This window comes from Roseinatronobacter monicus (genome assembly GCF_006716865.1).
GTDB classification, from domain to species: domain Bacteria; phylum Pseudomonadota; class Alphaproteobacteria; order Rhodobacterales; family Rhodobacteraceae; genus Roseinatronobacter; species Roseinatronobacter monicus.
Genome location: NZ_VFPT01000004.1, coordinates 57,672 through 115,342, shown reverse-complemented (window position 1 = coordinate 115,342; position 57,671 = coordinate 57,672). Strand labels below are relative to the sequence as shown.

The 57,671-nt window shown below is 56.7% G+C and carries 43 protein-coding genes and 9 pseudogenes (2 of these 52 cut by a window edge); 27 read left to right on the top strand and 25 right to left on the bottom strand.

Translation table 11 applies throughout. The annotated features are described in order from the left end of the window. From BD293_RS20435 to BD293_RS20395, 9 genes and pseudogenes are all read left to right on the top strand, one after another. Positions 1-2,642 carry the 3' portion of a beta strand repeat-containing protein gene (locus tag BD293_RS20435; RefSeq protein WP_246086423.1) on the top strand. Its footprint begins 1,471 nt before the window's first position, so 2,642 of the gene's 4,113 nt are visible here — the last part of the coding sequence; its start codon lies off the left edge, out of view; it ends in the stop codon at positions 2,640-2,642. 62 nt (positions 2,643-2,704) lie between these two features. Then, positions 2,705-3,295, top strand: coding sequence for a peptidoglycan-binding domain-containing protein (locus BD293_RS20430; RefSeq protein WP_142085481.1), 591 nt, complete (start codon positions 2,705-2,707; stop codon positions 3,293-3,295). A 15-nt stretch (positions 3,296-3,310) separates the two neighbouring features. Then, positions 3,311-3,793, top strand: coding sequence for a hypothetical protein (locus BD293_RS20425; RefSeq protein ID WP_142085479.1), 483 nt, complete (start codon positions 3,311-3,313; stop codon positions 3,791-3,793). Between the two features lie 625 nt (positions 3,794-4,418). Further along, positions 4,419-5,612, top strand: a complete 1,194-nt coding sequence (locus BD293_RS20420) for a glycosyltransferase family 4 protein (protein ID WP_142085477.1) — start codon at positions 4,419-4,421, stop codon at positions 5,610-5,612. A 292-nt stretch (positions 5,613-5,904) separates the two neighbouring features. Next, on the top strand, positions 5,905-6,444 hold the full coding sequence (tnpB, locus tag BD293_RS20415; RefSeq protein WP_170207257.1) for an IS66 family insertion sequence element accessory protein TnpB: 540 nt from the start codon (positions 5,905-5,907) through the stop codon (positions 6,442-6,444). A 59-nt stretch (positions 6,445-6,503) separates the two neighbouring features. Beyond that, a complete protein-coding gene (gene tnpC / locus BD293_RS20410; protein ID WP_142085473.1) occupies positions 6,504-8,171 on the top strand; it encodes an IS66 family transposase in 1,668 nt (555 codons plus the stop codon). After that, a complete protein-coding gene (locus BD293_RS20405) occupies positions 8,168-8,770 on the top strand; it encodes a plasmid pRiA4b ORF-3 family protein (protein WP_142085472.1) in 603 nt (200 codons plus the stop codon). Before tnpC (BD293_RS20410) ends, BD293_RS20405 begins: the two co-directional genes overlap by 4 nt. Before the next feature lie 204 nt (positions 8,771-8,974). After that, the gene (locus tag BD293_RS20400; RefSeq protein WP_142085470.1) at positions 8,975-10,072 is read left to right on the top strand and encodes an IS630 family transposase; all 1,098 of its coding nucleotides are present in this window, start codon (positions 8,975-8,977) and stop codon (positions 10,070-10,072) included. Between the two features lie 61 nt (positions 10,073-10,133). Continuing rightward, a pseudogene (locus tag BD293_RS20395) lies at positions 10,134-10,659 on the top strand (IS5 family transposase); the annotation flags it as partial. Positions 10,660-10,721: 62 nt separating this feature from the next. Here BD293_RS20395 and BD293_RS20390 read toward each other — a convergent pair. From BD293_RS20390 to istA (BD293_RS20380), 3 genes are all read right to left on the bottom strand, one after another. Next, positions 10,722-11,857, bottom strand: a protein-coding gene (locus BD293_RS20390) for an IS3 family transposase (RefSeq protein ID WP_246086422.1) whose coding sequence is annotated in 2 segments (ribosomal slippage) — positions 10,722-11,590 and positions 11,590-11,857 — 1,137 coding nt in all. Because the reading frame shifts where the segments join, the coding sequence is not laid out codon by codon here. 110 nt (positions 11,858-11,967) lie between these two features. Next, positions 11,968-12,726 carry an IS21-like element helper ATPase IstB gene (gene istB / locus BD293_RS20385; RefSeq protein ID WP_142079313.1) on the bottom strand — a complete coding sequence of 253 codons (759 nt, stop codon included), beginning with the start codon at positions 12,724-12,726 and terminating at the stop codon, positions 11,968-11,970. A 10-nt stretch (positions 12,727-12,736) separates the two neighbouring features. Further along, positions 12,737-14,266, bottom strand: coding sequence for an IS21 family transposase (gene istA / locus BD293_RS20380; protein WP_142079314.1), 1,530 nt, complete (start codon positions 14,264-14,266; stop codon positions 12,737-12,739). A 234-nt stretch (positions 14,267-14,500) separates the two neighbouring features. On the opposite strand from istA (BD293_RS20380), the pseudogene BD293_RS20375 reads away from it, so the two are divergent. Next, positions 14,501-14,737, top strand: a pseudogene (locus BD293_RS20375) (transposase); the annotation flags it as partial. A gap of 272 nt (positions 14,738-15,009) precedes the next feature. Continuing rightward, complete coding sequence (locus tag BD293_RS20370; RefSeq protein ID WP_142085466.1) at positions 15,010-15,657, top strand: response regulator; 648 nt, start codon at positions 15,010-15,012, stop codon at positions 15,655-15,657. 162 nt (positions 15,658-15,819) lie between these two features. Here BD293_RS20370 and BD293_RS20365 read toward each other — a convergent pair whose 3' ends face one another. The 8 genes and pseudogenes from BD293_RS20365 to tnpA all read right to left on the bottom strand — a co-directional run bounded on the left by BD293_RS20365 (position 15,820) and on the right by tnpA (position 21,278). After that, the gene (locus tag BD293_RS20365; protein WP_142085463.1) at positions 15,820-16,041 is read right to left on the bottom strand and encodes a hypothetical protein; all 222 of its coding nucleotides are present in this window, start codon (positions 16,039-16,041) and stop codon (positions 15,820-15,822) included. Further along, the gene (locus tag BD293_RS20360; RefSeq protein WP_142080139.1) at positions 16,029-16,325 is read right to left on the bottom strand and encodes a hypothetical protein; all 297 of its coding nucleotides are present in this window, start codon (positions 16,323-16,325) and stop codon (positions 16,029-16,031) included. The genes BD293_RS20365 and BD293_RS20360 overlap by 13 nt, the downstream gene beginning before the upstream one ends. Positions 16,326-16,334: 9 nt before the next feature. After that, positions 16,335-16,604 (bottom strand): annotated as a pseudogene (locus BD293_RS20355) (transposase domain-containing protein); the annotation flags it as partial. A gap of 171 nt (positions 16,605-16,775) precedes the next feature. Further along, positions 16,776-17,539: pseudogene (gene istB, locus BD293_RS20350) on the bottom strand (IS21-like element helper ATPase IstB). Next, positions 17,536-19,026 carry an IS21 family transposase gene (istA, locus tag BD293_RS20345; RefSeq protein ID WP_170207166.1) on the bottom strand — a complete coding sequence of 497 codons (1,491 nt, stop codon included), beginning with the start codon at positions 19,024-19,026 and terminating at the stop codon, positions 17,536-17,538. Before istA (BD293_RS20345) ends, istB (BD293_RS20350) begins: the two are co-directional and overlap by 4 nt. A gap of 117 nt (positions 19,027-19,143) precedes the next feature. Further along, positions 19,144-20,493, bottom strand: a pseudogene (gene tnpC / locus BD293_RS20340) (IS66 family transposase); the annotation flags it as partial. A gap of 63 nt (positions 20,494-20,556) precedes the next feature. Then, positions 20,557-20,904 (bottom strand): IS66 family insertion sequence element accessory protein TnpB, encoded by a 348-nt coding sequence (tnpB, locus tag BD293_RS20335; RefSeq protein WP_142080138.1) that lies wholly within the window; start codon positions 20,902-20,904, stop codon positions 20,557-20,559. Further along, positions 20,901-21,278: an IS66-like element accessory protein TnpA gene (tnpA, locus tag BD293_RS20330; protein ID WP_142080137.1), complete on the bottom strand. Its 378-nt coding sequence runs from the start codon at positions 21,276-21,278 to the stop codon at positions 20,901-20,903. The genes tnpB (BD293_RS20335) and tnpA overlap by 4 nt, the downstream gene beginning before the upstream one ends. 145 nt (positions 21,279-21,423) lie before the next feature. Here tnpA and BD293_RS20325 point away from each other — a divergent pair. Together BD293_RS20325 and BD293_RS20320 are read left to right on the top strand one after the other, a co-directional pair. Next, positions 21,424-22,576: pseudogene (locus tag BD293_RS20325) on the top strand (IS3 family transposase). Between the two features lie 126 nt (positions 22,577-22,702). After that, positions 22,703-23,350 carry a response regulator gene (locus tag BD293_RS20320; RefSeq protein ID WP_142085461.1) on the top strand — a complete coding sequence of 216 codons (648 nt, stop codon included), beginning with the start codon at positions 22,703-22,705 and terminating at the stop codon, positions 23,348-23,350. 187 nt (positions 23,351-23,537) lie between these two features. On the opposite strand, the gene BD293_RS20315 is transcribed toward BD293_RS20320, so the two are convergent. Then, positions 23,538-24,308, bottom strand: a complete 771-nt coding sequence (locus tag BD293_RS20315; RefSeq protein WP_142085459.1) for a response regulator — start codon at positions 24,306-24,308, stop codon at positions 23,538-23,540. A 571-nt stretch (positions 24,309-24,879) separates the two neighbouring features. Here BD293_RS20315 and BD293_RS20310 point away from each other — a divergent pair. Then, positions 24,880-26,027 (top strand): IS630 family transposase gene (locus tag BD293_RS20310; protein ID WP_142081793.1). Its coding sequence is split into 2 segments (ribosomal slippage): positions 24,880-25,327 and positions 25,327-26,027, totalling 1,149 coding nucleotides; the frame shifts between segments, so codons are not numbered across the junction. Between the two features lie 10 nt (positions 26,028-26,037). Here the strand turns inward: BD293_RS20310 and BD293_RS20305 are convergent. Beyond that, positions 26,038-27,561 (bottom strand): annotated as a pseudogene (locus BD293_RS20305) (IS1634 family transposase); the annotation flags it as partial. 178 nt (positions 27,562-27,739) lie between these two features. Then, a pseudogene (locus tag BD293_RS20300) lies at positions 27,740-28,813 on the bottom strand (IS630 family transposase); the annotation flags it as partial. A gap of 530 nt (positions 28,814-29,343) precedes the next feature. Here BD293_RS20300 and BD293_RS20295 point away from each other — a divergent pair. The 3 genes from BD293_RS20295 to istB (BD293_RS20285) all read left to right on the top strand — a co-directional run bounded on the left by BD293_RS20295 (position 29,344) and on the right by istB (BD293_RS20285) (position 35,830). After that, the gene (locus tag BD293_RS20295; protein WP_170207256.1) at positions 29,344-33,405 is read left to right on the top strand and encodes a CheR family methyltransferase; all 4,062 of its coding nucleotides are present in this window, start codon (positions 29,344-29,346) and stop codon (positions 33,403-33,405) included. Between the two features lie 126 nt (positions 33,406-33,531). Beyond that, entirely contained in the window at positions 33,532-35,061 is a 1,530-nt protein-coding gene (gene istA / locus BD293_RS20290) for an IS21 family transposase (RefSeq protein ID WP_142079387.1), read from the top strand. Positions 35,062-35,071: 10 nt separating this feature from the next. Beyond that, complete coding sequence (gene istB / locus BD293_RS20285; RefSeq protein ID WP_142079313.1) at positions 35,072-35,830, top strand: IS21-like element helper ATPase IstB; 759 nt, start codon at positions 35,072-35,074, stop codon at positions 35,828-35,830. Between the two features lie 530 nt (positions 35,831-36,360). On the opposite strand, the gene BD293_RS20280 is transcribed toward istB (BD293_RS20285), so the two are convergent. Next, positions 36,361-39,546, bottom strand: a complete 3,186-nt coding sequence (locus BD293_RS20280; RefSeq protein ID WP_142085455.1) for a CheR family methyltransferase — start codon at positions 39,544-39,546, stop codon at positions 36,361-36,363. A 266-nt stretch (positions 39,547-39,812) separates the two neighbouring features. Between BD293_RS20280 and BD293_RS23230 the strand changes: the two genes are divergently transcribed. The 4 genes from BD293_RS23230 to BD293_RS20260 all read left to right on the top strand — a co-directional run bounded on the left by BD293_RS23230 (position 39,813) and on the right by BD293_RS20260 (position 42,745). Next, positions 39,813-40,031 (top strand): hypothetical protein, encoded by a 219-nt coding sequence (locus tag BD293_RS23230; protein ID WP_246086421.1) that lies wholly within the window; start codon positions 39,813-39,815, stop codon positions 40,029-40,031. Positions 40,032-40,277: 246 nt separating this feature from the next. Next, positions 40,278-41,420 (top strand): ATP-binding protein, encoded by a 1,143-nt coding sequence (locus BD293_RS20270; RefSeq protein WP_142085453.1) that lies wholly within the window; start codon positions 40,278-40,280, stop codon positions 41,418-41,420. A gap of 129 nt (positions 41,421-41,549) precedes the next feature. Further along, on the top strand, positions 41,550-42,350 hold the full coding sequence (locus tag BD293_RS20265) for a helix-turn-helix transcriptional regulator (RefSeq protein WP_170207255.1): 801 nt from the start codon (positions 41,550-41,552) through the stop codon (positions 42,348-42,350). A gap of 89 nt (positions 42,351-42,439) precedes the next feature. Beyond that, positions 42,440-42,745 carry a nickel-binding protein gene (locus BD293_RS20260; RefSeq protein WP_142085449.1) on the top strand — a complete coding sequence of 102 codons (306 nt, stop codon included), beginning with the start codon at positions 42,440-42,442 and terminating at the stop codon, positions 42,743-42,745. A 657-nt stretch (positions 42,746-43,402) separates the two neighbouring features. On the opposite strand, the gene BD293_RS20255 is transcribed toward BD293_RS20260, so the two are convergent. The 9 genes and pseudogenes from BD293_RS20255 to BD293_RS20215 form a co-directional block, all read right to left on the bottom strand. Continuing rightward, a complete protein-coding gene (locus BD293_RS20255; protein ID WP_142085446.1) occupies positions 43,403-43,639 on the bottom strand; it encodes a DUF6429 family protein in 237 nt (78 codons plus the stop codon). 44 nt (positions 43,640-43,683) lie between these two features. Then, complete coding sequence (locus BD293_RS20250) at positions 43,684-43,941, bottom strand: WGR domain-containing protein (protein WP_142085444.1); 258 nt, start codon at positions 43,939-43,941, stop codon at positions 43,684-43,686. Between the two features lie 235 nt (positions 43,942-44,176). Then, complete coding sequence (locus tag BD293_RS20245; RefSeq protein ID WP_142085442.1) at positions 44,177-44,485, bottom strand: hypothetical protein; 309 nt, start codon at positions 44,483-44,485, stop codon at positions 44,177-44,179. A 348-nt stretch (positions 44,486-44,833) separates the two neighbouring features. Beyond that, positions 44,834-46,439, bottom strand: a pseudogene (locus BD293_RS20240) (ParB/RepB/Spo0J family partition protein); the annotation flags it as partial. A 151-nt stretch (positions 46,440-46,590) separates the two neighbouring features. Further along, positions 46,591-47,805: a plasmid replication protein RepC gene (gene repC, locus BD293_RS20235; RefSeq protein WP_246086420.1), complete on the bottom strand. Its 1,215-nt coding sequence runs from the start codon at positions 47,803-47,805 to the stop codon at positions 46,591-46,593. A 105-nt stretch (positions 47,806-47,910) separates the two neighbouring features. Beyond that, entirely contained in the window at positions 47,911-48,876 is a 966-nt protein-coding gene (repB, locus tag BD293_RS20230) for a plasmid partitioning protein RepB (protein WP_142085440.1), read from the bottom strand. Beyond that, the gene (gene repA, locus BD293_RS20225; protein WP_142085438.1) at positions 48,876-50,078 is read right to left on the bottom strand and encodes a plasmid partitioning protein RepA; all 1,203 of its coding nucleotides are present in this window, start codon (positions 50,076-50,078) and stop codon (positions 48,876-48,878) included. The genes repB and repA overlap by 1 nt, the downstream gene beginning before the upstream one ends. A gap of 308 nt (positions 50,079-50,386) precedes the next feature. Then, positions 50,387-51,268, bottom strand: coding sequence for a recombinase family protein (locus BD293_RS20220; protein ID WP_142085435.1), 882 nt, complete (start codon positions 51,266-51,268; stop codon positions 50,387-50,389). A 79-nt stretch (positions 51,269-51,347) separates the two neighbouring features. Next, entirely contained in the window at positions 51,348-53,501 is a 2,154-nt protein-coding gene (locus BD293_RS20215; RefSeq protein WP_142085433.1) for a UPF0149 family protein, read from the bottom strand. 229 nt (positions 53,502-53,730) lie between these two features. On the opposite strand from BD293_RS20215, the gene BD293_RS20210 reads away from it, so the two are divergent. Beyond that, complete coding sequence (locus tag BD293_RS20210; RefSeq protein WP_142085431.1) at positions 53,731-53,994, top strand: BrnT family toxin; 264 nt, start codon at positions 53,731-53,733, stop codon at positions 53,992-53,994. After that, positions 53,981-54,196: a type II toxin-antitoxin system BrnA family antitoxin gene (gene brnA, locus BD293_RS20205; protein WP_142085429.1), complete on the top strand. Its 216-nt coding sequence runs from the start codon at positions 53,981-53,983 to the stop codon at positions 54,194-54,196. The genes BD293_RS20210 and brnA overlap by 14 nt, the downstream gene beginning before the upstream one ends. Positions 54,197-54,233: 37 nt before the next feature. Here the strand turns inward: brnA and BD293_RS20200 are convergent, their stop codons facing one another. Then, a complete protein-coding gene (locus BD293_RS20200) occupies positions 54,234-55,304 on the bottom strand; it encodes a tyrosine-type recombinase/integrase (protein ID WP_142085427.1) in 1,071 nt (356 codons plus the stop codon). A gap of 22 nt (positions 55,305-55,326) precedes the next feature. Here BD293_RS20200 and BD293_RS20195 point away from each other — a divergent pair, with 22 nt between their 5' ends. The 4 genes from BD293_RS20195 to scpB form a co-directional block, all read left to right on the top strand. Further along, positions 55,327-55,548 carry a type II toxin-antitoxin system CcdA family antitoxin gene (locus tag BD293_RS20195; RefSeq protein ID WP_142085425.1) on the top strand — a complete coding sequence of 74 codons (222 nt, stop codon included), beginning with the start codon at positions 55,327-55,329 and terminating at the stop codon, positions 55,546-55,548. Between the two features lie 12 nt (positions 55,549-55,560). Beyond that, positions 55,561-55,854: a CcdB family protein gene (locus BD293_RS20190; protein WP_142085423.1), complete on the top strand. Its 294-nt coding sequence runs from the start codon at positions 55,561-55,563 to the stop codon at positions 55,852-55,854. Between the two features lie 349 nt (positions 55,855-56,203). Further along, a complete protein-coding gene (locus BD293_RS20185; RefSeq protein WP_142085421.1) occupies positions 56,204-57,088 on the top strand; it encodes a DUF1403 family protein in 885 nt (294 codons plus the stop codon). A 1-nt stretch (position 57,089) separates the two neighbouring features. Next, positions 57,090-57,671: the 5' portion of an SMC-Scp complex subunit ScpB gene (scpB, locus tag BD293_RS20180; RefSeq protein WP_142085419.1), read on the top strand. The gene runs 54 nt beyond the window's last position; the window shows 582 of its 636 coding nt (coding positions 1-582); the start codon lies at positions 57,090-57,092; its stop codon lies off the right edge, out of view.

Genomic DNA, 57,671 nt, shown 5'->3' with positions numbered 1-57,671 from the left:
ATGACGTGAATGTCTCGGGCAATCTGGCTGTCTCCGGCGATACCGCGCTGAACGGTGATCTGGATGTGGCGGGTGTTGCGACTTTCGAGGATGACGTGAATGTCTCGGGCAATCTGGCTGTCTCCGGCGATACCGCGCTGAACGGTGATCTGGATGTGGCGGGTGTTGCGACTTTCGAGGATGACGTGAATGTCTCGGGCAATCTGGCTGTCTCCGGCGATACCGCGCTGAACGGTGATCTGGATGTGGCGGGTGTTGCGACTTTCGAGGATGACGTGAATGTCTCGGGCAATCTGGCTGTCTCCGGCGATACCGCGCTGAATGGTGATCTGGATGTGGCGGGTGTTGCGACTTTCGAGGATGACGTGAATGTCTCGGGCAATCTGGCTGTCTCCGGCGATACCGCGCTGAATGGCGATCTGGATGTGGCGGGTGTTGCGACTTTCGAGGATGACGTGAATGTCTCGGGCAATCTGGCTGTCTCCGGCGATACCGCGCTGAACGGTGATCTGGATGTGGCGGGTGTTGCGACTTTCGAGGATGACGTGAATGTCTCGGGCAACCTGGCTGTCTCCGGCGATACCGCGCTGAACGGTGATCTGGATGTGGCGGGTGTTGCGACTTTCGAGGATGACGTGAATGTCTCGGGCAATCTGGCTGTCTCCGGCGATACCGCGCTGAACGGTGATCTGGATGTGGCGGGTGTTGCGACTTTCGAGGATGACGTGAATGTCTCGGGCAATCTGGCTGTCTCCGGCGATACCGCGCTGAACGGTGATCTGGATGTGGCGGGTGTTGCGACTTTCGAGGATGACGTGAATGTCTCGGGCAATCTGGCTGTCTCCGGCGATACCGCGCTGAACGGTGATCTGGATGTGGCGGGTGTTGCGACTTTCGAGGATGACGTGAATGTCTCGGGCAATCTGGCTGTCTCCGGCGATACCGCGCTGAATGGCGATCTGGATGTGGCGGGTGTTGCGACTTTCGAGGATGACGTGAATGTCTCGGGCAACCTGGCTGTCTCCGGCGATACCGCGCTGAATGGTGATCTGGATGTGGCGGGTGTTGCGACTTTCGAGGATGACGTGAATGTCTCGGGCAATCTGGCTGTCTCCGGCGATACCGCGCTGAACGGTGATCTGGATGTGGCGGGTGTTGCGACTTTCGAGGATGACGTGAATGTCTCGGGCAACCTGGCTGTCTCCGGCGATACCGCGCTGAATGGTGATCTGGATGTGGCGGGTGTTGCGACTTTCGAGGATGACGTGAATGTCTCGGGCAATCTGGCTGTCTCCGGCGATACCGCGCTGAACGGTGATCTGGATGTGGCGGGTGTTGCGACTTTCGAGGATGACGTGAATGTCTCGGGCAATCTGGCTGTCTCCGGCGATACCGCGCTGAACGGTGATCTGGATGTGGCGGGTGTTGCGACTTTCGAGGATGACGTGAATGTCTCGGGCAATCTGGCTGTCTCCGGCGATACCGCGCTGAACGGTGATCTGGATGTGGCGGGTGTTGCGACTTTCGAGGATGACGTGAATGTCTCGGGCAATCTGGCTGTCTCCGGCGATACCGCGCTGAACGGTGATCTGGATGTGGCGGGTGTTGCGACTTTCGAGGATGACGTGAATGTCTCGGGCAATCTGGCTGTCTCCGGCGATACCGCGCTGAACGGTGATCTGGATGTGGCGGGTGTTGCGACTTTCGAGGATGACGTGAATGTCTCGGGCAATCTGGCTGTCTCCGGCGATACCGCGCTGAACGGTGATCTGGATGTGGCGGGTGTTGCGACTTTCGAGGATGACGTGAATGTCTCGGGCAATCTGGCTGTCTCCGGCGCGACGCAGCTGAACGACACGCTGACAGTTGAAGGCGCGACGGAGCTGAACGACACGCTGAATGTGAGCGGTGTTGCAACGTTCCAGGACAATGTTGATGTCTCTGGCGCGCTGGAAGTTGATGGCGCGACGCAGCTGAACGACACGCTGAATGTTGCGGGCGACACGACGCTGCAGAGCAATCTTGGAGTATCTGGGAACAGTGTTTTCCAAGGGACAGTTGACATTACCAACAGGCTGACAGTTGAAGTTGGCGAAACCTTGCTGAACGTCAACGGAACTGGAATGAACCTTGTTGTTGATGACGGTGCCGGAAACGCTTCTATGCTTGAAGTCACATCGACACGTGTGGAGCTTCAGCAAAACGGCTCTGGGATGGTATCACAGGGGGGAACCACAACAGTTACAGGTACAACCGAGACCGTCGTGACTGGTGGGACGACCAATATGTCGCTGACCAATGGTGGTGTGAACTTCTCGGGTGCTGGCGGCGCGCCAGTCAGACTGTCCGGCGTCGCGGATGGTGTTGATGACTTCGACGCTGTGAACGTTCGTCAATTGGGGGCCTTGGAAGGGAAGCTGAGCAGTGCCATTGCAGGTACGATGGCAATGACACAGCTTCCACAGCTCCAGCGCAACGACAACTACTCATTCGGGATGGCTGTTGGTGCCTATAATGGCCAGGCCGCATTTGCATTGGGTGGTAGCGCGCGGATTGGCGATGACTTCTTGCTGAATGGTGCCCTTCAATACTCCGGAACAGGTGGACTTGGGGCTGCGGTTGGTATGGGTTGGTCTTGGTAATCAAACCCGCTTATGTTAAAGAATGTCGGCTGCGGTGCAGCCGACATTTTCTTGGGTGATACATGATCCGAATACTATCGCTAACCGCAGCTACTTTTGTGCTTTTCACGGTTCAAGCCATTGGACAGACACCCGGTCAACCTGTGAATATAAGAAATGCGGGTGCCTTTACCTGTCAGGAGTTTCAACCCGTCGTCAGGCATGAACAACGGCAATTGGAGAAGACTGCTTTCCTGCAATGGACCGCAGCCTACGCAACTGCGGCCGCGCGTTCCAATTCGCTCATAGACGTTTTTCCGATTGGTGACACTTGGGAATTGTTGGCAATGGTCAACTTCATCTGTGACGAAAACAATACTGTAAAATTCGAAACAGCTTTGCTGGAGGCAATTGGTCGCCTTCGCCCCTTCTGGGTCAGAAACTCTCCTGCTGTAACAACATTGGAAGATCCCAACGGTCGATCGGTGCAGTTCTATAGCGAAGCCAGTACAGCATTGCAGACAGCGCTCAATCGGTTTGGCGCGGGGCTACAGGTTGATGGCGCATTCGGGAACCAGACAGCCAACGCAATCCGTGCAATAAATCAAAGACGCGGAGCGCAACCGTGGCTGACACCTGACGGAGAGCTTCTTTATCTTTTAACACGCCCCTAAAAATAGGCTCACAAAGTGCTCATTGAACTATTCAACAGCAACCCTACTCTCTTTGTTCTATCAATCCTTATCGCGGTCATGTCCGCTGTCGCTTTTTTTGGCTTATTGCGGTCGGACCGTCTCGTTATAGTCAGCCTCTTGGCTTTGATTCTTCTGCAAGCAGTTTTCCTGAGCGTGTTCTGGTCGAGAAAAGCGGATGATCAGATAGCGTTATCGAGCTATGTAAAAACAATACTTGATGTTTCGGGACTACCGACCGAGATCGAAGACGGGCTTATTTTGAACGATATCCGCTGGAATGGCCTGCATCTGGCGAATTTATATAGCGTCCGTGACGTGAGCCTGATTCCAGACAGGTCGTTCGTGGTGTCCTCGTCTTGTAGCGGCGCGCGGCGTGTCAGTTTCCTGGCTCTCGGGGGGGTTCTCGAACATCAATACTTGATCGATGACAGGGTTGTTGAAACTTTTCAAGTATCGGCGAAAAGCTGCTTCCAATGACGGAGGTGGATAACGCGCCTCTTGTTCCGGTCGTCTGTGTTCTAGGAGCATGGTCATCTGGGACGACCGCCGTGACAGGATACCTTACTCGAGTAGGGGGATACAGTTGCCCACCGCATGTGCAGACAAATGATCCAAGAACTCCAAATAGTCACGAGCCTGTGGATTTCGCTATTGAGCTCCGAAAAGTCATTGGTGGATTGACGTTAAAGCAACATGGAGATCGCGAAGCATTCTGTAATTGGTTGAGGTCATGGTTGAATGAACGATCAATAGAAGCCAGGGCGTCTGGAGCATCGCATATTGTTCTCAAGCACCCGCTGTCAGCATACCTGATCAAAGAGATAAATGCCGTTTGCAACCCCGATTTTCTGGTTGTGACACGACCCTTCATTAAAATCGAGGAGACGCGCAAGCGACGGAAGTGGTACCCTAGCTATGGGGCAGCGGGCGCGCAGAAACTTTACTCGACAATTTTTTCAAGCTTGATTGAGATAGAAGCTTCTTACAGTACAGTATCATTCAGAGATTTCACAACATCCTTACCGCGCCGCAGAACGATTCTTAAAGCGCTCGGGATTTCAGGAACGCACGCGCAGTGCCACGCCGCTGAAAGCTGGCTGAAATGAAAATAGTTTTTTTGTCGTTCAAGTCTCTCATAGATCGAGATAGCGGTGCGGCGCTGGAGTTAAAGACAGTAATGGAGTTTTTAGCGGCGAACGGTGATACTTGTTCAAGCTACTGCATAAACTGTTACGATGTAGGTGAGAACTATACTCATGACGAAGAAATTAGAAAAGGCTCAAGCCAGAAAGTTTTGCCTGGGCAAGTTTTCAAGTATATCAGTAAAGGTATCTCGCATCACCTGTATGTTGGAGTAAGTAAAGATACCAGAAATCTGACCTCTGATGACCTTCGGAACTATATCAAGTTGACCAAGGCTTACTTGGATCAGGAGAAGCCAGATCTTGTTATCTTTTTTGGTTCTAAAGAGATGATGCCGATCCTGGAAACAGCGTATGCGATTGGGGCGAAGATTGCTTTCTACCTCGGGAGTGCGGCCCTTGTTGAGTCTCACAAACCTCTGATCGAAATATCTGACCATCTGGTGGTCCCATCAAAATTTATTGGTGATCATTATCAGAGAATGTTTGGTAAGCTTTGTGTTAAAATAAACACTTCTCTGCCATTCACGCCGGTAAGTTTTGGTGACATAGACTATACGACACGGCAAAATTATGGGTTTGTTACCTTGGTAAACCCTACGCCCGACAAGGGCGGCCACATTTTTATGGCCATGTCGCAAAGGTTCAAAAACGAGAATCGACTGTTCCTATGTATTGAGAGTCGCGGTAAGAGAAGCTTCTGGAGAAAGAGTGGCATTAAAGTGGATCACTTTGAGAACCTGCTCTGGGCTCCTTGGCAAAGCGATATTCGAAAGTTGCTTAGGCGTTCCGCGCTTTTGGTTATGCCATCGTTGGTGAACGAAGCTGCGGGTAAAGTAATTTCTGAGGCTATGGCCTTGGGCGTTCCGTGTCTCGGATATGATGTCGGCGGGATCAAGGAGCAGATCGGACTTGGCGGGCGGACTCTTCGCTTTGATTCTGTCTTGGCGTCAGACAAGGTTACCGGCAGCTACACCTCGCGGGTTCCCAAGGGCCCTATAGACGACTGGGAAAAAGAGATACGCGATATATTGTCCGATAAGGAAGAATATGAAAACCTAAGCAAGGCAGCGCTGACTGAAGCGAACAGATTTCTGATCGAGAGAACAGCTATGACTTGGCGAGAACTCGGGACACCAAGCTCCAATCTCTGATGTTGGGCGCGCAATTTTGATCGTAGACCGAGTTGTCCGGCAACGTGCGCATTCCATCACGCGTCGGCATTCGACGAAACGTCAAGAACTGGTTTCATTTTGCCATGCCAAAACATTCCGTATTTCCGGGCAATACTTAAGGAATCGCGCGTGTGCGGCGGGTGGTAAGCACCGGATCTGGTGCGCGCCAAAGCTTTTTACATGAAAATCGGTTTGAGTTGCGAACTGACGGTAAGCATTCGCCGAGGGCCGTCTGGCTTGGTCAATGTTTGATCGATTATCGAGTGTCCTTATGGACGCACACGATAACACCCCCCGCATTCAAGTTTTGTCGGTTTCTGACACTGGCCGTCGCCGCCGTTGGACGGATGATGAGAAGATCCGGATCGTTGAGGAAAGCCATTGCGACGGCGTGACATTGGCCGAGGTAGCGCGGCGCCATGATATCTCGCGGTCGATGCTCTACGATTGGCGCTATCGGCACAAGTATGGGATGCTTGGATGCGCCGCGCACTTCATGCGCCTTGTTCCCCAGGAGGATGGGCCATCTTCTGAAGGTCTGCCCCCTGTGCCTCCGTCGCAACCGCCCGTGACACATGGTGGAGAAATCTTCTGCTTCCGGGGCCGCAAAGGTGATCTGGTGAAACTTTTGTGGCATGATGGCGTCGGTATGTCGCTGTATGTGAAACGCCTCGAGGCAGGTAAGTTCATCTGGCCTGTGAGCCAGGACGGAACCGCGGTGGCGATATCATCAGCCCAGCTTGGTTATCTTCTGGAGGGCATAGACTGGAGAAATCCACGCTGGACGCAGAGGCCCAAAACGGCTGGATAATCTGCGATGAAACGCCTGTTTTTATTGGCCTTTCTTGGCGTCTATGGTAAAGATTTGCCATGTCAGATACCGCCCTGCAAATCGCTGAATTGCGCGCCGCACTTGCTGCGCAAACAGCCTCGGCCGAGGCTGCACAAGCCCGTGCGCAAGCTGCGGAAGCTGAATTGGCCCGGGCCCGCGCCCTTGCCTCCTGCACGGAAGCGATGATCCAGGAATTGAAGCTGGAGATCGCCAAACTGCGGCGCGACAAATACGGTATCTCCTCCGAGCGCCGCGCGCGACTGATCGATCAGCTGGAATTGCAGCTTGAGGAATTGGAAGCCGCGGCCACCGAAGATGCGCTGGCGGCTGAACAGGCCGAAGCGCAGGACAAGACCAGCACCGTGCGCGCCTTCACGCGGCGCAAGCCCGTGCGCAAACCCTTTCCCGACCACCTGCCGCGCGAACGTGTGGTGGTTGAGGCGCCGACCAGTTGCACCTGCTGTGGCTCGGACCGGATCGTGAAGATGGGCGAGGATGTCACCGAGACGCTGGAAGTGATCCCCCGCCAGTGGAAGGTGATCCAGACGGTTCGGGAGAAGTTCACCTGCCGGGCCTGCGAGAAGATCAGCCAACCGCCAGTCCCGTTCCATGCCATTCCGCGCGGTTGGGCCGGGCCACAGTTGATCGCCATGATCGCCTTCGACAAATATGGACAGCACCAACCCCTCAATCGGCAATCCGAGCGCATTGCGCGAGAAGGCATTGATCTCAGCCTGTCCACTCTGGCTGATCTGATCGGTCATGCCTGTGTGGCACTGGCTCCCATCCATGCGCTGATCGAAAGCCATGTGCTGGATGGGAGCCGTCTGCATGGTGATGACACGACCGTGCCACTTTGGGCGCGCGGGGGCACAAAGACCGCGCGGCTGTGGACCTATGTGCGCGATGACCGGCCGTGGCATGGGGGCGCGCCGCCTGCTGCTTTCTTCAAGTTCTCGCCTGATCGTCAGATGATCCATCCCAATAAGCACCTGGCCGGGTGGCATGGTGTGCTGCAATCGGACGTCTATGGCGGTTACAATGATCTCTATCTGGCAGATCGAAGCCCGGGTCCGGTGCGCGCAGCACTGTGCTGGAGCCATGCCAGACGCAAGTTCTTCGAGCTGGCAGATATCAAGGCCACAGCCCGCAAGGGCAAGAAGGTAGCAGAGGAGATATCTCCCATCGCGCTGGACGCTGTGATGCGGATCGATGCGATCTTTGCCGTCGAGCGTGAAATCACCGGCCTGTCCGCCGCAGAGCGCCACGAAGTCCGCCAGCATCGGGTCGCGCCGCTGGTCGACGATCTGCGTGACTGGATGCAGGCCGAGCGGGCCCGGATGTCAAAGCACAACCCTGTCGCCAAGGCGATCAACTACATGCTTAATGGGACGGGTCGCTGGGACGCCTTTACTGCATTCCTTGATGATGGGCGCCTGTGCATGACGAACAATGCCGCCGAGCGCGCTCTCAGAGGCATCGCATTGGGCAGAAAGTCGTGGCTTTTTGCAGGGTCGGAACGTGGTGGCGACAGGGCGGCCTTCATGTATACCCTTATCGTCACGGCAAAGATGAATGACATCGACCCGCAGGCATGGCTTGCCGATGTCCTCGCCCGCCTGCCGGATATGCCGGTATCGCGCGTGCATGAATTGCTGCCTTGGCATTGGAAGGCCGCAACTGAATTGAAGAGGATTGCTGCATGAGCCTGGTTGCGCGCCTCAAGGTGACATTATCTGACGTCGAGCCTCAGGTGTTGCGGCGCTTCGATGTGCCACTGAAGATCAAGCTGAACCGTCTGCACGATGTGATCCAGGCCGCCATGGGCTGGACCGACAGCCACCTTTACGAGTTCCGAGCCGGCGGCGTTGGCTGGGGTGTGCCAGATCCTGACGGCTATTACGACGGCCCGCTGCCTGCCAGTAAAACCAGCCTGATCGATGTGCTGGAAGACGTCGGCACCAAGACCATCCATTACATCTATGATTTTGGCGACAACTGGCACCATGTGATCAAGGTCGAGAAAATCGATGATGCCATCCCGGGTGCCGACTACCCGCGTCTTGTCAGGGCTATCGGGGCCCGCCCCCCTGAAGATGTAGGTGGGTTCCTCGGCTACGCCGACTTCGTTGACGCCATGGCAGACCCCAAGCACGAAGAACATAACCGGATGCTGGAATGGCATGGGGGGAAGTTCGATCCTGATGAGGCCGAAATCGGCCGCATCCTCGACAACTTCGAGCGTCTCGCCAAAAAGTGGGCCCCGAAGCCGCGTAAACCAAAAGCTGCGCTCAAACGCCTCTGATCAACACCGCACGGCCACGGCCTTCGGCGGATGCATACAACTGACGCATCACTCTAGGCGCTGCGACCCGCCGCCGCATCAGGTCAAGATGAAAGCCATAAAATCCATCCTCCCCACCGGGCCAGAGCGCAGGCGGAAAGCGTTCTAGTCACCCGGAACCAAATTTGCCATCATTGATGTGAGGCGAACTTTGGGGGGTATGGCATGCGGGGTCGGGTATCTATTGCGATTGCACTCAGCGATGAGGAGCGCGGTTTTCTGGAAGCGCAGTTGCGCAGGCACAAGGCGGCACGGTCACTGTCCGACAGGTGCCGGATCGTGTTAAGGTGCGCTGACGGTCTGACCAGCAAAGAGATCGCCGCCGAACTCGGCCATTCCGAGCATACGGTCGGCAAGTGGCGGCGGCGGTTTGCCAAGCACCGCATCGAAGGCCTTTCTGACGAATATCGCGCGGGCCGCCCGCGAACGATCTCGGACGAACAGGTTGCCGATGTGATCAAGCGAACGCTGGAAACGACGCCTAAGGATGCAACCCATTGGTCGATCCGGTCAATGGCCGAAGAAATCGGACTGTCACACACCACTATCCGCCGCATCTGGAACGCCTTTGGGCTGCAGCCGCACCGCGCAGAAACCTTCAAGCTGTCCACCGACCCGCTGTTCGTGGACAAGGTGCAGGACGTGGTCGGCCTCTACATGTCGCAGCCGAACCGGGCTATCGTGTTGTGTGTAGATGAAAAATCTCAGATCCAGGCGCTGGACCGCGAACAGCCGGTGTTGCCCATGGCCCCCGGTGTGGCCGAGCGGAGAACTCACACCTACACCCGAAACGGCACGACATCGTTGTTTGCCGCCCTCGACATCGCCACCGGCGCGGTGATCGGGAAGTGCTACAAACGCCACCGCGCGACGGAGTTCCTCGACTTCCTCAAGGAACTCGACCGCAGAATGCCCGAGGGGCGGGATGTGCATATTGTCATGGATAACTACGCCACCCACAAGACACCGAGAGTCAAGGCATGGCTGGCGCGCCGTCCGCACTGGCACGTGCATTTCACACCAACATCGGCAAGCTGGCTGAACCAGGTCGAACGCTGGTTTGCCGAGTTAACCCGCAAACAAATCCAGCGCGGCGTTCACCGCTCCGTCGCAGAACTCGAAGCCGACATCGCGGCATTCATCGACGCCCACAATGAGAACCCCAAGCCCTACAAATGGGTCAAGTCCGCCGACGAAATCCTCGCCTCCGTCAAAAGGTTCTGCCAGAAAACACTGGCAGGAACTTCAGATTCAGGTGACTAGGTTCAGGACCCATTGATTTCAGCCACGCGTCATGATTCACGCTCCGCAAGGAGACCGATCAATGAGCAATCTTTTCTGGCTGAGCGACACGCAGATGGAGCGTCTGAAACCCTTCTTCCCCAAGAGTCATGGCAAGCCCCGTGTTGATGATCGGCGCGTATTGAGCGGGATTATTTTCATCAATCGCAATGAGTTGCGGTGGTGCGATGCCCCCAAGGAGTATGGTCCGCACAAGACCTTATACAATCGCTGGAAACGTGGAGCGATATGGGTGTATTTGCCCGGATCATGAGCGGTCTGGCAGCCAAGGGCACCGAAAGAAAGACGATCATGATCGACGCGACATATCTCAAGGCGCACCGCACGGCATCAAGCCTGCGGGCAAAAAAGGGGGGTGTGGCCGCCTGATCGGACGCACGAAAGGCGGGATGAACACGAAGTTGCATGCTGTCACCGACGCGATTGGCCGCCCGATCAATTTCTTCATGTCGGCTGGGCAGGTCAGCGACTACACGGGCGCAGCGGCCTTGGTGAGCGAACTGCCGAAGGCAGATTGGCTGCTCGCAGATCGCGGCTATGACGCTGATAGAGGTGGTCCTGGTTTTTCGACCAGTTTTATGCCGCGCAGCGCTCTGGCATGGGTTTCCTATCACGCGGCAAGTTTCATGTTTGGTTTGCGATTATCATAAACTTCGTCCGGGGTCATCAGGCCGTGGGATGAATGCGGGCGTTCTTCATTGTAATAAGCGATCCAGGTGCCGATCCCCTGGCGCGCCTCCCGGCCAGTTTCGAAGGTGTTCAAGAAGACGCATTCGTATTTCAAGGACCGCCACAGTCGTTCGATCATGCGGTTGTCGATCCAGCGGCCGCGCCCATCCATCGAAATCTTCACCTTTGCGTCTTTCAAAACGTCGGTGAAATCGGTGCTGGTGAACTGGCTGCCCTGGTCCGAATTGAAAATTTCGGGCGGGCCATAGGTGGCCAGTGCCTCCTTCAAGGCCTCGACGCAGAACCCGGCATCCATAGTATTGGACAGCCGCCAGCTCAGCACCTTGCGGCTGTGCCAGTCCATGATGGCGACCAGATACAAAAACCCGCGCTGCATGCGGATATAGGTAATGTCCGTACACCACACCTGGTTGGGACGCGTGATGGGCAGATCTTTTAGAAGATATGGATAAACCTTGTGTTCGGGGTTTTTCTTACTGGTCTTGGGTTCCTGATAGATCGGCACCAAACGCATGAGCCGCATCAGCCGTCTTGCGCGATGGCGGCCGCATTTGTGACCCTCTCTTTGCATATGACGCGCCATCTGCCGCGAGCCGTACCATGGCGTTTTCAGGAATTGCTCGTCGATGATCTTCATGAATTTCAGGTTTTCCGCGCTTTCACCGCAGGGCTGATAGTACAGCGTCGATCGGGCGAGCGACAGCAGTGTGAATTGCCGCCGGACACTCAGTTTGGGATGATCTTTCTTCACGGCTTTTTGCCTCCAGTCCCGAGAATGAGCCTGGAGGCATCCGCCAAAAAATCCCGTTCCACTACCAATTGGCCAATCTTGGCGTGCAGCTTCTCTACATCCTTGCCGGAAATCACTGGTTCACCAACCGGCTTGGCGTCAAACGACTGCGCCATCTTGGCAATTGCCGTGCGTTTCCAGCCGTTGATCATCGTCGGATGTACTTCATATTTCTTCGACAGCTCTGCCGTCGTCAACTCTTCACGGATCGCTTCCAAGGCAACCTTCGCCTTGAATTCTGCCGTGTAACGCTTCTGTTTCGCCATATCTGCGTATTCCGGCGGATCCGGCCACCCATTCCGACAACATCCGGCCACCTGTTCCGGGGTATCCGGCCACCTGTGACGCGTTGCCGTGAGGCAGCGTGTTTTGGTTATCAGTCCTGAGGGGTTTCGTCACCCATTTTGGTGATGGTCTTGCGCATGGATTGGCCCTCGAGTTCGAGACGGTAGGCGTTGTGAACGATGCGATCGAGGATGGCATCGGCGAATGTGGGTTCGCCGATGACGTCATGCCAGGCTTTGATGGGTAATTGGCTTGTGATCATCGTTGAGCCGCGCCCGTAACGCTCTTCGACGATCTCCATGAGATCGCGGCGTTGCGGTGATGTCAGCCTGTCCGGTCCCCAGTCGTCCAAGATCAGCAATTGCGCCTTCGTGATGCTGCGGAACAAGCGGGGGAAGCGTCCGTCACCATGGGACAGCTCCAATTCCTCGAAGAGGCGCGGCATCCGTTTGTAGACCACAGTCACGCCGTCACGACAGGCTGCCTGGGCCAGTGCGCAGCCAAGCCAGGTCTTGCCGACGCCACAGGGGCCCGTGATGATCAGATTACGCTTGTCGGTGATCCATCTGCCTGTGAGCAGGCTTTGGAACAGCGCTTTGTCGAGGCCACGGCGTGCGCGGTAATCAACATCTTCTGGGCTGGCGCCAACATGGCGCAGCCTGGCAGTCCGCATGCGAGCCTCAAACCTCTTTGTTTCTCGGCTTGCGACCTCACGGTCAACGAGCAAGCCAAGCCATTCAGCATGGCCGAGATCGGCAGTTGCATCTTGCATCTGCAGTTCGGCAAAGGCTTCGGCCATGCCGTCCAGCCTGAGGGCTTTAAGGTGATGAAGGGTTGGATGGTCGAGCATTGTGTTCCTTTCAATGGAAGTAATCGGCGCCACGGATATTGGGGTGGGTGATGGCAGGCTCGTCCGTGGCGCGGGTGCGGGGCCTGCTCTCAAGCCCATTCTTGAGAATGGACAGGAGTGACGAATAGGATCTGGCGTTGATTTCGAGCGCACGGCGACAGGCCGCATCAAGTCGGTCGCGGCCAAACTTGTCGGCCAGCCGGATCACCCCAAGGCAGGTGCGATAGCCCTGTTCCGGGTGCTTGCGCTCGCGCATCACGACCTCAACGAAGATGGCCACGTTTGGCCCAACGCGAGCCGCACGTGCTTTGATACGCTCTGGCGTCCAGTCATCGCGGAATTGGTGGTGCGCTGGCATGTGATCGCGCAGCGTAGAGTGCTTCCCGTTGCTGGACGTCCTGACATGAGAGGCGACACGCTGCCCGAGATGGAAGACTTCGATGGTGCGGCCTGTGATCCGCGCCCACAGCTCTTTCTTCAGCAGCTGATAGGGCACGGAGTAATAATGCTTGTCGATCGCGACGTGGTAATCGAACCCGGCGCGGCACTTCTTCCATTCAGCATAAACATACGATGCTACCGGCAGCGACTTCAGGGCGGGTTTGTCCAGCTGTTCAAAAAGCTGTCTGCGGCTGGCACCCAGATGGCGAGAGACCTTGTCGTTGAGCCTGTCAAGCAACGGCTTGATGGCCGCGTTCAACTCAGCAAGGCTGAAGAACTGGCGGTTGCGCAGCCGTGCCAGTATCCAGCGTTCAGCCAGCAATACCCCACCCTCTGCCTTCGCCTTATCTTTGGGCTTATATGGCCTCGCCGGGACAACGGCCGTGTCGTAATGCGCGGCCATATCTGCGTAAGTCCGGTTGATTACGGGGTCGTAAAAGCACGCCTTGGTGACCCCTGCCTTCAAATTGTCCGAGACGATCTGGGCGGTCACACCACCGAAGAAATCCAAAGCGCGGACATGGCTTGCGATCCAATCCGGTAGGGATTGCGTCCAGGTCGCCTCGACAAATGTATAGTTCGATGCCCCCAGAACAGCGACAAACACCTGTGCCGTGCGCACCTCCCCGGTCTCGGGGTCAATCACATCGATCGTATGGCCGGCATAATCGACGAACAGGCGCTCACCTGCAGGATGGCGCTGTCGCATCACCGGCGACAGCTTGCCTTCCCAGCGTGTGTAAAGTTCGCAAAACCGGGAGTATCCATACCCATCAGGATGATCAGCGCGATATTCTTCCCACAACAGCATCAACGTCACGCCCTTGCGGCGCAACTCGCGGTGAATGCAGGGCCAGTTAGGCTCGGTCGCGCGGTTCGCAATATCACGCGCCGTGCGTGGGTAAATCAGGCGCTCAAGGTCGGTGTCAGACATCTCTGGTGGTAGCGGCCAGCTCAGATCAACCTCGGCAGCGCGATCCAGATAGGCCTTAACCGTTGTCCGCCCAATCGTCAGGCTGACACCAATTTTACGGGTCGAAAGACCCTCGGCTGATAGCCGCAAAACATCTCGTATCTTCCGCATTGGCAATCTCTTCATCGGGCTTCCTTCCAGACTAAAAAGCCAGACGGTAGCCAGTTACAGATTGCCTCGCAGCATCACATCACAGGGTGGCCGGATGCTCCGGAATCAGTGGCCGGATAAAATCGGAATGGGTGGCCGGATACTTTCGGAATCACTGGCCGGATGACCCCGGAATACGCAGCCATATCGATTGTTCGTCCTTCTTCAGTTGCCAGAGCTTAGCAACTGGTCCGAATTTCCGCGACCACCTCTGATTGGTTCAGAGATGCGTTGAAAGACAAAGGGATAAAGCCCTGCATCCCTGGCCGAAAAGCGCGCAAGACCCCCGTGAAATACGACAAGCGCCGCTACAAAAGGCGCAACAGGATCGAGATCATGTTTGGGAGGCTGAAGGACTGGCGAAGGGTTGCAACCCGCTATGATAGGTGCCCGAAGGTCTTCTTGTCCGCAGTCGCGCTCGCCGCAACAGTGCTGTTCTGGCTATGAATTTCAATGAGTCCTGAACCTACACAGCTTTTAAGAACAAACCAGCCATTTTCAAAGTCTTGGATGCATAGGGCGGGCGTACATGTTCACACTCCACGCGGCGCAGTACCATTTTTCTCTACCACCCCACAAGCAATCGTCCATCTACGATACACCCACAAACCAAAACAACTTTAGATGGCTCTAATACTATTAAGAAAACACTAGTTGGAAATCCATCAACATCCCTTCATATCAACGATGAGGCATATATGTAGAAGATAGCGATAAAAATGACCACTTATGAGAAAAATACATCCGACTCATCAGAAGTGTTGAAAATTCTCCTCGTAGATGATCATTTCTTAGTCTGCGACACATTGTCGGGAGCACTTTGCTTAGAAAACGGGCTTCATGCAGAATCGGTATCTTCAGTAGATGCCGCATATAACAGGATTGGTGAAGCTGGCAGATTCGACATTATTTTGCTCGACTATGAAGTTCCAGGCATGGATGGCCTGAATGGAATGCGTCGTCTGATCAGCGCGAATGAGGGCTCTGTAGCGCTGTTTTCAGGCGTTGCGAATTGGACAGTCGTAGAGCAAGCAATCGGCGCCGGTGCCTGCGGGTACATTCCCAAGACCTTGCCTCTCAGAACACTGAAACATGCCCTGCGCATTATTGCAGAAGGTGAATTGTATCTTCCAGGCGAATTCATGTACCGGACACCGAACGCTGAAGCTGCGGATATTGGCTTGAAGCCGCGCGAAATGCGTGTGCTGGGGTTTCTATGTGAAGGAATGCCGAACAAAGAAATCGGGAAAAATATCGGAGTAGAGGAAACGATCGTAAAGATGGATGTGAAGTCGATTTGTCGTAAGCTGGGTGTGAGAAATCGTACTCAAGCGGTAATATCCGCTATGAAGCGCGGGGTATTTTAACCCGCATGAAAGGAGAGGATCTCTCACGACTGACCACTTCTCTTCGTGTCTATTGCGGGTGAGCACTGCGGAATCCAGATTGTCTCGAACAATCTTATCGGTCGCGCTTCAAGGCATTTGACCTGCCCCCCGAAAGTTCCCTCAATCGTAACCGCCCGATTTCTACCGCGGCCATTTATCCTTGACGCGTGCGATTATTTCGGGGTCATCGACGAAGTCTTCGAGGAATGCATGCCATGTATCCTGTGATATGCGCGCATCGCTGAGCATGTCTTTGAGCTCTTCGATACCATCGTCGGTTAAGGTCGTGATGGATTCGTCCGCTCCAGTGTGGACGCTGACGATCGCACCATAACGTAACCGCCCGATTTCTACCGCGGCCATTTATCCTTGACGCGTGCGATTATTTCGGGGTCATCGACGAAGTCTTCGAGGAATGCATGCCATGTATCCTGTGATATGCGCGCATCGCTGAGCATGTCTTTGAGCTCTTCGATACCATCGTCGGTTAAGGTCGTGATGGATTCGTCCGCTCCAGTGTGGACGCTGACGATCGCACCATAACTGAGGTTGTCATCATTCCAAATGACAGCCTCCAACATCTCGAGGTCCTCGCCGAGCATTTCCGCGACATATTCGAGGGTGCAGAGATTAGTCACGGTGGTCATCCTGCGGCTTCAGGTTTTTGGCTTCCAGTTCCAGGGCAGCAGTTCCCCAAGGCGGGGGTTCATATGATCATGGATGCGATCCAGAACATCTGCCAGATAGGCTTGTGGATCAAGACCGCTCATCTTTGCTGACTCGATAATGGTCATGGCACGCGCAAGAGTTTCGCCCCCAGCATCTGAGCCTGCGAATAACCAGTTCCGTCTCCCGACTCCGATCGGCCTGAGCGCCCGCTCAGCAGCATTGTTATCGATGGCCACGCGCCCGTCATCGAGAAACATGTCAACGGCAGAGTAAAAGTGAGCCAAAGGGCAGCGCAAAATGTTGCCACTTTGGGGGCGGGGTAATCAGTTTCCAGACGAGCGCCAGCATCCGGGCGGCCGCGCTTGTCATATAGCTGGCGGTTGCCCGGATGCTTTGGCCCGTCAGGGCCAATCTGTGCTGATCGTGATTTAGGTTTTGGGTGTTGCCTGACGCGCCTTGCTTTGTCCAAGGCGGTAGCTTTCGCCATTCATCTCAAGGATGTTGACATGGTGGGTCAGGCGATCGAGCAGTGCGCCTGTCAGGCGTTCTGACCCAAAGGTTTCGGTCCATTCGTCGAATGGCAGGTTGCTTGTGATCAGCGTGGAGCCGCGCTCGTAGCGTTGGGAGATCAACTCGAACAGCAATTCAGCCCCGTTTTACTGAGCGGCACAAAGCCCAATTCGTCGATGATGAGCAGCTTGTAACCCACCATCTGCTTTTGAAGCCGCAAGAGCCTGCGTTCGTCTCTGGCCTCCATCAGTTCGTGAACCAGCGCTGCAGCCGTAACAAAGCCGACCGACAGGCCTTTTTGACAGGCAGATAGGCCAAGGCCCAAAGCAACATGGGTCTTGCCCGTGCCTGAGGGGCCGAGCGCTATGACATTCTCGCGCCGGTCAATCCATTCGCAGCGCGCCAACTCCAGCACTTGCATCTTGTTCAAGGCCGGGATCGCCTTGAAGTCGAAGCTATCCAGGCTTTTGACAGCTGGGAACTTCGCGGCCTTGATGCGCCGTTCGATCATCCGCCGTTCACGGTCGATCATTTCCAATTCAACCAAACGTGCGAGGAACTCAACATGGTCATGCCCCTCTTTGGCGCATTGGCGGGCCAATTTGCCATATTCTCGCAGCACCGTTGGCAGCCGCAGGGATTTGAGGCGATGGTCCAGCAGGATTTGAGGAGTGTCGCTCATGCTGCCTGCCCTCGCTTCATCAGGGACATATAACTGGCCGCCGACGTGGTGCCGACATTGGCCTTTGGCAGATACGGATAGACATCCAGATCCAGCTTGGGCGGCCGCTTCTCGACTTGGCACAAGACAAGATGCTTGACGGCATCAAACCCAATCGCGCCCATGCGAAGCGCGTTTTTGACAGCGACATTCAGGTCGGCCATGTCAAACGTCTCCAACAACCGCAAGACCTGCACATACTCGCGCCGACCTGCCTTGATCATGCGGGCCTCCATCAAGCGGCGCAAGGTTGCAAATTCCTCTGGCAACTCCCATTCCACCAATGGGGCAGCCTGATCCAGCGCCCCGGTCTTTTGCTCCAGCAGCGGCAGATAATGAACAGGATCAAAGACCATATCCTCGCGGTCCCAGCACCTGGGGTGGCGGGCAATCACATCACCACCACAGCCGATGACAACCTGATCGACATAACCCCGGATCCAGACGTCACGGTGGCCATAGGCAACCGGCACCGAGTAATCATTGGTTTTGTAGCGCACCAGGGATTGTGAGTTTACCTGGCCACTGGCCTGATCACAGGCATCAAATGGAGACGCCGGCAGATCCATCATCGCTTCAAGATCGCGCGCCAGTCGTTGCCCGATGCTGTCGTCATGTCCGCGCAAGACATCTGACTGGCGCTTACGGCATTGCTCTTCCAGCCAGAGATTGAAGGCTTCCCATGTTGCAAAATGTGGGATGGGCACCATGAAGTTGCGCCGCGCATATCCAACCAGACCCTCAACAGCGCCTTTATCGTTGCCCTTACCCGGTCGACCATAACGATCGTGGATGAAGTAATGCGACAGGAACCCACTGAACAGCTTGGTCCGCTTGCGCGAGCCGTCCGGCAGAATCTTCGCGACCAGGCATCGATCGTTGTCATAAAGAACCGACTGTGGAACCCGGCCGAAGAATGCAAAAGCATGAACATGACCATCAACCCAGGCCTCGGAGACCGCCGCAGGATAAGCCCGAACAAAGCAGGCATCGCTGTAAGGCAGATCCAGCGCGAAGAAATGCGCCTTCTGCTCAACCCCGCCAATCACGACCATCGCCTCGCCGAAATCCGCTTGAGCATGGCCGGGGGCATGCGCCAGCGGGACAAACATCTCTCGGCTGCGCCGCCCTTGTTCTCGGACGTAATTCTTGACCGTCGTGTAACCGCCTAGAAACTGGTGCTCGTCGCATAGCCGTTCAAAAATGCGCTTGGCGGTGTGGCGCTGTTTACGGGGACGCTTCAGATCGTCTTGCATCCATTGATCGATGAAGCCGGTGAACCCGTCCAGCTTGGGCCGCTTGATCTGCGCCGTTCGCTGATACCCGGGCGGGACCGAAAACATCATCATCTTCTTCACGCTCGCACGCGAAATCCCGAAATGGCCAGCGGCCTCCCGTTCGCTCATACCACCCCGACGCGCGAGGCGGACCTTCAGATATAAATCCACGACTAAAATCTCCCGCCCTCCCTGCAAACAGAAAGGGCCAAAGTGGCAACATTTTACGCTGCCCGCAGCGAGATTATCACGCCACTTCCGTGGCTCACTTTTGCACTGCCGTTCTCAAAACAGCGTAAGTGCCTTCCAGCGGCTCAGCCCATACCGGAACGCTTTGGCCAGATCGCTTTTGCCGGGGATGCGTGTTAATTGCTGCTCTGCCCAGACCCGGAAGGCCTCGACCTTGGGTTTGGTTTTTTCCTGGCGCACTGCTTTGCGTATGTCTGCGGGCTGACCGTTGATCTGGCGCTCGATATCATAAAGCGCGCCGATCCGGTCGAGCGCTTCGCGCGCGATTTCAGATTTCGTCACAATCCAAACATCATGGAAGTCGCGCCTCAGGTGGGCCCAACATGCAGCCTCTCGGAACTGGCTCTTGCCGTTGAGATCAGGAGCATAGAGCTTGGTATACCCTTTGTAGCCATCGGCCTGCAAAATGCCGCTGGATTTGGCGAGGTGGGTCAGGACATGCTCTTCTTTCCAGTCAGGGGCGAACTGGTAGACAGCCCCCGGCGGGGCTCCTCCCGCCCAAGGGCGCTGGTCGCGAACATAGGCCCACAGGCGGCCTTTTTTCACACCTTTTCCAAGCCCTCTGTCTCGTCGACTTCGATCAAGGACCCGGATAGGTGTATCATCTGCATGTAGCAGATCGCTGGCCATGATTGCGTCCTCGATCATCTTGATCAGTGGCGCCAGTGCTTTCATTGCCCCGCCGCACCAGTCGGCCATCGTTGTATCGGAAATATCTGCTCCCATCCGGGCGAAGATTTCATTGAGGCGATACAAAGTCAGCTGATCATCGTATTTCGAGACCAGGATGAATGCCAACAGGTTTGGGCCCGCCATGCTGCGCGGGATTGGTCTGCTGGGGGCGGGTGGCTGAACGATCTTCTCGCAGCACCGGCAAGATTTCTTGATGCGCGCGATTTCGATGATTTTCATCTGCGCTGCGATCATATCAAGCAACTCGCTGACATCCTCACCTACCACCCGCAGATTGCCACCGCAGTCGGGGCATGTGTCACCAGGATCAAGCTCACGGCGTTCGCGGGGGGTATCAGGCGACACTTTAGGACGACGGCGTTGCTTCTTTTCTGGCGCATCTGCTGTGGTATTACGCGCGTCTGCGTCCGTGTCAGCGTCCTCACTCTCATCTGGCGACGTGTCTTGTGCCTCGGCAACAGCGACATTCAGGTCTTCCAGCGCGAGTTCCAATTGTTCGATCTCACGCTCGATCTTTTCCGAGCTGGAACCGGACTTCTGTTTCTTCAGTTTGGCAATCCGGATGCGCAGGGCTTGAACGAGCAAGTCATGCGCGCGCAAAGTGGCCAGGATTTTCTGGTTCTCTGCCTGCAAAGAGGTGATCATCACCTTCAGAGCGGCCGGATCGTTGGGGAGAGAAATCGCTGCTTGGGACATGGAAATTTATACCATATCCCAAGCCTTATATCCACTAAAAACAAGCAATTACAGCAAGATAAATCATCCGACACGGGCTGGCGGCGCGCCCCAATCCGGCCTTCGCCACTCCATTCCTTCCCACAGCATGGCCAGCTGCGCAGAGGTCAAACGCGCGCTTCCGTCAGAGGCCGAAGGCCATGGGAAACGCCCCTTCGAGAGAACTTTATAATACAGACAAAATCCCTGTCCGTCCCAAAACAGCAGCTTTATCCTATCTCCCCGACGCCCACGGAATGCAAAGACTGCGCCGCTCGCAGGGCGCTGGCGTAGCACATCCTGTGCAATCGCCGACAGGCCGGCAATCCCCTTACGCATATCAGTGTAGCCGCAAGCCAGATAGACCCTAACCCCAGTGCCCGGACCAATCATGCCGCTTCCACCGCCTTTATCAGCCGGGTCAAGGCAGACGCATCGACATCTGTATCAATGCGCAAACTCCGGCCATTGCGCAGAACAACCTCAACCCGCCCGTCTTGCTCATCACTAACCGCACAAGGTCTCGATGCCTCAGGGTCCATTTCCAAAAACTCGACCGGCAAAAACACCGTTTCAGGGTCGTATGGCAAAAGGCCCTTCCTCTTCAGATCGTATCGCCAGCTATAGATCTGCTGCCGCGTCACATCATGACGCTGGGCAATCTGGGTCACTGTCGCCCCACCGACTCCAACTGACCGTACGATTGCCACCTTCTCCTCATCACTCCAACGTCGCCGCCGTTCAGCCCCAAGTATTTCTCCGCGCATCAATGCCTCCAATAAGGGACGTCGTTAACGACGTCGTTAAAGACATCTCATAACATCGCGAAGCGCCCAGAAGCAGGCGGTTCAAATCGGGTGGTTACCCTCAATCTGATGTAGAGTCTGCCGAACCTTTGAAGGAGCAGACGACATGAGGAAAAGCCGTTTCACCGAGGCGCAAATCATCGGGATGATCAAAGAGCAAGAAGCTGGCATGGCCACGGCAGAGGTCTGCCGCAAGCATGGGCTCAGTCCGGCCTCATTTTACAAGCTGAAAGCCAAGTATGGCGGCATGGAATTGTCAGATGCCCGTCGGCTCAAACAGCTTGAGGATGAGAACGCGAAGCTCAAGCGCCTGTTGGCGGATACGATGCTGGACAATGTCGTGCTGAAGGATTTGCTGGGAAAACCCTGACGACACCGATGCAGCGGCGGGACGCAGCGCTCAAGGCGATGAGGGATCACCAAATCTCGCAACGCCGGGCCTGCGCCCTGGTCGGTGTCGATCCGAAGACTGTGCGACGGGAGCGCCCGCCTGACAGTCCGGACATCCGCAAAGCAATGAATGAGATTGCTTCGAGCCGACGCCGGTTTGGATATCGACGTATCGGCATTCTGCTTCAGCGCAAGGGTATGATCATGAATGCAAAGAAGCTCTACCGCATCTACCGCGAAGAGGGGCTGTCCGTGCGCCGACGACGCGGTCGAAAGCGCGCACGCGGCAGCCGAACACCCATGCCAACAGCGCTGCGCCCAAACCAGCGTTGGTCGATGGATTTCGTGTCCGACACGTTTGGTGCATCACGCAAATTCCGCATTCTGGCAGTGAATGATGATTGCTGCCGGAAAAACCTGTGCCTGATTGCCGACACCAGCCTGTCAGGCGCGCGCGTGGCCCGTGAACTGGATGCGCTGGTGCGCGTGTATGGAAAGCCAGAGAGCATTGTCAGCGACAACGAACAGAGTTCACCAGTGCCGCCATTCTGAAATGGGCGCAGAAGAACGACGTGCAGTGGCATTATCTCGACCCCGGCAAGCCGCAACAAAATGGCTACATCGAGTCATTCAATGGCAGCCTGCGCGACGAATGCCTGAATGAGGAGATCTTCGACAGCCTGGACGATGCACGGCGAAAACTGGGCCTGTGGCGCTATGATTACAACCACGTCAGGCCACACTCATCGCTGGGCAACAAAACACCCGCTGAAGCGCGCCGAGCGCTTGAGCTATCTGAGGGCTCCGCGCACGGCGCGCTTGCCCAAGCCCAAAATGACAACTATCAACCCCAAGGACTCTCGTTATGATTGAGGGACGACCGGGGGGCAGGTCATGGATTGTATCAAATTACGACGGCTATGGGTCGCCAAACATTATCATCAGCATATATCGCGTTTAGAAGGCGCACTGACACAGAAAGTTGACGACTAGAGATGGCGACATACGAGAAAAATGTAAGCACCCAAGTAAGAGATTCGATTGTTCTCATCGTAGATGACCACTCCCTGATCTGTGATGTATTGTTGGCAGCACTCTGCTTAGAAAAAGGCTTTCATGCCGAATCGGTATCTTCGGTAGATGCCGCATTCAACAGGATTGGTGAAGCTGGCAGATTCGACATTATTTTGCTCGACTATGAAGTGCCAGGCATGGATGGCCTGAATGGAATGCGTCGTCTGATCAGCGCGAATGAGGGCTCTGTAGCGCTGTTTTCAGGCGTTGCGAATTGGACAGTCGTAGAGCAAGCAATCCGCGCCGGTGCCTGCGGGTACATTCCCAAGACCTTGCCTCTCAGGACACTGAAACATGCCCTGCGCATTATTGCAGAAGGTGAATTGTATCTTCCAGGCGAATTCATGTACCGGACACCGAACGCTGAAGCTGCGGATATTGGCTTGAAGCCGCGCGAAATGCGTGTGCTGGGGTTTCTATGTGAAGGAATGCCGAACAAAGAAATCGGGAAGAATATCGGAGTAGAGGAAACGATCGTAAAGATGGATGTGAAGTCGATTTGTCGTAAGCTGAGTGTGAGAAATCGTACGCAAGCGGTAATATCTGCTATGAAGCGCGGGGTATTTTAACAGTATACATCCGGTTGGGCTTGCAATTACCCATAAGTTCCTGCTGGTGGTGCTTGCTCAATACGAGCGCCTGCAGCAGGGTCAGCGGAGCGGACGAGGCCGCGCCATATGACCGGCGTTCCTGCGTCAGGTATCGTTGTGCGGCGATTTAGATGCCGCACAACGAGACCTGACAGATGACAATAGCTCATGGGTCAAGAACCTTGTTGTCGTGCGTTGCTTGATGAAAAGAGAGGAAATTATGGCCTGTGGCATGAAGTCCATCAAGCAGGCGGTCGCTAACAACGGGTTTGCGCAATGTAGCGTCTCCAATGACCCGCCGATGACCCGAAAACTCATCACGCTCCACCGTACTCGACAAAAGCAGGACGGGTACTGAAGGACTAAGTGATCTGAACTCTATTAGGATGTCCAAACCTACATTCAAATCAGAAACCAAATCCATGTCGAAAACCAAAAGATCCCAATGTTCTGGTTGAGCTTCTATGCGCCTTAGAACTCTAGTAGTGTGCTTCGAATGAAAAACTTTATGGCCAAGATCAAGAAGATTGTCTGCAAGTTCGCGACTATGATCGCCATCGCAAGCAACCAGAGCTATACAAAGCGGGTGTTGTACATTATTATATCTCGTATAGTTTTTCCAAACCATGATAGTGTCGTGAGACTTGGTTGCTTCGCATGATTGTTCGACCTCATCCGTCGAGTGGCGAAACATGCTCCAGGCTAGGATTAAAAAAAAGGCTATAAGTGAAGCGACCCAGCTTATCAGTACTGCCTGAGAAATAGGCTTGTTCGCAATCAGCATTACCAGAAATATAATGACCGCAACGGGAATACTGCCAAGAAGTGAGCCGAGTGCCAGGTTAGGTCGGCTTGAAGCTTCGTCATACCCGTACAGTTTAGAACTGTTGCGAACTAGATTATTGTCACTTTCATCTTCTCGAAACGGTAACATCATTAGATCCCATCAACACATACCAAAGATACAGCCCATTTTCATTTAAACTACCACAATCACAATCTTTGATTCATGCTAACAATTTGTGTAGCCTTATGAGATGAAGTACAGCACATTTGCTATCATTTCCTCAGGCGGTCGGTGAGTGAGCAATAGCGATATGCGCGATCTTTAGGGTTATTTTTCGCTTTAAGCGCAGTAGGTGCAGGCTTTAGAGTGATTTTGAACGAATTTGCGCGATTGATCAGAGGCATTGACGCTCTCAGATCTAGTCACCTGAATCTGAAGTCCCAAGTTCATCAACAAAATCGATAAGCGTTTGATTTTATTCAGGCCGAATGGCCAAAAATGTTACAACAAGAGCGCTGTCAGGCTGGCTTTGGCAGGTTGAGTATTTCGAAGAGGTCCAGTTGCTCCGGTGTGGTTTTACTTATTCCGTGAAAGCTGCGGCTTCCGGCATAGGCCGTGTGTTTGTGAATACGCGACAAGATATCTAGTCCCATGTGTCACGGTATTTGACTTCGTTGAGGTTTTCTGAATCACTCTGGGATAACTTTCAGAGGAGGCTGAAATGGGCAAATGTGGACCCGCTGTGAAATATGTTGTTCGTCTGGATGCTGAAGAGCGCCAACAACTGGAAGGTATAATCCGCACGGGTCGTGGCGCGGCGTATCGGCTGCTCAAGGCGCGAATATTGTTGAAGGCGGATGTGTCCACGGAAAATTGCGGCTGGGATGACGCGCAGATATCTGAGGCGTTGGAGACCAGCCTTTCGACCGTCTATCGCACCCGTCGTCAACTTGTGGAAGAAGGGCTTGAGGCTGCTCTTGCACGCAAGACACAGTCAACACCGCCACCGAGGATCTTTGATGGGGAGAAAGAAGCAAAGCTGATCGCTCTGGCTTGCTCCGAACCTCCCAAAGGCTATGCGCGCTGGTCGTTGCGGCTCTTGGAAAAGCGCGTGGTTGAGTTGGGTATCGTAGATCAGGCCAGTGACAGCACGATCGGGCGCACGCTCAAAAAAACGCTCTCAAACCGCACAAGAGCCGCTATTGGGTGATCCCCCCCAAAGCCAGCGCTGCTTTTGTCGCGGCCATGGAAGATGTGCTCACCGTCTACACACGCCCATACGACCCTGCGCGTCCGCTGGTCTGCCTGGACGAGACTTCCAAACAATTGACCAAAGAAACCCGCGCCCCCATCCCGATGCGACCGGGTCAGCCCGCGCGGTCTGACTATGAATACGAACGCAACGGCGTCGCCAGCTTGTTCATGGTATTCGCTCCGCATGAGGGCTGGCGCCATGTCGCCGTTCGGGCCAGACGCACCGCCGTCGACTATGCTCATGTTCTCAAAGAGCTGGCTGACATCCACTTTGCGAAGGCTGACAAGATTGATCTGGTTCAAGACAACTTGAACACCCATAGGCGCGCGTCTCTTTACGAAGCCTTTCCCCCGGCCGAAGCTAAACGCATCGCTGATCGCTTCGACTGGCATTACACGCCCAAACACGGGTCTTGGTTAAACATCGCGGAGTGCGAACTTAGTGTTCTGGCGCGCCAATGCCTCGATCGGCGCATTCCAGATCACGCTACTCTGGAAACAGAGGTTGCTGCTTGGACCCAAAATCGGAACAACGCACAAGCCAAAACCAACTGGCACTTCACCACCAAAGACGCCAGAACCAAACTCCTTTACCTTTACCCGCAAATCGCCTGAATCAGGGGACTAGGGCGAGTTGGGGGCTTGCATGATGTCCTTTGGCCTTCAACCTCTTGCGCATGACCCGGTGGAGGGTAAGCGCCAAAAAGCAGATCAGCGCATGGGCGCGGATGCGATCTGGCAACCGGTGGTGAACCGGCGCAATCTCGATGTCGGATTTCAGTACTTTGAAACCACGCTCAATATCTGCCAGCGCCTTGTACTTTAGGACAGCGTCTGCTGGCGTGATCTCGGGAACATTGGTGAGCAGGACAAGCTTGCCGTCGAAGAGGGCCGCCTGGGCGACGGCGTCCTCGTCCACTGTCCAGCTGAAGCGATCTGCCGTCAAATCTGCCTTGATGAAGCGGGAGAGTTCTGCATCGGCAATGGCGCGGGAAAGTCGGCTATAGGCCCCACGGTCCGATGCGCGTCGTCCTTTCTCGCTCTTGCCTTCATCTTGCCGATTAAGCTTTGCCACCATGGCATCCCCCATGGCTTCCAGCTCCCTGATCCGCGCACGACGGGCCTCACCCTGCTCAAGGGCACGCTTGGCATCATGCGCAACAATCAGGCGGTGCCCTTCAAAGCCGGCCTCGCGCAGACCATCACCACCGCTGAAGTCGAAGCTCCGAAAGATTTCCACAAGATCGCTGTAGCGGCGGGCCGGCACGGCCAGGATGAACTCAAGCTTGCGCCCATCCTGATCGGCCATCTCCGTCAGATGATGGATATTGTCGAGGCTCAGCAAGCCGCGATCTGCGACCAGAATGATACGCTGGATGGGGAAACGCTGCAGGACCGTAGAGAGCATGCTCTGCAGGGTTTTGGTCTCTGACACATTGCCTGGGTGGACGGTGTGCATAAGCGGCAGACCATCAGCGGTCTGCACCACGCCAAGCACGAATTGACGTGCGATGGCGCCTGTTTCCTTGTTCATGCCGAAGGCGCGAACGTCATCTTCCAGCCGGGCCGCGCCATGAATGCGCACGGTCGTCAGATCATAGAAGACCATTGTAAGCTCATGATCGAAAAGCGGCCTGATCTGGCGCGCCAGGGCTTCTTCGACCATCTCAGCGTTGTCCATCAACGCGTCCATGGCGCGAAGTAAATGCTGATGGGTGACAGTCTCAGGCATTGCTGGCATCGCCACAGTCTCCAACCAGCGCAGGCAGCCCAGTTTGCTTGTCGGATCGCAAAGTCGGTTGAACACCATGGCCCGCACGAGGGCTTCGACATCAATACTGCGCTTTCCAGAGCGCAGGGTACGGTTCAGAGCGCGGTCGAAACCAAGCTCCTTCCACAATTCATGCAGCGCAAAGACAGTGCCATAGGTGCGCGCCGGATCATGTGTGATCTCATGTGCAGTGTTCTCAAGGCGACCGACGGCTCTGTTCAACCCATTGATCAGGGGATCCAGTTTTTGAGACGACAGCCTGTCCAGGCGACCAAGATTGGCGACGACCTTGATCCTGACCTTTCCGTCTGCGTCGCGATGCCCCTCCACCAGTTGGAGATAGCTGCGCCCGCCTGATTTTGAGATGCGCGTATACATTGGACTAACAATAAGTCCGAATACGTCATATCTGCAAGCAGAATATTACTAATACGTGTTACAACAGATCTTCGGCGAAACAGGTGGCTAGGGGGTAGTAACTCATTGAAAAATATAGCGTCAGAAAGTTGCAGATAGCGAATTTACCCGATTTGCTGTCGAACTTCGGTGAAGTTCCTGCCAGTGTTTTCTGGCAGAACCTTTTGACGGAGGCCAGGATTTCGTCGGCGGACTTGATCCATTTGTAGGGCTTGGGGTTCTCGTTGTGGGCTTCGATGAAAGCGGCGATATCGGCTTCGAGTTCCGCGACGGAGCGGTGAACTCCGCGCTGGATTTGTTTGCGGGTTAACTCGGCAAACCACCGTTCGACCTGGTTCAGCCAGCTTGCCGATGTTGGTGTGAAATGCACGTGCCAGTGCGGACGGCGCGCCAGCCATGCCTTGACCCTCGGCGTTTTGTGGGTGGCGTAGTTATCCATGACGATATGCACGTCCCGCCCCTTGGGCATCCTGCGGTCGAGTTCCTTGAGGAAGTCGAGGAACTCCGTCGCGCGGTGGCGTGTGTAGCACTTCCCGATCACCGCTCCGGTGGCGATGTCGAGGGCGGCAAACAACGATGTCGTGCCGTTTCTGATGTAGGTGTGGGTTCTGCGCTCGGCCACGCCGGGGGCCATGGGCAACACCGGCTGTTCGCGGTCCAGTGCCTGGATCTGGGATTTTTCATCTACACACAATACGATAGCACGGTTCGGGGGCGACATGTAGAGGCCAACCACGTCCTGCACCTTGTCCACGAACAGCGGGTCGGTAGACAGCTTGAAGGTTTCCGCGCGGTGCGGCTGCAGCCCAAAGGCGTTCCAGATGCGGCGGATTGTGGTGTGTGACAGACCGATTTCTTCGGCCATCGATCGGATCGACCAATGAGTTGCATCCTTTGGTGTCGTTTCCAGCGTTCGCTTGATCACATCGGCAACCTGTTCGTCCGAGATCGTTCGCGGGCGGCCCGCGCGATATTCGTCAGAAAGGCCTTCGATGCGGTGCTTGGCAAACCGCTGGCGCCACTTGCCGACCGTATGCTCGGAATGGCCGAGTTCGGCGGCGATCTCTTTGCTGGTCAGACCGTCAGCGCACCTCAACACGATCCGGCACCTGTCGGACAGTGACCGCGCCGGCTTGTGCCTGCGCAACTGCGCTTCCAGAAAACCCCGCTCCTCATCGCTGAGTGCAATCGCAATAGATGCCCGACCCCGCATGCCATACCCCCCCCCAAATTTGCCTCACATCAATGATCGCAAATTTGGTTCCGGGTGACTAGAATCAAGCTGCTAGATAGCGCCCGATAGCATCACCTGGAGCACACCATGGGTGAAATCCGACAACCAGTCACGGCGAGCTTCAACCCATCGCTTTTGAGCATCGGTTTGATCGGCTGACTGGTGGCCTAGGCGCGGTTGTTCTGCGCGAAATCCTCAAACGCAACGGGATAGCGGAGTAGATAGTGCCACAACTGACCGATTCGCGTAGGCAGTGACCTGCCACGGTTGTGCCACGTTGTGGGCCATTCAGTTTCAGTGTTATGAGTGGCACGGGAGTGATGAGTTGTTCTATTGACCCGCTTGGTGTACTTTCGATACGGTTCAGGTATCGAATAGATTGAGCTTTCGCAACCAAGATCTCAGCGCGACTACCGCAGCGGGAAACCCTTCATGAATGATACCGAGCAGAGCTGGTGAAATACGTTATAGTGGCAATTTGAACGATGAGATATTTCTGGAGAAAGCCGATGACACAACATTCAACACTCGTCGTCGGGCTCGGCGCATCCGCTGGTGGAATACACGCACTGAAGGCTTTTTTCAGCCAAATACAGGATAAGCCTGACATGGCATTCGTGGTTGTGACTCATCTCAGCCCTGACCGCGAAAGCCTTTTGCATGAAGTCTTGAGCAATTTTACCACGCTGCGTGTGGAGGTCATCAAAGATGGTGATCCGGTGCAGGCCGGGGTTGTGCATGTGATGCCCGCAAATGTGTCCTTGTCTATTAAAGATGGGTGCTTGCGCTTCCTGGAGGTTGCCCCAGCGCAGCGCGAACGTAAGCCGATCGACGTTTTTTTTAGTGCGCTCGGGACTGACCAGGAAGAACGGGCGGTTGGGATCGTGCTGTCCGGCGGGGATGGTGACGGTACACTTGGAGTGCAGGCAATCAAGGAGCACGGGGGGGTCACATTTGCCCAAGTTACAAATGGAAGTGGGCTTGACCATCCAGAAATGCCAAAAAGTGCGATTGCCAGTGGGTGGGTTGATTTTGCCCTGCCTGCGAAAGAAATGCCCGGCAAGTTGCTTGAGTTGCAACATGCAGCAAGTATGCTTGGTGCCGGAATACGGCGGGGGGAACTGGACATTCCAGAGGCTGCGGAACGGCGTTTGCAGGGTGAGATTTCAAAATTGCTGCGCGAGCATTCTGGCCGAGATTTCGCAGGATATAAAAAAAGAACGTTCTTTCGTCGGGTTGCACGGCGGATGCAGGTTACGCTGATACCTAATATTGAAGCCTACCTGGAGCGACTGCGTGAAGACCCCGCCGAAGTATTGGCCCTGTTTAAAGATCTGATGATCAGCGTCACAGATTTCTTTCGAGACAAAAGTGCCTTTGACGCCTTGAGCAAGAACGTCATGCCATTGCTTTTGGCTAAGCTTAACGCCGATGATTCCGTGCGGGTCTGGGTGCCGGGCTGTGCCACAGGCCAAGAAGCCTATTCATTGGCAATCCTGATCCGTGAACACATGCAAGGCATGACTTCCTATCCGAAGGTATTGGTTTTCGCAACAGACATAGATGAGCCAGCGCTCACAGTTGCCCGGTCCGCGCGTTATCCGGATACGATGCTCAAGACTGTGTCAAAGGAACGAAAGGCGCGCTTTTTCCGCAAGGACGGGTCAAGCCATGTTCTCGTTCCCGAGATCCGCGATATGTGCATATTCTCAGCCCACAGCCTGACAACCGACCCTCCATTTTCCCAGATGGATCTTGTGTCGTGCCGCAATCTTCTGATCTATCTGGGTTCAGAGCTTCAGAAGCGGGTCATCCCAACGTTTCATTATGCGCTCAAACCAGGCGGGTTTCTGTTTCTGGGCAGTTCAGAAAGTCTGAGCCAACACGAGAACCTCTTTACAGCTATAGACAAGAAGAATCGGATTTATCAAAGTCTCGATCTCGGCAATCGTCGCCCCCGTATACCGATCCCGCTAGAGGAACTGTGCAAGACACAGCTGCGTTTTGAACAACATACCCTGCCGCAGCGCATGACCAATTACAGAGTGCAACAACGGGCCGAGCGCCAGATCATTGATCGCCACAGTCCGGCGCATGTGGTGGTGCGCAGTGGAGGAGACATCGTCTTTTTCTCGGCGCGGACTCGTGGGTATTTCGACACACCACGAGGGGCGCCCAGCAGGCAATTGTTTGACATCGTCCGCCGCGAGCTGCGGCAGGACCTGCGCCTTGCGTTTCGTGAGGCGCAGGAAACCGGCAAGCGCGCTACGCGTCAAACAGTTTTGTCCGACGAAGATACAGCGGTGAACGTTGCCATGACCGTAGAGCCGCTAAACAATGGCGAGGGCGAGAAGGCGATGTTTCTAATTGTCTTTCGCCCTCTGGCCGAGATGCAAAGTCAAAAAGACACAGCCAGCCAGACCAATGACGTACAAGCAGACGCCGACGCCTCTGAAAGCGCGTTGCGCGAGCTACACGAGCGTCTGCACGCGACGATTGAAGAATATGAAACCGCACTCGAAGAATTGAATGCTTCGAGTGAAGAATTAGCCTCAGTTTGTGAGGAAGCGCAATCATCCAATGAAGAGCTGCAAGCCTCTAAAGAAGAAATGCAGTCATTGAACGAGGAACTCAGCACCGTAAACGCCGAATTGAACGATAAGGTCGATGAACTCTCTAGGGCCAATACTGATTTGCGTAACCTGTATGATGCAACAGGTATTTGCAGTGTATTCTTGGACGGGGACATGATGATCCGGAACTTCACCCCGGCTGCAGCGACGTTCTTCAAGTTGCGTCAGTCCGATATAGGCCGCCCACTGACAGAATTAGCCAGCACAATAAAATATCCTGTCCTGCAACAGGACGTCCATCAGGTTTTCAACAGCGGCGATGCGATCGAGCATCGGCTGCCGCCGAATGGATATCCCGGGCATCATCTTGTGCGATCGGTCCCGTATTTTGATCAGGGCGTGATTACAGGGGTGGTTGTCACTTTTATTGACATCACGAGCATAGTCGAAGGCGAGGATGAACGTGCTGTGCTAGTTGTAGAGGCCGCTAAAAATGAGACGCGCCTAGCAGAGGTGAGCGCTGCAGACGCCCGGAAAGCGCGGTTGATGGCGGCGTTAGCACATGACTTGCGGATCCCATTGATCGCAATTTTGGGAACGCTCGATTTGTTTCGAGAAGATACAGGACAAGAAACGCGAGGAATAATGTTACATCGTCTCAAGGGGGAAGGCCACGGAATGCTAACCCTGATTGATGATGTATTGGAAGTTGCGCGGCTGGGAGCCGGTGAAGTACGATTGCGGCCAGAGCTCTTTGCGCCGATTCAATTACTCACGCAGGTGGCCGATCTAGTTCGAGTCTCAGCGGATCGCAGAGGGACACGGGTCGAGGTGCAGAGCGACCCTATGCCCATGCTGCTAGCTGATGTGACATCATTGCGACGTATTCTGTTGAATTTCGCCACCAACGCTGTGAAGGCGACGCGCAATGGTTGCGTCCAGTTATCGGGGGCGGTAAGTGCTGCCAACCCCACGGGAGTGACAGTAATACTTTCGGTCAGTGACAACGGCTGCGGTATTGCTCCTGAAGATATACCGTTGCTTTTTCGCGACTTTGGTATGCTGGATCGCCAAGAGACGATCGCTGACGGGAGCACAGGTTTGGGCCTCGCCATCTGCCGCCGCCTGGCAACAGCTATGGGGGGCGAAGTTGGTGTCGAAAGCACGCCGGGCAAAGGCTCCCGCTTCTGGTTGAACGTGACGCTTCCTGAGGCAGACACTAAGGAAACTATCTCTGATCATGAGCGCGATGACCCCGCAGCAGCTCTATCAGGCCTCAAGGTACTTGTCGCAGAGGATCATGAAACAATTCGGCAACTTACCTGCGCGAACCTTGCTCGCTTCGGCATGCTGTGCATTGAGGCTGCAGATGGCGAGGCAGCGGTCGCGCTGGCAGAGTCCAAGGAATTTGATATGATCCTGATGGATTTGCAAATGCCAAAATCAGACGGTGCTGCAGCGGCTGCGCGCATCCGCCGTAGCGGGGGACCCTCCGCGCGGGCCTGGATTTTCGGCTTGACCGCCCACCAACCCCCAGAGATTGCTGTTATGTTAAGCGATCTTTCCCTTAATGCTTGTCTTAGCAAGCCGCTCGATGTTCAGCAGCTCGCAGCCCTGACACAAAGCGATGCCCTGCCTGGACCCGCGTCAAGACTTTCAGAGAATTTCAGCCGAAATTCCTTAGCACAACTGCACGCACTTGATGGCGGTGAACTCCTGTCGCGCGCACTCAAGAACTTGTCAGTCGAGATTGAGGCAACCCGGACTGAGTTGGCTGTGTTGATCAGTAAAGGTGACGCCGTCGCGGCGGGTCGTCTGGTTCACAAGCTGGTTGGTTTCAGCGATATGCTTGGCGCGGTCGTGCTTTCTGCAGGACTGCGTAAATTTGAAGATATCATCCAAGCCGGGGACTTGGACGCCATGAAGGAGGGCTTGAAACCGCTGGACGACGCGATGAGTGCGTATTCCGGGGTGATGCGCCCAGCGATTCCGATTTGATGCGCCCACCCGTTCCGATTTTATCCGCCCAGGGATTCCGGGGTATCCGCCCACCCCTGTGACATGCTGCTGCGAGGCAATCTGTAACCGGCTACCTTCCGCCTTTTTTGGTACGAAGGAAGCCCGATGAAGAGATTGCCGATGCGGAAGATACGAGATGTTTTGCGGCTATCAGCCGAGGGGCTTTCGACCCGTCAGATCGCTGCAAGCCTTGGGGTTGGTCGAACAACCCTGCGGGGTTACCTCGATCGCGCCAGGGAGTTGGGTCTGGCCTGGCCACTACCGATTGAGATGTCCGACACTGACCTTGAGCGCTGCCTGTTCCACCGTCCTTATCAGAATACCCAGCGGATCGCGGCGCAACCAAATTGGCCCTACATTCACCGCGAGTTGCGCCGCAAGGGCGTGACGTTATCGCTGCTGTGGGAAGAATATCGCGCTGATCATCCTGATGGGTATGGATACTCTCGGTTTTGCGAACTTTACACGCGATGGGAAGGCAAGCTGTCGCCGGTGATGCGACAGCGTCATCCTGCAGGTGAGCGCCTGTTCGTCGATTATGCCGGCCATACGATCGATGTGATTGACCCCGAGACCGGGGAGGTGCGCACGGCACAGGTGTTTGTCGCTGTTCTGGGGGCATCGAACTATACATTTGTCGAGGCGACCTGGACGCAATCCCTACCGGATTGGATCGCAAGCCATGTCCGCGCTTTGGATTTCTTCGGTGGTGTGACCGCCCAGATCGTCTCGGACAATTTGAAGGCAGGGGTCACCAAGGCGTGCTTTTACGACCCCGTAATCAACCGGACTTACGCAGATATGGCCGCGCATTACGACACGGCCGTTGTCCCGGCGAGGCCATATAAGCCCAAAGATAAGGCGAAGGCAGAGGGTGGGGTATTGCTGGCTGAACGCTGGATACTGGCACGGCTGCGCAACCGCCAGTTCTTCAGCCTTGCTGAGTTGAACGCGGCCATCAAGCCGTTGCTTGACAGGCTCAACGACAAGGTCTCGCGTCACCTCGGGGCCAGCCGCAGACAGCTTTTTGAACAGCTGGACAAACCCGCCCTGAAGTCGCTGCCGGTAGCATCGTATGTTTATGCTGAATGGAAGAAGTGCCGCGCCGGGTTCGATTACCACGTCGCGATCGACAAGCATTATTACTCCGTGCCCTATCAGCTGCTGAAGAAAGAGCTGTGGGCGCGGATCACAGGCCGCACCATCGAAGTCTTCCATCTCGGGCAGCGTGTCGCCTCTCATGTCAGGACGTCCAGCAACGGGAAGCACTCTACGCTGCGCGATCACATGCCAGCGCACCACCAATTCCGCGATGACTGGACGCCAGAGCGTATCAAAGCACGTGCGGCTCGCGTTGGGCCAAACGTGGCCATCTTCGTTGAGGTCGTGATGCGCGAGCGCAAGCACCCGGAACAGGGCTATCGCACCTGCCTTGGGGTGATCCGGCTGGCCGACAAGTTTGGCCGCGACCGACTTGATGCGGCCTGTCGCCGTGCGCTCGAAATCAACGCCAGATCCTATTCGTCACTCCTGTCCATTCTCAAGAATGGGCTTGAGAGCAGGCCCCGCACCCGCGCCACGGACGAGCCTGCCATCACCCACCCCAATATCCGTGGCGCCGATTACTTCCATTGAAAGGAACACAATGCTCGACCATCCAACCCTTCATCACCTTAAAGCCCTCAGGCTGGACGGCATGGCCGAAGCCTTTGCCGAACTGCAGATGCAAGATGCAACTGCCGATCTCGGCCATGCTGAATGGCTTGGCTTGCTCGTTGACCGTGAGGTCGCAAGCCGAGAAACAAAGAGGTTTGAGGCTCGCATGCGGACTGCCAGGCTGCGCCATGTTGGCGCCAGCCCGGAAGATGTTGATTACCGCGCACGCCGTGGCCTCGACAAAGCGCTGTTCCAAAGCCTGCTCACAGGCAGATGGATCACCGACAAGCGTAATCTGATCATCACTGGCCCCTGTGGCGTCGGCAAGACCTGGCTTGGCTGCGCACTGGCCCAGGCAGCCTGTCGTGACGGCGTGACTGTGGTCTACAAACGGATGCCGCGCCTCTTCGAGGAATTGGAGCTGTCCCATGGTGACGGACGCTTCCCCCGCTTGTTCCGCAGCATCACGAAGGCGCAATTGCTGATCTTGGACGACTGGGGCCCAGACAGGCTGACATCACCGCAACGCCGCGATCTCATGGAGATCGTCGAAGAGCGTTACGGGCGCGGCTCAACGATGATCACCAGCCAATTACCCATCAAAGCCTGGCATGACGTCATCGGCGAACCCACATTCGCCGATGCCATCCTCGATCGCATCGTTCACAACGCCTACCGTCTCGAACTCGAGGGCCAATCCATGCGCAAGACCATCACCAAAATGGGTGACGAAACCCCTCAGGACTGATAACCAAAACACGCTGCCTCACGGCAACGCGTCACAGGTGGGCGAATACCCCGGAACAGGTGGGCGCATGTTGTCGGAATGGGTGGGCGGATGCGCCGGAATACGCAATGAGCAAGGCTGCCTCGCAAATTGATAGTACGTCGGAGGGTACTGACCAACCAAGCGCCGATTAGGCCTGATCGCGACTTCCGTAATGGGGCGTTTTCTGTCAAGTGATTTTGAACGTTCCGAGTGGTTGACGGATCCCCGCTTCCCTTCTCGTAGCAGCGAGCTGAAGCCTTTCGCAGCTGCAGCAACGTGCCCGGCCCACAGCGGACTCTCGCAGTATGATCGGAAGCTGCATTGCGGCATCACCGAACCGGCCATTCGTGAATCACGCAGCATTTGGAGCGGTCGAGGGGCAGCAGTGCGGACTTTCCGGACTTTCGCTACCCGTGCGTGATCTGTTTCTGCCTCTGCGGCTTCCACCTTCTTTGGTGGTACATCCGTTTGCACGGGGATGTATCCGCACTTCCGTCTGTCCTGCTGCCTCAGGCTTTCATCGCGCATTTCATCTCGGCCACGAAGCCCCCGGGTGGAAATGAGATGCTCGCTGTCCCGCCAAGCTGGCCCTCGATCTGTCCTTGCAGCAGTTTGAGGCCAAAACCCCCGTGCTTCGGTGACTCGATTTTCGGCCCGTCGGATTCTTTCCACGTCAAATGGAGTTGCCCATCCGATGTGCTCCAGTCGATGCTGACACAGCCGCCCGGCACGGAAAGCGCACCGTGTTTGGCGGCATTGGTTGCCAGTTCATGGATGACCATGCCAAAGGCAAGCGCCTGCTCCGGGCACAGCAGAACCTGCGGCCCCCTGATCTCGATCCGGTTTTCATCAAAGGCCGCAATTTCCTGTTCGACCAGATCGTACAGCGGCACGTCCGCCCATGACCTGCTCGCAACAAGCCCATAAGCCCCCGCCATGCTGTGAAGACGAGAAGAAGGCGCCTCGGTGAAGCCAGCGACCGAGGTCGCCGACTTCTGTGTCGCCCGCACGATGCTCAGCACCACCGCCAGCATGTTCTTGACCCGGTGGTTCAGTTCGGCAATGAGGATGTTCTGCTGTTCCTCGGCCTTGGCAAGATTGGTGATTTCGACAAAAGTCACCACGACGCCTGTGATTTTGTCGTCATCGAAATAGGGCGTAGACCTCACGAGGAAATGCCCCTCAAGGTCGTTCGGGGCCAGCCTGTGCTCGACGATCTCGCCGCTCTCAAAAACGCCACTGATGTCGTCCTTAAGGCGCGTATATTCGATAACACCGGCCAGTTCGGTCAGCGGTCGCCCGATGTCAGATCGACGCAGCATGAAGAATGTCGATGCGGCCGGCGTGAAGTTGCGGATCATCAGATCCTTGTCGAGAAACACCGTGGCGATGCCGGTCGCCTCGTAGAGGTTCTTCAGATCGACATTGGCACGGTCAAGCTCATCGACCTTGTCGTTTAGCTCGGTATTGACGGTGCTGAGCTCCTCGTTCAGCGACTGCATCTCTTCCTTCGAGGCCTGAAGTTCCTCGTTCGTCGACTGCGCCTCTTCGTCGACCGAAACCAGCTCCTCATTCGTTGATTTCAGTTCTTCCAGCGCAGTTTCATATTCCTCGACCGTCCCGCGAAGCCGGTCGCGCACCTCGCGCAGCTCCCGCTCGGTTGCCCTGGTATCCGCCTGTCCGGCCTCGGAACGCCGGGCATCGATCAGGTCCTCGCCTGCGACACCGCCGGGTTGAAACAGGACGAGAAACAGCGCGTCGTCGCCGTTTCCTCCGCCAAGCGGCTCCACTGTCAGGGCGACGAGCTGACCTTTTTCGCCATCCGACATCATCGCTTGCCGCGTCACCGACTGTGCCGACTTCTGCGCGTCGCGCAGGGCTGCCCGCAGATCGGGACGTAGATCATGCCGGGCGATGTCAAAGAGTTGCCGGGTCGGCGCGCCGCTCGGGATGTCGAGATAACGCCCGGTACGTGCCGAATAGTAGACGATGTCACCCTCTGCGCGGATCACGACGTGCGCGGGACTGTGGCGATCCGTCAGTTGGTTCATGACCCGCAGGCGCAGCTGGTTGCTGTGCGTCGGCGATGGCGTCGTCTTTTCCCGATCGAAACGCTGATGTGCCCCCTCCATCTTCTGGATTCCGATCGGTATTCTGGGCCGCTTGTCGCTAAGATCACGGCTCTGGAAGATCCGCTGTTTCTTGTCGATTGGCGCGAACAGATCCTCGTGCTGGCTGATGCTTTCCGACATGCCGAGGAACAGATAGCCGCCGGGTTTCAGCGCGTAGTGAAACGTCGAGATCACCTGCTCTTGCAACGCCCGCCCGAGATAGATCAGCAGGTTGCGGCACGAGATCAGGTCCATCCGCGAAAACGGCGGATCGCTGGTGATGCTGTGCGGCGAGAAGATACACATGTCGCGGACCTCGGGCGCCAGCACGTAGCTCGCACCATCCTTGCGGAAGAACTGCGCCTTGCGTTCTTGCGACAGGTCCTTCAGCAATTCCTGCGGATAGCGCGCCGCCCTCGCCACCGAAAGTGCCAGCTCGTCGATGTCGGTGGCGAAGATCTTTACCTGCGGATGCGGGGACATAGCGTGCATCTGTTCGCGCATCAGGATTGCCAGCGAATAGACCTCTTCGCCGGTGGCACAGCCCGGCACCCAGATCCGCACGGTTTCATCCGCACCACGTCCGTGCAGCAGCTTCGGGATCACCTGGGTGGCCAGGGCGTCGAACGCCTCCGCATCGCGAAAAAAATCCGTCACGCTGATCAGCAGGTCACGAAACAGCGCCATGACCTCGGCCGGATCGCGACGCAGCAACCCAAGATAGGCCTCCGGCGTGGTCATATGCGTGACCTGCATGCGCCGTGCCACGCGACGGAAGAAGGTCTTGCTCTTGTAGCCGGTGAAATCATGGCGCGAATGGGTCCGCAGAAGCTGCGCGATCTCGTTTTGCAGACGCTTTTCTTCAGCGTTTGCGGCACCCGTTTCGCCACGCCGCAACAATGAGACCAGTCTCGGTGCATCGCGCTGGATCTGCACCAACTTTTCAGGCATTTGGTCGGCGGGCAGCGCGAAGTCGACCCAGCCGCTGGCGATGGCACTGGCGGGCATTTCAGGATTATTCGGCCCGCCCCCATCTGCCGTCTGCGCAAAGGTGAACCCGCCATTCTGCTTGATCGCCTTGACGCCGAGCGTGCCGTCACCATCGCCCCCTGACAAGACGATCCCGATGGCTCTGTCGCCCTGATCCGCCGCCAGAGCGGCCAGGAACACGTCAACCGGCTTGCGTTCGCGCCGCAAGGGATCGGGCGCGATCAGTCGCAGCTTGCCGTCACGGATCGACAGGATTGCATTCTCGGGCATGACATGCACCGTACCCGGCATGACCGCGTCCCCATCCTTTATCACCGAAACCGGCAGCGTCGTGAAATGTCCGATCACCTCATGCAGCAGGCTTGCACGCTCCGGACTCAGATGGGTGACCACGACGAACGTCATGTCCGGATTGTCCGGCATCGTGCTGAAGAACGCCTTGAGGGCCTGAATGCCTCCGGCTGATGCACCTATTCCGACGACGAGCGTGTTCTTGGGCGCGACAGCGGTTGGTTTTGACACAGCGGGGGCGACGACGTCACCCACCTTGGGCGCGGTATCTGCGTTCTGGCCTGCATTGCCGTTTTCTGTCATTTGCGCCACTCCGGATGATGCACAAATCAACCTTAAAACACCTGTCAAGGCAATTTACCTTGATCGAGAACAAATGGCGGGAAGTCTGCGAATGTGTCCTCTTGCTGACTATCATGCCTGCCGCATTTTGGTCAAACAGGATGACTTCCAAGGGTGGTGCAGGACTTGGTTGCGTATTTCGGGGTATCCGCCCACCCCTGTGATGCGCTGCTGCGAGGCAATCTGTAACCGGCTACTTTCAGCTTTTTTGGCACGAAGGAAGCCTGATGAAGAGATTGCCGATGCGGAAGATACGAGATGTTTTGCGGCTGTCGGCCGAGGGTCGGTCGACCCGCCAAATTGCCGGACAGGCAAGGCTGTCGCCTCAGACTACGCCCTATGTCATGCGGTTCGACGGAGACAGCATCGCGCACATGACCAAGATCTGGAACGACGCGCAGGCGCTGCATCAGCTCGGGTGGATGCGTCCATGGTCAGCCAGATGAAGGCCAACGTATCTTCCGCGCCGCCATCGATTGTGCGGCGGAGAGACAGAATGGATGGTTTCCGTCAGGTCGCCTGGTCCAGACCGGTCACTCATCCATGCAGTCGTCTCCGGCACTCGCGGCCTCAGCAATGCGCGGATCCTACGGCCTTGCTCTGCCCACTTGGTCTCCCGCACGGTTTCCTGATCTGCGCTTTCATGGTAGAATTAACGCATATCAGAATTGAGAGGCGAGAATTGGGAGGCGATGGAACTCGTCGAACGACAGGATGCGCTGGAAGCACTGGAGCGGGCACATGATGCCGCCCGGGCCGGTGAGGGCCGCTTTTTGCTGCTTTGCGGGGAGGCCGGCATCGGTAAGACCAGCATTCTTCGGCAGTTCGCGCAGGACCGGTCGCAGGCCGGACCGACCGCATGGGGCTGGTGTGACCCCATTGATGCCCCCCGACCACTGTCGCCGTTTCATGACGTGTTGAACACGTTGCGCGGCGTCCCGCCCCTGCGCGAGCAGGAGGACCCGCAGGCATTCCTGGCATTGCTTCGCGACGCGGTTGAGACCTCCCCGCGTCCGGTCCTGGTGATCGTCGAGGACATCCACTGGGCAGACGAGGCAAGCCTGGAGTTGTTGCGGTTGATCGGGCGACGAGCACATCTCCTGCCGCTGCTGCTGGTCGCGAGCTACCGCGACGACGAGGTTGGACCGGTTCATCCGCTGCGGCGGCTGCTCGGTACCTTGGCAACCGTCGAGGCGGGTTCGCGGGTGACGCTGGCACCGCTTTCGCCGGAAGGCGTGCATCGGCTCGCGGCCGGCACGCTGGTCGAAGCCGAGGCCCTGCACCGGCGCACCGGCGGCAATCCCTTCTTTGTGACCGAGCTTCTCGGCAACGCGGCGGTCGGTGAAGGCTTCGGAGCGGTCAGCGATCTTGTGCTCGAACGAATGGGGCGGCTTTCTCCGTCAGCGCGGGCGCTTCTTGAGACGGCGGCGGTGATGGGGCGTGTGGAGGTGAGCGTACTGCGTCGGATGTCGGTCGGCGCATCTGTGGCACTCGAAGCCTGCGTCGCCGCCGGCCTGCTGCGGGGTGACAGTTTGATGGTCGGGTTTCGCCACGAACTGGTACGACAGGTCGTGCTCGAGGCGCTGGTTCCGACCCGGCATGCGGACCTGCATGCAGATGTCCTGCGGGCGCTGACAGAGGCGGGGAGCAGGAGCCCGCACGCCTGGCGCATCATGCCGAAGGGGCGGGCGATGCAGCAGCGGTCCGGATCCATGCGGTGGCGGCTGCCCGGCATGCGGCCACCGCCGGTTCCCACCGCGAAGCGGCCTTTCAGTTCGCCCGCGCCCTGCGATTCACGAAGGCGGAAGCGTCGGCAGAACGCGGCCACCTGCTGATGGACCACGCCCAGGAATGCGCAGCGCTCGACCGTCTCGACGAGGCGGTCACGGTCTATGAGGCAGCTGCCGCGACCTGGCGCGGACTGGGGCGACGCCCTTCTCGGCCGGTGGAAGGAGGCGGAGCGAATGGCGACGAACCTCCTGCGAGAGCACGAGGTGGCGCATGTCAGCCGGATCATGGCGTTGGTGGCGCTCGGGCGCCTGCGGGCGCGAAGCGGCAAGGATGGCGCAGAGGCGGCGTTCGATGAGGCACTCGCCCTGGCGGTGCCGACCGGCACTTTGCAGCGCCTCGCGCCGGTCCGCCTCGCCAGGGCGGAGGCGGCCGCGCTGGCGGGTGACCTGGCGCGAATGCGCAGCGAAGCGGCGGCCGTGCGCGATCTCGCACGGGCGTACCGGCACAAGTGGCACGCCGGCGAGGTCGCGTATTGGCAGCGACGAGGCGGTGACGCGCCGGGCGCTGAGGGCTGGTTCGCACCGCCTTACGCCTCGGAACTTCACGGCGATTGGCGTGCCGCTGCGGATGCCTGGGACGCATTGCACTGCCCCTACGAACAGGCCCGTGCTCTGGCAGACGGGGACGAAGCCGCGCAGCGCAGGGCACTGGCCATGTTTGACGAACTGGGCGCGGGTCCGGCCGCCGCTGCGGTACGCAGACGCCTGCGCCGGGCCGGTGTCCGGTCGCTGCCGCGTGGCCCGCGACTCGAGACGCGCGCCGATCCGCACGGGCTCACGGCGCGTCAACAGGAAGTCTTCCGTCTCGTCGCGGATGGTCTGACCAACAGCGAAATCGCCCGCCGGCTTGGCCTGTCGGTCAAGACGGTCGATCACCATGTCTCCGCTTTGCTCGCCAAACTCAGCGTCGGCCGACGCCGCGAGGCGGTAGCGCTGATGCGCCAGGCCGCCGATCATCCACCCAAAGATAGGTAACGCGCGCGCCAATATGGGTAATCACCTCCGATGCGCATCAAGAGCGCGGCGGGCAGGATCAAGACACTGACGCAAGAGGAGGTAATGCCATGCAACTTTACGCAATCCGCCGCCGCAGTGCCTGGGCCGATGCCGCGGAACTGGAAGCCGCTGCAAAGACGTCGGCCGATGTCGGCGACAACGAGATGCCCGACCGCATCCGCTGGATCCGCTCCTACGTGATTGCAGAGACGAACGGGCGGCTTGGAACGATCTGCATCTACGAGGCGCGGGATCCGGCGGCCATCCGCGAACACGCCGAGAGGGTCGGAATGCCGGGCGACGAGGTCGAAGCGATCGCCGACACTGTGGTGATTCGACCGGGCCCGCAGACGGCCAACGCCACCGCCGCCTGAGACAACGGCACCCGTTGTTATGGCCGGTGCAAGTTCAGGGACGTTCGGACATATGGAGACGCAACAGTTGTTTTCTGGCGAGGAATTTGGCGAAATCCAGAAACGCGCCGGCGAGCTTCGTTCAATCTACATGTCTGCGGTCTAAAGAAGGAGGCGCGCGGGAGTCCGCGCGCCTCCACCTGATACGAACAACGCCGCTCTCAAATCAAGCCAACGCACGACCCACGCATCTTGTGGTAGATTGAATTGGGCAGGCGAAGTGGAAGACAGCGAAGATGACCTCCTGGTCCACAGCGCGTCACTCGCTCCTCCAAAATGCTGCGCGATGCATGAATGGCCGGTTCGGTGCTGCTGCGCCGCAGCGGTATATCGTACGCCGAAAGGCAGGTTTGGGCCGACTGCCGCCGCTCGAGAATCGCATGGAGACCGGCCCTTTCATGATATGCTGCCTGCGCAATACCGTAAACTCGTACGCCATTTTTCGCCTCTCATCTTGATTGTCGCGCGGCAGACAGTCTTACATCAGCTGCGAAATATCTGTGCGCGATGCAGCGCCCGGTAGAATGGTCGCTCTTGATTGCTGCCTATCAGAGGCGGCCTATCGCGGCGGGATCTTCCGAAAAGCTGCACGACCAGTGACGTGCTCAACGCAGCCTGTCACTCCCGCTTCTCCTTGCTAAACTCGCGCGCGAGAACAGCCCGCGCATGCGCGATGCCTTCAGGTGTCAGGGAAAGTGATTTCGCCTTGTTTTTCGGATCATAAATCAGGCCCTTCTCGAAAAGCCTGTCAGTTATGTTCCAAGCGACGCCTTTCCAGACCCGATCGCCATTATGCAGCGTGAGGCTGAGGATCGCGAGGGCCGCATCATCTATTTTGTCGGTATCGAGCGTCATAATTGTTTCTTAGCTGAGCGTCAGGTTGAGTCGGCATGCGCAGCTCACGCATATCCCCGCCGCTTTTTCACGCATGCGAGCTTCATAAGTGCGGTCACAGCCTGCCCTTCATCTGCATAGGGCTCGGTCATCATCTGCCCGCGATATCCGATCCGGCCCCATTCGCGCACAAGGCTGGCTCCACCGAACAAGTCAGGCTGGACGCTCATCCGATAGAAGCGGCGCATATTGCGCGCAACATCTATCCGACGCATCTGCAGGTCGGTCGGGAACACCTCGAGCTGGGCAGTGGTGTCAAACATTTCATGATCCAGTTCATGATCGAGCGGAGGTCCAATATATCAGGTGGACGAGCCCGCTTCTACCATGTTTGTAGCCCAGTATGGTGTACGGTGCGGGCATGAGCGGCTATAGTAACTTCAGGAACTTTATGACGAGTGTGCCTAACTTTTTGGCCGTGATAGGATTTTCCTGAAGGCCGACAGTGTTCATCGCAGGTTGGCTGCGGGCACGTCCCCCCTGCCCTCTCGCGCAGTTTCAAAACCGATTGGAATCAATCCAGCGCGACATCAATTCGCGGCTGCGGAAGCATTCATCGGGAACGGGCCGCCGCTTGGCCCGCGCGAGCCGTTCGTCGAATGAGACCTGTTTCGATGTGGGGTAATCGGATGCTACGGGCATCAATCTTGACTGCGCATCAATCCATTTGCTTAGCGCGCGTCGATCCTGCTGGACCACCCAAGGCAGGATAACCTGATTTTTCAGGGCCAGTTTGCGCGCGAAAATGAGCTGCTTCTCGGTTGCTGGAAGAGCCTGCGGTCGGTCCAGCGTTTCGGTAGTAGACATGACAGAGCTCCCCAAATTAATGTGGTTGATTTATGGCAAAAAATCGCGCTGTTTTCAATGATATTGTGTCTTTTTGCAGCGCTGGCACCATATATGGTATGCGGAATCGTATATATCCATATCGCCCACGCGCCCTGCCCTACTTTCAGTCATGAAGGCTGAGATATGCTCCACGTCATTCTGCCGAGTTGCGATCCGGGCAGGTTTATTCGTTTGCACAAGCTGTTGAGCCGTTTGCTGTGCTCTTTGTCCGCGACACGGCCAAGCCCCCTGCCCTTTCACTTCGCGTACGGCTTCGAGAACACGCGTGTTGAGCACACGGCTGAGACATGTGTCGACCTAGCAAGCGGCGTGGCGATCATCGACGGCAAGCGCCACCGCGCTGTCTTTCAAATCCGGCGCTTGCGCGGGCAAATAGACCTGCCGGACCGACGCCTCAAGACAACCACCGGACGCCGCCCCCGCACTGTGGAACGTGTCACCCACCAGCTTCATAAGGAGCAGCGTCAGCGCAACATCGGGAGACCGGCCAAGGGCCTCGCGCAGAGCCAAGGTGCGATGTGCAGTCAGTTCCTGAACCAGCCGCTCAGGCAAAGGCTTCAAAGCGCCATCATCTTCGTCCTCCGGCAGACCAGCCCCTAGCAGCTGCCTGCCGGATGTGATGATGGTCCCGACATGCGACTCGGCTTCATTGACATCGTGACCCAAAGCCGAAAGCCCGACATCACCCCCCTGCCCCATCTGCATAGCGCCAGTCTCGCTGCCATCCTGGACCGCGGCCTCTGCGCGCGGCTCATCCTCCGGGCGGACATAACCGCGGTAAACTGACAGCTGTCCCGAACGGTCAAGGGTCACAAAGGCCCCTGCCCGCGTGACCTCGTCCGGATCGAAGATCAGTGGTCGCGCCTCGATGGCTTCCATGGCCTGCTCCAGCTCCCCAAGGCGCGCATCAACCTCTTCGGGGATTTCATCCTGCCCCGCATACTCGTCCTCGAGCGCGCGGTATTCAGCCAGCAGCGCTGCATGGGACGCAATCTCCTCATCGCTCATTGGCGCCGGATCACCGGACAACCGCCGCAAACCGTGGCTGTAGCCATAGGGCAAGTCGAGCGCGACCTCGATCCACTTCCAGCCCTCGGAGGAAATCGCCTCGGCCTCGGCCTGCAGCCGATCCGCGACAAGGCGATCAAGCAGCGCCACATCTTCAAGCCAGCCGCCATCATCGCCTTGAAACAGATCGCGCAGAACCATGCCGCCTGCAGTTTCATAAGCCTCAGCCCCGACAAACACGGCACGACGATCCGAGGAGCGGACCGAGGTTTCCGTCAGCATGCGCCGGATCTGAAACGGCTCCTTGTTCCACGAGAATGAGATCACGTCCCAGACCTGCATCTGACGCTCGTGGTCCGGATTGACTGTAAAGGCCATGAGCTGCTCAAGTGTCATGCCATCCTCGGCATAGACATCCAAAAGGGCAGGGGCCACGGCTGCCAGCTTCAGACGCTGCTTCACCACTTGCGGCGAGACAAAGAAGGCCGCGGCAATAGCTTCATCGCCCTGACCCTTCTCGCGCAAAGCTACGAAGGCGCGGAACTGATCAAGCGGATGCGAAGCGACGCGCTGCATATTCTCGGCCAATGAATCATCCTCTGCCAGAATGTCCGACCCAGCCTCACGCAGGATGCAGGGAATGGGTGCCGTCCTGGCCAGCCGCTTTTGCTTCACCAGCAAAGCCAGCGCCTGAAACCGCCGACCGCCTGCGGGGATTTCATACATGCAGCACCGCCCGCACGCTCAAGCCCTGTAACAGCTCGCGCCGTGCGATATCCTCGGCCAGTTCCTCGACAGAGACACCAGCCTTGATGCGCCGCACATTGGACTGGCTCAGCATCAGCTTGTCGTAAGGGACGTCCTTGGATGCGGTCAGGGTAATTCTCATAGCAGATTTCGTCATCAGATTATCTCCACAACGGGCGCCGGAAGCCACTCTCCTGATCTCACTTCCCGTCAAACCCTTCACAGCCCTTCTCTTCCTTTGCGAAAATTGTCCGCGGACAATAACACCGTTGAGCGGCGTGCTACCCGGAAGAGTGCATATTCTTTTCTTAAGCTGGTTGTGGTTCTGCTCTGGAGAGCCTGCGTATGAGGTCTTCAGGATGAAAGCCCTCGCTCTTTTTTCCAGAGGTTATTGAACGGAAGTACGCCCCTACTTTTCGGATTTTTTCGTGAAACTGCATGATCGCCCAAACGGTAAGAGCAGCTCTTTCAATACCCAAGTTTTCCTGTGCATCTTGGTAGTTTCTAGAGTCGATCCCTAGCATTGGGGCTAGAGTTCGAGCGTGTGTTACAACGTCTTTCATCGTTTTCACTGGCTCGACACAAAACTGTGCGGCCTCTGGACATGCACTTAGTATCTCCAGAACACTAATTTGAAATGGTTTGGGGTCTTTTGGGTGAGCGGTTGATTTTTGCTCACTTTCTATATCAGTATGTTCTTTTTGTGAGTTATGATGGTGGCGGACATTTTGGCCGTCGTTGCCGGACATTTTTTCTTTTTGCACGCTACTTTTGTCGCAAGGCTGCTCGGCTTCAATGGCTTCAAAGTCGAGGCTGTTTAGAAGATTGAGGCAATCCTCCAATGAAAGGCTTCTGCGGAGCGATCGTATAGCTGCCGTTGCGTCTACGTTGCTCGGTTCAGCGTCCAGTATAGCGTTTGCCGCGGCTCGAATTTTTGCTTTCAGATAGGACTTTTGATTGTTTTCATGAGCGGCCTGTGCAGCAAGCTTAGAAAGTTCTGCGAAGCGCTCAAACAACGGAGTAAGGTCAAACCCGAATCTAAGGGCCGTGCCCTCGGCTAAGTTTTGACGGCAGAATCTCTTCCGGTTGGCGCTGTCGCGGCGTTCAAGCAGTCCGAGTTCTTGGAGAATTGCGGCATGACGCCTAATTGTTCGGTCTGATATTCCGTTTCGGCGAAACGCAAGCGTAGCGTTTGACGCAAAGACTGTATTGTGCTGCCTGGTTGGTGGGAGACACGATAGCATCACATCTAGTGTCGCGATGACTGGCGCCTTAAGACCAATCAATGGGGCTGCCTGACGCAGTGTGTCGATGACGATGTGACGCTCTGGGCGGTGATTGTCCGCGGACAATAGACTCTCTGACCGCTCTCCCATGGAGGCGGATACCTGCTTGAATGCCATTATTTTTCCACGATAACCTGTCGGGAAAGGCCCAGATCTTCCGATTTTCTTGTGAAAAGGCAACAAATCATCGTTCAACCGATTTGGTTGTTGTTGACTGTTACGGAGAAGCTGGTACATCTGATGGTGCTAAGAACAGATTGGGCTCTCCGAGGTTGACCTTGGGGGGCTCTTTCTTTTCTGGCTGTTTCTCGTGCTCCTTTTGTTGCTCTGCTCGTTAGTCTGTCAGCCGAACTTCTGGTCTGACTTCCATGCCTCATAGAGGCCCTTCAACTCGACTTCTGCGTTGTCTAGCATCCATTGAGTGAATTCCGGGGTGTCAACTTTCGACATCTTCACTGTCAAAGCACGTGGGCTATCCTTGACCTCCGCAAACGTCTTTCCGTCGTCTGAAACGATCATGTGTGGCGATGACTTTGTGGGACTTGCAGCTTTGTCACTCCTCGAAATGGCATCGACGATGCGCGCAAAGCGGTCATCTGAAGTGGGTATCTTATCCAAACCCAGGTCAGAGGCTATCTGAACTAAGTCAGCATTGCTGTCTTTAATCTTGTCTGCCAAGTGCTCCCAGCGGCGACGTCCGACACCATGCGCCGAGCCGATCATATGTATCACGGTCTCGGGTATTGTACGGGCAACCTTGGTCATTCGCGATAGCATTGGCTTGTCAATTGCGAGAGCGTCGAGGATTACTGGTTGATCATAACCATTGTCGCTGAGTTGCGCTGCAAATAAGGCCTTTTCGATGAAGCTTGGGTCCAATCGATGCGAATTCTCCTGGCCTTGGGCCAGGATCGCCTCCTCGTCTGACAGCGTGCGCACAAGTGCTCTGGCGGCCAGTCCTATCGATTGTAGGGCGCGCAGACGGCGACGGCCGTACACAATCTTGTAGCGGCCAGGCTTGTCCGCGAGCGGACGGACCATAATTGGCACCTGTTGTCCGTGTTCCTTGATGCTCGCCGCAAGTGAGGCGACATCGGAGTCGGGAAAGGCAAGCCGATCTCTTGGCCCGTCTTCTTCGATTAGATCAGCTGGTATTTCCCGCACGGCGTTGCTGGAAAGGTCTTTCAAGGTTGATTTTACCCCGCTCATAGCGCCGGTGTTAGGAAACCGAGGTTTCAATTCACCTGCAGCCACCTCGTCGGCAGAGCTCGGTGGGGGAGGGGGCTGGAACAAGTTTCTACGTGCCATTACTCGACCCTTCTCCCCCAAGCCTGTTGAATTGTTTTTTCGAACTCGTCAGCGACGCCGTTCACGCTCTCAAGGATCCTGTCCAAGGTCTTCTTGACCACTTGGCTAGGTTCCAATTCGTAGATTGTCTGTTGTGTCATCCCAGCATCTGATATTGCGGTGGACTTTAGCATGGGTGTGTTGAGAACCTGGTCGAGCAGAATTGACCTCAGGAATCCGGCCATCTGTGATTGTGGAACGTCGGTCGGTTCGAATCTGGCGACGAGATATTTAAGGAACGACCAGTCTATAGGCCCGGTCGCTTGTTCTAAGGTTCTGACTGTTTCGCCGGCCATCTCGAGAAATTGGGCCATTGATGCAACGTCCAGCATGCTCGGCACGACCGTGATCAATAGACCGGTCGATGCAAGTAGAGCCGTCATTGTGGTGAAGCCCAACTGGGGCGGGCAATCGATTATCACCAAATCGTAGTTGGCCTCTATCTCATCGAGCGCAATTGCCAAACGTTGCGTAAAGGGCGGATCGACTTTGTGCTGAAGCGCGTAGGCCGTTTCGGTTTCGTACTCTGACAACAGTAATCCCGCCGGTGCAAGATCAAGGTTGTGAAAGTAAGTTTTGCGAACCACCTGACTCATGGGTATCGGATCTTCATACTTGAGAGCATCATAAACCGTACCGCTTTCAGCAAATTCAATCTCTGGTCGGTATCCGAACATTGTTGTGAGACTGGCTTGGGGGTCCATGTCGACGGCCAACACGCGATAGCCTCTGAGAGCGTAGCGTTGAGCGAGGTGAATGGCGGTCGTCGTCTTACTGGACCCGCCTTTGAAATTTACAATAGAAAATATCTGAAGAGCGTCGCCATCGCGCCGACCCGGCAAATATGCTTCACCATTGCGACCAGTCCTCGCCATCACTCGACGGATTTGATCGATCTCTATTGCAGAATAAAGACGCCTGCCTCGAGAGTCCGTTTCGACATCGGGAAAGTCGCCTTCTTGATGGCGCGTTCTAAGGTTTGACATGCTGATGCCTGTCAACTCGGAAACTTCGGCTGGGTGGAACTTGCGTAGCTTTTTTCTGCTTTCCGGTTGAAAGCTATTGCGCATATGGTGATCTAGGGCTTCAGAAAGGCGCGCAGCGTTGGCCGAAATGGAAGCCGCGATGGATTTCGTATCAGAGAATTCTGCCTTGCCGTTCATGCTGCCCTCTTGACCTCTTGGCGGGTCGATTGTGTTTCGTCGCCAAATCGCGCGATTATCGCTTTTGTGCGACTATGAGACACATGACACGCAACTTAGCTCCAGACAACAATTTTTTTTCGAGACGTAGATGGTGAATGTGAATACAGCTTGGTTCAATGTGCCCTCTTCTAATCTAAGTGCTTGATAAGTAATATTGATTCAGTTTGGGCGATGGAGGTGATCGAACATATTGTGGTGTCGTGGCATCCGGCCCCTAAGGGTCGTGGTGGAGTCTATCAGCGAATCGCCACAGACGACATTTGTCGCTAGACGAGTCCAAGCTTCGTGGCCCGCTCCAGTAACATTTTCACTGATGATGGCTGCCAGCTTGTCCGGCCACGTGGTGTGCGCTCACGCATATTCTCCAGCCGGGTGCAGATCGTCTGAAGCGTGATGTCTGGATCCGCGCCCTTGATGCCCGCCACGATGGCGGGCAGGCGGTCATCTCGTGCACGCGGGCCCGCGCGATCAAGCACGGTCGCGGGGAGGAAGCCATCGCGGACAAAGGCGTTCACAGCGCGCAGCAGACGGCTTTGCGTCCAGCGCCGGGCCTCGGGCAGGGTGCTGTTGATGATGCGCACCACATCCTCCCAAGCCAGATCGGGGCGTAGCCGACGCACATGGGGCACCCAGTCCTGCGCGGTTTCATTCAGGCGTTCCATGTAGCCGTCCTGTCGTGCAAGCCGCACCTTGCGTAGCGCAGCGGGATCCCGCGCGCGCAGGCCAGGGTTTCCGCCGACCCGCCCCTTCATTCGCGCGCTGGCAAGCCCAGCCTTGGTGCGCTCCCGGATCAGGGCGCGTTCGAACTCGGCCGCGGCGCCCAGCACCTGCAGCGTGAACTTGCCCTGCGGGGATGCGGTGTCGATCGGGTCCTGGATTGACCGAAAGAACGCGCCCTTACTCTCCAGCCGTTCAATCACCTCCAGCAAATGCGACAGTGACCGCGCCAGCCGGTCGATGCGCACCACCACCAGGGTGTCGCCCTTGCCAACGCGCTCCAGCACCCGCGTCAGCACAGGCCGTGCACGATCACCGCCAGAAGCCCGTTCCTCATGGATTTCGACACAGCCCGCTGATTTCAGCGCCTGCGACTGGGGCAGGGGGGTCTGATCCTCAGTAGATACACGCGCATACCCTATCAACGGCATCAAATCCTGCCTTTTGCAGTTACGGATACTGCCAATAAACGACCGTTTGTAGCCGCTGATGCTGCCCTGGCAGTGACAATCACAATATTCCCTTCTGAGCTGCAAACCTTTGCCTTAGCCAGTTTGGGATGTGTTTTCTGAAGCTATCTATATCACCCTGCCAAGCAGCTGCACTTTCTAGCAGAATCCTGGAGGTTTTGTCTTGCCCGCCAAGTCGTGACTCTGGCCAGTACACTTTGTTTCCCTCCCAAGCTGTTAGGTATCCGTCTGCCCAAATCGAGATCAGCGGTTCATGTTCTGGGATCAGGCTTACACCTATTGGCGTACGGAGCATGGTCAACGCCCCGTTGTAGCGCAGCATCAACAGTTCGAGTATTCGTTCCAGCTTTTTGTCGTTATCGATTTCAGGCCCGATGACATTCATCAAAACCTGAGCCCATGATCCGGGTGGCACGAATTCGGGCGCCGTGCATACCCCCATCAAATAGCCGTCGACCCACCATTCTGTCAGCCCCGCAGGTTTCAGTAGCTTGCCGAGTTCGTCTGGTTTCTCCGGTTGCAAGTCAGGCATTTTCAGGCCCGCTGGTGCGGGGCCACTGGTTATTTCAAACGGAGCGAATTCATTGCTATCTTGAGAACCATCCCCGATCACGTTTTCATGTAACCAAACCTGGAAAGAGTAGCCAAAGATGGTCTCCATTATTGGGGTTTTCTTCAAGTCCCGTCCCTCGTCAAGCGCCCTGGCAACGGCGGCAAACTGGATCGCTCTGTCATCAGCGGAAGCATGAAGCAAATGTCCCATGCGGGCGATCACGCTGCTCCAATGGGCACGCCGGTCTTCGAATGCCTTCCAGATGGCGCGTTTCAGGGCGACAGAGGTTTTCGCGCCCTCAATCGCGTCAGTGACGCTGTCACTATCCTCGTACCAGCTTTCAGAAATCATGGGAAATTGACTGTCCCAATCGGCACTTGCAGTGATCAAGCGCCCCTTGGCTTGCGCGGACATCTCGCGAAGCTGATCCTCTGTATCCGCTAGAGCGACAATGTCTGCTATGGACGCGGGGACTGGTCGAAGTTCGGAAAAGCCAAGCGATTGGACAACATTTACCAACCCGGCTGCGGGCGGATGGCCGTTCTGCAGGCCGTCTGACAGGCCAAGCCCAATTGCGTTGGCAACATAACTGACTGGTACGTCACGTGTTTCGACTTGCGAGGCGATCATATCGATCAGGCGGCGCTGTTCGGTGGCGCTCTGACAGGGGATCACATAGGCGTCCTTAATCCCAAACCCCTGCTTTATCAGAACCACTGCGACGTTGCGCATGCCGCCAATTTGAAAGGCGACCGTAATGCTTTGTGCCCCTGTGCCGTCAATTAGACTGGAGAAGGCGCGATGGATCTTTGGTTCTTTCTTCGTGGGTGCAGGTACGGCACCTTTGCGCAAAGCCTTCCGGACAATCGCATCTATTCCGGATTGTGTTTCGTCGTCTTCAACCCAACTGCGGATAACGGTGAGTCGTCCGATGAGTTCCGACGGCACTGCATCGGCATCAAGCCGCTCATTCAGTCCGTCCAGCGCGCCTTGCCGGATCTCGTGTCGGCCATCGAGCAATAAGGCGCACCCGAGTTCGCCCAAAATCGGTTTTGGCCGCGCTACAACCTTGTGGGTGACTGCCTTTCTAATGGGCGCGGGCAAGGTGGCTATCAGTTCGGAAAAACCTGCATGAAGCGCAGAAAGACTATCCGTATCGCCTCCCGACACCTCCCTAAGCATTTTGTCGATGATCGGGCCAAGGTCTGGCATGTCCGAAAGATCAAAATCATCCTGCATATCGTCGGGGATGGCAAAGTCCCCTGCCAAGGCCTCTGGTGCCACTAACCCTGCTCTTATCCAGCAGGATGCGAGTGCGAAACGTCCCGAATCGCTCAAAGTACCCTTATCCTTAAGAGTCAAAAGCGCATTTTCGAGGTGGTTGATGAAGGTAGTTCCCGCCGTCTTGCCATTTTCTCGCGTCATGCGGGCTTCATCCAGCGTTGAAGACAAAAGCACGGTCACCCGCTCTTCTTCGTCTTTTGGAGCGTTAAACTGGCCTATAACCTCAACAACATTCACCGCCAAATCTGGCTGCGACATCAAGGCTTGAGCGACGCGCTTGAATGCTGTCCGCGCGCCATGTGCCTCAAGGTTTCGTGGCAACTCACCCAACAGGGTCTGAATTTTATGTGGCAGCATCTCGTTTCCTATGCGGGTTGGCTTATAGCGCGTTGCGCGTCTCTGGCTGTGTTGCAATATACTTCACTCAAACGCAACCTAAGCACTTGCCTGGCCGCCATGCCGCTTTTTTGCTACAGCCCCACCAACGGCCCGCGCGGCGATGGGTGGAGGGGCGCGGTCAGCTTCTTTCGAAATGCCCTACTGAATAGGTATAGTAATTATACTTTTTCGGCGTATATTGATTATCATGAAGTTCGAGTATGATCCCGACAAGAGTGCCGCGAACCGTGCAAAGCACGGGATCGACTTTGATGAGGCCCAGTCTCTCTGGGATGATCCTTATCTGATCGAGGCGCCGGCCAATGTCATGGATGAGCCGCGCTTTCTTGCGGTTGGCATGATCGGAGGCAGGCACTGGACGGCTGTCTACACATACCGGAATGACCGCGTGCGGATCATATCAGTGCGCCGCGCCCGCAGACAGGAGATTGACCATTATGAAAGCGACTGAGTTTGACGAACGGTTCGATGCGGGTGAGGACATGTCCGCCCATGTCGATTGGACAAAGGCGCGGCGCCTTAATGTTGAAGCCAAGCGCGTGAACGTGGATTTCCCGGCTTGGGTTGTCACTGGTCTGGATCGTCAGGCCCAAAAACTCGGTATTACCCGTCAGGCGCTGATCAAGATGTGGATCGCAGAGCGGCTACAGTGATAACGCCCAAACATGCGCCTGCGGCAGGGCAGGTTGCTCACAACCCCGCCGCTTTGGTGAGATTGACGCGGAACCTGTCACGCCTGCGCTGATAGCGGCGGGTCATCTCGGCGCTGGCATGGCCCAGTTGTTTCTGCACATAGCGCTCATCCACCTCGGCACTGCTGGCCAGACCCGCGCGCAAAGAATGGCCGGAATAGAGCTTCACGCGCTCCGCATCGGGCAGATCGGGGCGCAGACCTGCATCCAGCACGCAGGCCTTGATCAGCCGCGCGATATGCTTGTCATTCAGACGAGTCTCGCGCGCGCGTTTGCCATCGCGGGTGACGCCCGTGAATATAGGCCCAAAACTGATCCGCCCGTAATGCAGCCATTGCTCGAGCGCATGCACAGGGCAGGTCTGGTCGCTGCTGCCGCGCCCGATCTCGACCTCGCGCCAGCCGGTCTTGCCGCGCAGGGTGACCAGCGCGCCGCCGTCAAGGATGTCGATCCAGCCGCCGCTATCAAGCGTGTCATCCTTGTGCCGGTCCAGGCTGACGATCTCTGATCGTCGCAACCCGCCCGCAAAGCCGATCAGCAGGATGGCCCGATCGCGCAGGCCGCGCAGGTCATGGGGCAGGGTGGCGACCATGGCGCGAATGTCATCGGCCAGAATAGCCTCTTTCTGCACGGGTGGGCGCGCATGTTTGCGCCGAATACCGGCCAGCACAGTGGCGATATGGCGATCCTTGCGATCAAGCTGTAGCCCGCGCTGCGCATAGCCCCAACCCAAGCCAGACAAACGGCGCTCGATGGAGGCAACCGATAGGGCAGGGGGCTTGGTTGGACCGTGGCCCTGTGGTGCGGCCAGATCAGCGATATAGAGGCCCACAAGTTCCGGCGACGGGGGCAGGGGGTCCGCGCCGCGCATCCGGCACCAGCGCGCGAAATGCGCCCAATCCTTGGCATAGGCTTTCAGCGTATTGTCGGACGCCGCAGCGCTTGCATAGTCCCGCGCAGTATCCACAAGGCGATCAAGCACGCCAGAGCCCGCAACATGCGCGGGCAGGTCGATGCCGCTCGTCTCGTCTTGCTCCGGCGATACGCGTGATATATACTCCTTAGTCATACATAAGCTCCGAGAGGGTTCGATGGGACGCGTAAAGGTTAATCTGACGCTGAATGCTGATGTCGCGGAAACGGCGCGCGCGCTTGGCCTCAACATGTCGCGCCTTGCCGAAGCGGCGATTGTCGAGGCCGCGAAGGTCGAACGGAACCGGCGCTGGCGTCAGGAGAACAGCGCAGCGATCACCGCCTATGCTGAGGAAATCGAGAAAGAGGGCCTGGCGCTGTCCCGGTTCAGAAGCTTCTAAGGCGCGCAGTGAATGGCGCAATTTGATCTTTATCGTCTGACATGTGGGCAGCTTGTGGTGGACCTGCAAACCGACCTGATCGGCATCGAGGCATCCCGCATCGTCGCCCCTTTGCGCGACGCGGGGCAATATGCGGCCTTTCCGGGCCTGACGCCGTATGTCGAGGTGGACGGGGCGACATGGATCGTCCGGGTCCAGGAACTGGCCGCGGTTCCCGGGGGAGAGTTGCGACAGGCTATCGGATCCTTGGCCCACCATCGCGACGCGTTGAAGCGTGCCCTGGATATTCTTATCGACGGGGTTTGAGCCACCTGCAAAGGAAGGAGACTCAAGGCCTCTCCGCCAAACTGATCGGCCTGGTCGTCCTTGTTAACCCGTGATCCGTTTGCTGCCTCTGAGCGCGATTGCCATCACTTTTTTCTTGCGCGCTCTCGTCGCGCTGAGTACTTTCAACCGTGTCCATGGACGCTGAGATCGATTTCTCGTGTTCTTCCGACATACTTTCCCCGAAAAACCGGTAATTTTGAGACTGGCCTGCAGCATGCCCCATTACGTCCGATAATGCAATCTTACTGGACGTAGCAGGGCGTTGCAAGATACGGCGCTTATTGCTCTTATAGCTGGCATTATCCGCCGCGATACGCTATCCAAAATCATGACACGCGCCCTGCAATCCGACCCCGACCTCTGGCCCCGCCGCTTGCCGGACTGGCTGGCGCGCGCCCCAAGTGACGCCCCTGAAAGCGCGGGGCTTTACGCCGGCGCGGCGCTGGCTTTGCTGGATGTCGCAAGGTCTAACCCGTCCCTGCCACAGGCCGCGTGGCGGGCGCGGCTCTCGCTGACGGCTGCAGCGCATACAGTATCGCTCTCTGGCCGCCCTGAACGCGAAGCGGCGCTGCGCGATATCCTGTGCCTGTTGCGGCCCGGGGAACAGCCCGGGCCTGCAGGCGACATTGCACTGGCCTGGCACCGCGCGAGCGCGCGCCCTGTGTCCGAGGCCAGTTTGCAGCGCGTCTTTCCAGGTTTGGGCGCACCGCAGCTCGCGCTTTGGCGCAAGGCTGCGGCCGGCGATCCGGTGGCGCAGGCGGCCCATATAATCGAGGCGGTTTTGACCGATGCCCCGCGCGATCATCTGCCCGCGTTGATTTTGGCCGATGCCGCACTGGCGCGCGCCCTGGGCTGGACGCATCTGATCGCGCTCTTGGGGGCGCATCTGCCACGCCGCGATCTGACATTGCGCGGTGATGATCTGCGTCTGGCCTGTTACAAAGCTTTGCTGCGCGCGACCGGTGATGCGCTGTCTCTCGCCACCGATCTGACGCGCCGCGCCGCGCAGTTGCATGCGGTGGCCCCCAAGCTGCGGAGCAAACAGGCGGACAGGGGGGTTGATATGGTCTTGAGCCGCGATGCCATTGCCCCGTCGGCGCTGACCGTGCTGATGTCGGATCGTGCGGCACGGCGGTTTTGCGACCGGCTGGTGGATTTGGGCGCTCTGCGCGAATTGACCGGGCGGGACGCTTTCCGGCTCTACGGGTTGTGACATGGCAAAAAAGCGCGCGCCCGATTTTGACCGCGACTTGTCTGATCTGCCGCCAGAGCTGCGCTGGCGGGAATGGATGAAGCGCATCGAGGCGGTGCTCTTTGCAAGCGCTGCGCCGGTCGCGCGCGAAGATCTGGCCCGCGTGGTGGGGCAGGGAGCCTCAGTCGATCTGCTGATCGAGGATTTGAGGGCTGACGTGGAAACCCGCCCCTATGAAATTGCCAAATGTGGCAACGGGTGGCTTTTGCGCACGCGCGCGGCTTATGGCCCCGCCATCCGCGCGGCAGCTGATGCTACAGAGCAGGCCTTGAATCTAAGCGACCATGATGTGGCTGTTCTGGCCGCAATCGCCTATCACCAGCCCATCAGCCGCGACGGGCTGAAAGATATCTTTGGCAAGGACATCAGCCGCGATCTGATCGGGCGGCTGTCCGAGCGTGACCTGATCGCGCCGGGACCTCGCGAACCCCGCCGCGGGGCGCCCTATACATTCGTGACCACAGACGCGTTTCTGGCCGCGTTTGATCTGACCTCGCTCGCCGATCTGCCGGACCCGGAGCAATTACAGGATGCTGGTCTGGCA

Bases quoted from the DNA above. Each gene is read 5' to 3' on its own strand.
- BD293_RS20430 (WP_142085481.1), top strand. From the start codon at position 2,705: ATGATCCGAATACTATCGCTAACCGCAGCTACTTTTGTGCTTTTCACG.
- BD293_RS20420 (WP_142085477.1), top strand. From the start codon at position 4,419: ATGAAAATAGTTTTTTTGTCGTTCAAGTCTCTCATAGATCGAGATAGC.
- tnpB (WP_170207257.1), top strand. From the start codon at position 5,905: ATGGACGCACACGATAACACCCCCCGCATTCAAGTTTTGTCGGTTTCT.
- tnpC (WP_142085473.1), top strand. From the start codon at position 6,504: ATGTCAGATACCGCCCTGCAAATCGCTGAATTGCGCGCCGCACTTGCT.
- BD293_RS20405 (WP_142085472.1), top strand. From the start codon at position 8,168: ATGAGCCTGGTTGCGCGCCTCAAGGTGACATTATCTGACGTCGAGCCT.
- BD293_RS20400 (WP_142085470.1), top strand. From the start codon at position 8,975: ATGCGGGGTCGGGTATCTATTGCGATTGCACTCAGCGATGAGGAGCGC.
- istB (WP_142079313.1), bottom strand. From the start codon at position 12,726: ATGCTCGACCATCCAACCCTTCATCACCTTAAAGCCCTCAGGCTGGAC.
- istA (WP_142079314.1), bottom strand. From the start codon at position 14,266: ATGAAGAGATTGCCAATGCGGAAGATACGAGATGTTTTGCGGCTATCA.
- BD293_RS20370 (WP_142085466.1), top strand. From the start codon at position 15,010: ATGACCACTTATGAGAAAAATACATCCGACTCATCAGAAGTGTTGAAA.
- BD293_RS20365 (WP_142085463.1), bottom strand. From the start codon at position 16,041: ATGGCCGCGGTAGAAATCGGGCGGTTACGTTATGGTGCGATCGTCAGC.
- BD293_RS20360 (WP_142080139.1), bottom strand. From the start codon at position 16,325: ATGACCACCGTGACTAATCTCTGCACCCTCGAATATGTCGCGGAAATG.
- tnpB (WP_142080138.1), bottom strand. From the start codon at position 20,904: ATGATTGGTCCGGGCACTGGGGTTAGGGTCTATCTGGCTTGCGGCTAC.
- tnpA (WP_142080137.1), bottom strand. From the start codon at position 21,278: ATGCGCGGAGAAATACTTGGGGCTGAACGGCGGCGACGTTGGAGTGAT.
- BD293_RS20320 (WP_142085461.1), top strand. From the start codon at position 22,703: ATGGCGACATACGAGAAAAATGTAAGCACCCAAGTAAGAGATTCGATT.
- BD293_RS20315 (WP_142085459.1), bottom strand. From the start codon at position 24,308: ATGATGTTACCGTTTCGAGAAGATGAAAGTGACAATAATCTAGTTCGC.
- BD293_RS20295 (WP_170207256.1), top strand. From the start codon at position 29,344: ATGACACAACATTCAACACTCGTCGTCGGGCTCGGCGCATCCGCTGGT.
- istA (WP_142079387.1), top strand. From the start codon at position 33,532: ATGAAGAGATTGCCGATGCGGAAGATACGAGATGTTTTGCGGCTATCA.
- istB (WP_142079313.1), top strand. From the start codon at position 35,072: ATGCTCGACCATCCAACCCTTCATCACCTTAAAGCCCTCAGGCTGGAC.
- BD293_RS20280 (WP_142085455.1), bottom strand. From the start codon at position 39,546: ATGACAGAAAACGGCAATGCAGGCCAGAACGCAGATACCGCGCCCAAG.
- BD293_RS23230 (WP_246086421.1), top strand. From the start codon at position 39,813: ATGAAGAGATTGCCGATGCGGAAGATACGAGATGTTTTGCGGCTGTCG.
- BD293_RS20270 (WP_142085453.1), top strand. From the start codon at position 40,278: ATGGAACTCGTCGAACGACAGGATGCGCTGGAAGCACTGGAGCGGGCA.
- BD293_RS20265 (WP_170207255.1), top strand. From the start codon at position 41,550: ATGGCGACGAACCTCCTGCGAGAGCACGAGGTGGCGCATGTCAGCCGG.
- BD293_RS20260 (WP_142085449.1), top strand. From the start codon at position 42,440: ATGCAACTTTACGCAATCCGCCGCCGCAGTGCCTGGGCCGATGCCGCG.
- BD293_RS20255 (WP_142085446.1), bottom strand. From the start codon at position 43,639: ATGACGCTCGATACCGACAAAATAGATGATGCGGCCCTCGCGATCCTC.
- BD293_RS20250 (WP_142085444.1), bottom strand. From the start codon at position 43,941: ATGTTTGACACCACTGCCCAGCTCGAGGTGTTCCCGACCGACCTGCAG.
- BD293_RS20245 (WP_142085442.1), bottom strand. From the start codon at position 44,485: ATGTCTACTACCGAAACGCTGGACCGACCGCAGGCTCTTCCAGCAACC.
- repC (WP_246086420.1), bottom strand. From the start codon at position 47,805: ATGTACCAGCTTCTCCGTAACAGTCAACAACAACCAAATCGGTTGAAC.
- repB (WP_142085440.1), bottom strand. From the start codon at position 48,876: ATGGCACGTAGAAACTTGTTCCAGCCCCCTCCCCCACCGAGCTCTGCC.
- repA (WP_142085438.1), bottom strand. From the start codon at position 50,078: ATGAACGGCAAGGCAGAATTCTCTGATACGAAATCCATCGCGGCTTCC.
- BD293_RS20220 (WP_142085435.1), bottom strand. From the start codon at position 51,268: ATGCCGTTGATAGGGTATGCGCGTGTATCTACTGAGGATCAGACCCCC.
- BD293_RS20215 (WP_142085433.1), bottom strand. From the start codon at position 53,501: ATGCTGCCACATAAAATTCAGACCCTGTTGGGTGAGTTGCCACGAAAC.
- BD293_RS20210 (WP_142085431.1), top strand. From the start codon at position 53,731: ATGAAGTTCGAGTATGATCCCGACAAGAGTGCCGCGAACCGTGCAAAG.
- brnA (WP_142085429.1), top strand. From the start codon at position 53,981: ATGAAAGCGACTGAGTTTGACGAACGGTTCGATGCGGGTGAGGACATG.
- BD293_RS20200 (WP_142085427.1), bottom strand. From the start codon at position 55,304: ATGACTAAGGAGTATATATCACGCGTATCGCCGGAGCAAGACGAGACG.
- BD293_RS20195 (WP_142085425.1), top strand. From the start codon at position 55,327: ATGGGACGCGTAAAGGTTAATCTGACGCTGAATGCTGATGTCGCGGAA.
- BD293_RS20190 (WP_142085423.1), top strand. From the start codon at position 55,561: ATGGCGCAATTTGATCTTTATCGTCTGACATGTGGGCAGCTTGTGGTG.
- BD293_RS20185 (WP_142085421.1), top strand. From the start codon at position 56,204: ATGACACGCGCCCTGCAATCCGACCCCGACCTCTGGCCCCGCCGCTTG.